The following is a 55,536-nucleotide window of genomic DNA, read 5'->3' as shown; positions in this document are numbered from 1 at the left end:
GGCCGTGGAGGACCAGGCCACGGACCGCACCTACCGCATCGGCCAGACCCGGAACGTGCAGGTGCACAAGTTCATCACCATGGGCACACTCGAGGAGAAGATCGACGGCATGCTGGAATCCAAGCGCGACCTCGCGGACCGCGTCGTGGGCACGGGCGAAGGCTGGCTCACGGAGCTGGACGACGACGCCCTGCGGCGCCTGGTGGTGCTGGAGCCCGACGCCGACATCATGGGCGAGGAGGAGGCCAACGGCAACGGCCATGCCTCCCACGTCCCGGCCGTGGAGGATGACGTCGACGACGTCCAGCCCATCAGCGCCCGCGCCCCGGTGAAACGCAAGGCCCGGCCCGCCCTCCGGAAGGGGGTGCTCTCATGAGCCAGATGAGCGAACGCTTCGGCACCACCTGGTGGGGCCGCCTCTGGATCACCGCCCTGGAGCAGCTGGGCGACGACTTCGAGAACCGGCTCCCCCGCGGCAAGAAGTACGCCGAGGAAGGCGCCGTGAGCCACTTCACCGTGACCCCCGGCGAGATCCAGGCGAAGGTGCACGGCCGCAAGACCTACAACGTGACGCTCGGCCTGCCCGCGCTCTCCTCCTCCCAATGGGAGAAGGCCCTGGAGCGCATCCACGCCGAGAGCCGCTTCGTGGCCTCGCTCCTGGCCGGCGAGATGCCCCAGGGCCTGGACGAGACCTTCAGGGAAGCCGGCGCCAGCCTCTACCCGCGGGTGCCCAAGGAGCTGCAGACCCACTGCGACTGCCCGGACTGGGCCAACCCCTGCAAGCACGTGGCGGCCGTGTGCTACATCATGGCCGAAGCCCTGGACCGGGATCCCTGGCTGCTCTTCGATCTCCGGGGCCGCACCCGCGAGGAGGTGCTCGCGGCCCTCCAGGCGCGCATGGACGCCACCGCCGCCGAGCCCGCCCCCCGCAAGCGCGGCCGGCCCCGGAAGGTGGTCTCCGTGGTGGACCTGCTGCCCCGGCGCAACGAGATGGCCGAGCCCTGGCTGCGCATGCCCGAGGAGGCCTTCGACGCGCCCCCGGTGCCCATCCCCGAGGTGCCCCTGCCCCGGGCCATCCCCGCGGACCCCTCGGTGTTCATCCAGCTGGGACCGCTGCCCCACGCCCGCATCGAGGCCAGCCTGTGCCTGGCGGCCCTCATGCACCGCACCGCCCAGGTCGTGCAGATCCAGATCGAGGAAGGGGTCGGTAACATGGAGGAGTCCGAGGCCCAGCCCGAGGCCGTCAGCGAACCTCCCGCGTCCCCGTTCGAGTCCGCCATGCCCGCCCAGCCCAGTGTCAAACCCTGGCGCCACAGCAAGAAGCGCCGCTGGGGCAAAGGCTGAAACCCAAGGAGCCCGCCATGAAGACCGTCGCCACCCCCAACGCCCCCGGCGCCATCGGCCCGTACTCCCAGGCCCAGATCTCGGGCAACCTCCTGTTCACCGCGGGTCAGATCCCCCTGGTGCCGGGCACCATGGAGATGGTCACCGGCCCCATCGAGGCCCAGACCGAGCGCGTGGTGGCCAACCTCACCGCGGTGCTCGAGGCCGCGGGCACCGACTGGTCCCGGGTCCTCAAGACGACGGTCTTCCTCACGGACCTGGCGGAGTTCGGCGCCTTCAACGCCGTCTACGAGAAGCTGCTCGGCGGCGCCAAGCCCGCCCGCAGCACCATCCAGGTGGCCGCGCTCCCCCGGGGCGCCAAGGTGGAGATCGAGCTGGTGGCGGAGATCAGGGCCGATGCGTGACAAGAGGGTCTACGACAGCATCCTCGACGTCATCGGCAACACCCCCCTGGTGCGCCTGCGCCGCATCACCGCCGGCCTTCCGTTCCCCGTCTGGGTCAAGCTCGAATACCTGAACCCCATGGGCAGCAGCAAGGACCGCATCGCGAAGTACCTCGTGGAGCAGGCCGAGAAGGACGGACGCCTCCATCCCGGCGACGTGATCCTGGAGAACTCCTCGGGCAACACCGCCATGGGCCTGGCCCTGGCGGCCATCCAGAAGGGCTACTCCCTCAAGGCCGTGGTGCGCGACCGCACCTCCAAGGAGAAGCTGGACCAGCTCACCGCCCTGGGCGTGGACGTGGTCAAGGTGGACACCAGCCTTCCGCCGGAGCACCCCGACAGCTACAACCTCATCACCCCGCGCCTGGCCCGGGAGACCCCGGACTGCTATTTCCCCGACCAGCACAACAACCGCGAGAACAACGAGGCCCACTACCTGGGCACCGGCCCCGAGGTGTGGGACCAGATGGACGGGAAGATCGACGTCTTCGTGGCCGGCATGGGCACCGGCGGCACCATCGGCGGCGTTGGCCGCTACCTGAAGGAGCGCAATCCCTCAGTGCGGATCGTCGCCGTGGACGTGGCGGGCTCCGTGTTCACGCCCTTCTTCAGGACGGGCGAGCCCGGCAAGGCCGCGCCCTACCTGCTGGAAGGCCTGGGCGACGAGTTCATCATCGGTACCGCCGACTTCTCGGTCATCGACGAGATGGTCCAGGTGACCGACCAGGAGGCCTTCCTGGCCGCGCGGGAACTGGCCCGCACCGAAGGCCTCCTGGTGGGCGGCTCCAGCGGCGCCGTCATCCACGCCCTGCGCACGATCGCCCCCACCATCGCCCCCGACGCCCGCGTGGCGATCCTCTTCCCCGACAGCGCCTCCCGCTACCTGAGCACCATCTTCAACGACGACTGGATGCGAGAGAAGGGCATGCTCTGACCGGGCAGGCCCGGAGCGCGTCAGCCCTACCCGGCCGTGCCCTCTTCCCCACCCTTCTCCCGATGCCTCCCCCTTCCCGGCGGCCGGGTGATCAGCTTCTGGCTCTCGGGGGGTGACGGCAGGTCCGGCAGGGAAAGGGGCGCCAGCAGGTTGTCCCCGACCACCTTCCAGGCGCGGGCCTGCTTGGGGAGGCGCTCGGGCTGCATCACCTCCCAGCCCTGGGCGTAGGAGACGAAGCTGGGCATGACCAGCGCGAAGCCGGTGTAGAGGAAGGCGGGGTAGCGCAGCCATTCCTCCCCCTGGTCGGGGCCGGCCATGGGCACGGCGAACAGGGGGTGGAGGCCGCCGTTGATCCAGAAGCCCGTGGGGGGATCATGGCGGGGATATACGAAGATGCGCCGGCGGTGCATGAGGGTGTTGCTGCCCACCCGGTAGGTGTCCATGGGCTGGATGCCGGTGCCCTCCAGGGAGGGGCCCCAGCTCCGCTCGGGGTGGCCCACCACCTGGACCACCTCCCGGCCATGGCCGCTGAGCTTGCGGAAAAGGAGGCGCAGCTCCTCGGCCTCGTCCTCCTCCAGGTGGCCCTGGTTGGGCTTGATGTCGCCCAGGATGGCCACCCGCCGGGGCTTGAAATCCTCCAGGAGGCCCAGGAGCCGCTCCCAGATCTCGTGCTGCTGGCCGTTGGGCAAGGCATCCGGACGTTTCCTGCGCCCGGCGCCCAGGCCCAGGAACAGGTCGGCGATGACCAAGGTCTCCTGGCGGGGCATCAGGATCGCGCGGCGGCTGTCGAGGATCACGTCTTCCGAGAATTTGATCTGCATGGGGCTGTCATTCCAATCTCTTCCATTGGAACATGACCCGCCCCCCTTTGGGGGTACGCCGACAAACCCAGGGGAAAGGGGAGGGATCCCGCTCAGACGTGGAGATGCCAGCCCATGCTGTCCAGGATGCCCAGGGCGCCGATCACCAGCAGGACACCGCCGAAGATGGGCTCCAGGACCTTGGTGTTCATGCGGACCGCGGTGCGGGCGCCGAGGAACGACAGGGGGATCGAACCAAGCCCGAAGATGAGCACGACGCGCCAGGACACATGGCCCAGGGCCACGTGGACGAGGGTCCCAGGAACCGCGAGGAGGGCCGACGCAACCAGGGAGCACGCGAAGGAGGTCTTGAGCGGGAGGCGGAGCACCCGCACATAGAGCGGGGCGAGCAGGAACCCCCCCGCATTGGCGAGCAGGCCGGCCAAGAATCCCACCAGGACACCCACGATGGCGCTGAGCCACCGCTTGGCCCGGGGCGTCGGGGGCCGGCGGTCGGGTTGGTTCGAGGTCGGGTTTACGAGGAAGGACAAGCCGAGGCCGGCGATGACGAGGTTGCTGAGGAGCAGGAGGCCGGCGCCCCCCACGAACCGGCTGCTCCAGGCCCCGAAGATGGTGGCTGGGAACCCCAGGGCCACGCTCCAGAAGACCACCTGCCGGTCGTACAGACCCTCCTTGATGTAGGCCAGGCTGGCCACCAGGGTGCCCGGGATGGTGGCGGGGAGGGGCGAAGCGACGGCGAAGAACGCCGGGACCCCGGCCAATTGGAGAAGCGGCGTGGCGACCGCGCTTCCCCCCTTGCCGAAGAGCCCTCCAGCGAAGCCGACCAGGAGTCCGATGAAGAGAAGGCGAAAGGTCATGAATTCATCTTATGCCTGGGGATGGAAGGTGATGCCATCTTCGTGAACGTCCTGGCAGGGTGGGTCGATGGGGGGGAGGCCCCCTCGGCCCCTTTTCGCCCCCGCGCAACGCTCCACTCCGATTCGAAGAAATCGCAGGCCATTCCACGATTGCCGAAGCCCACTCATCTACAGTGATGGAGGAGGGATTCGAATGCCGGCACACTGGGTAATGGGCGCGGGATCGCTGGCCGCCGGCCTCTGCGGCGGAATCCTATCCGGACTGTTCGGCGTCGGTGGAGGCATCGTCCTCATCCCCATGCTGGGCTTCCTTCTGGGCCTTTCCCAGCACCAGGCCCAGGGCGTGACCCTGGCGGCCATGCTCTTGCCCAACGGGCTTCCGGCGGTGCTCCACTTCCGCAGGCAGGGCATCCGCATCCACTGGCCCCTGGTTCTCTGCCTTACCGCCGCCTTTCTCCCCGGGGTGTGGGCGGGGGCCCGGTTTGCCGCCCACATCCCCGATGGCCCCCTTCGCGAGGTTTTCGGCGCCTTCCTGGCCATCCTGGCCGTTCGCACCTGGCTCCAGAAGCCGTCCAGGCCCGGGCGCACGGCCCATGTCCCCACCGCCCGCCAGATGGTGCTACCCGGCCTGGGCATCGGGCTCACGGCTGGCCTCCTCTCCGGCCTCCTGGGCATCGGCGGCGGCATCGTCATCATCCCCTTCCTGGTGTGGAAGCTGGACCTGCCCCAGCATGAGGCGCAGGCGGCTTGCCTGGCCTTCATGCTGGCCCCCATCGGCCTGCCCGGCGTCATCGTCTACGCCAAGCAACAGGGCGGCCTGCCCTGGCTCATCCTGGGCGGCGTGGCGGTGGGCTTCATGTGCGGCGCCTATGGCGGAGCCCGCATCGCGACCCGCCTTAACGGCCCCAGGCTCCGCAAGGCCTTTGCCATCCTCATGGCCTGCGTGGCCCTGCTGATGCTATTTTAGGACCGGAGGTCCCCCCGTGCCCCTTGAGTCCCCAGCCCCCCTCTACACGGGCGATCGCCTGAGGGATCTCATCCTCTGCTACGCCGGGCCCTGGGCCTTCCTGCCCTACCTGCGCCGCCGGGACGACGAGGAGTTGCTGTGGCACTCCCGGCAGGGCGTGCTGCTGGCGTTCACGGAGGTGAGCCTGGCCCTGGCCCTGGCCATCATGGGCATGTTCCCCCTCCTGGGGTGGGTGTTCCTGCGGTTCTTCCTGCCGGTGTGGCTCATGTGGTGCCTGGCCATGTCCGTGGTCTCCGTGCTCCAGGCCTGCAAAGGCAAGCGCCACAAGATCCCGGTTCTCCACCAGTTCATGGACTACCTTTGATGGCACCGCGGGTCGTCGGCATCGGCGAGCTGCTGTGGGACTGCTACCCCGGCGGAAGGCGCCTGGGCGGCGCCCCCGCCAACTTCGCCTACCACGCCACCCGCCTGGGCTGCGTTGGAACCCTGGTGAGCCGGGTCGGCGACGACGCCCTGGGGCGGGAGGCCCTGGCCGCCCTGGATGCCCAGGGCGTGGACCGCGGGGCCGTGCAGGTGGACCCCTCCCTGCCCACCGGCACGGTGAGCGTCGAGCTGGATCCCCAGGGCCACCCCGCCTACGTCATCCACCCCGGCGCCTGGGACGCCCTGGACTGGACGCCCGGGCTGGCCCAGGTGGCCGCGGGCGCCTCCGTCATCTGCTTCGGCACCCTGGCCTCCCGGGGCCTTCGCACCCTGGACGCCGTGACCCGCTTCCTGGACGCGGCGCCCCCGGACTGCCTGCGCATCTTCGACGTCAACCTCCGCCAGGACCCCCACGGCCCCGAGCGGGTGCGGGCCTTCCTGGGCCGGTGCGACGTCCTCAAGCTCAACGAGGATGAGCTGCCCGTGGTGGCCGCCCTGGGCGGCGCAGATGGGGCCGAGGGGCTGCGCCGGCGGTTCGGCCTCAAGCTCGTGGCCCTCACCCTGGGCTCCCGGGGCAGCGAACTCCACGCCGGGGGCCCGCCCCTGGTGGAGCCCGGCGTCCCGGTGGAAGTCGTGGACACCGTGGGCGCTGGCGACGCCTTCACCGCCGCCCTGGCGGCGGGCCTGGTGCAGGGGCTTCCCCTGCCCGACGTGCACCACCGTGCCGCGCGCCTATCCGCCTACGTGTGCACCCAGCCCGGAGCCATGCCCGACACCCGCGGCTTTCTTGATTCCTAGCAGACCTTCGCGTCCCTCAGGAGGTCGGAGGGGCGGAGCGCCTCCTCCAGCCTTGGCCAGTGGATCATCTGCCCGCCGCCCAGGAGCCGCACCTTCTTCAAGTCCTCTTCCTTGCCCCAGGCCAGCTGGGGGTAGAACGAAACGGGAACCGACGCGATACGCCCATCCTCGGTCTCGAGCTGGATGCGTCCCGCCTCCACCCAAACCCGGCGTGCCTTGGTGTCCAGGGCCTTCACGGTGTTCATGATATCCATGAATTTCACCTCTTTCGTATCCATGGTAGCCCGTCTGGCGCGGCCCATTGCCATGGATGTGTGCACTTGCGCTTCAACCCGAATCAAATTAGCTATTAAATCTGATTGCGGGCATTCAGGATGAGCATCGCGTCCCCGTAGCTGAAGAAGCGGTAGCGCTCCCGGATCGCCTCCCGGTAGGCCTCCTGGGCGAAGTCCACCCCCAGCAGCGCCGAGACCAGCACGAACAGGGTGCTTTCGGGCAGGTGGAAGTTCGTGAGCAGCAGGTCCGCCGTACGCAGGCGGGTGCCAGGCTGGATGAAGATGCGGGTGGAGCCCGAACGCCGCAGGGACGCGCCGTCCCAGGCCGCCTCCAGGGTCCGGAGGCTGGTGGTGCCCACCGCCAGCAGGGGCCGGGTGCGCCCCCGGAGCACCGGCTCCAGCAGGGCGGCGGTGGCCTCGGGGATCTCGTAGCGCTCCTCGTGCATGACGTGGTCGCCCAGGTCCTCGGCGGTCATGGGGCGGAAGGTGCCCAGGCCCACGTGGAGACGCACCGGGCTCCAGAGGCAGCCCCGGCCCTCCAGGGCGGCGATGAGCTCCCCGGTGAAGTGCAGGCCCGCGGTGGGCGCGGCCACCGCCTCGCCGTCCCGGGCATGGAAGACGGTCTGGTAGCGGCCCTCGTCCTCCGCGTCGGCGGGATGGGTGATGTAGGGCGGCAGGGGCAGGCGCCCGATGGCGTCCACCGCGTCCCAGTCCAGGGGAGCGCCCCCGGGGCCCAGGACCCGCACGCGGCGCAGGCCCTCGTCCAGGGCCTCCTCCACGCGCACCTCCGCCAGCAGGTTGCCGGCGGCGTCCACCACCTGGGCCGCCTTGCCGGGCCGGAGCCGCGCCCCGGGGCGCACCAGGGCCTCGAAGCACCCTCCGGGCAGGGCGCGCAGCAGGAGGGCCTCCCCCTCGCCGCCCCCGGCCCGGCGCAGGGGCAGCCTCGCGTGGCGCACCTTCACGTCGTTGGGCACGCACAGGGTCCCGGCGGGCACCAGCCCGGGCAGGTCCCGGATGGATTGGTGCCGGAGCGTCCGGGCCACGGGATCGGCCACCAGGAGCCGCGCGCCGTCCCTCGTGGCCGCGGGGTGCTGGGCGATGAGCTCCGGCGGAAGGTCGAAGTGGAAGTCCGCGCGCTTCATGCGTGGAACTGGAGCGTGTAGAGGCGCTCGTACTCCCCGTGGCGGGCCAGCAGCTCCTCGTGGGTGCCCATCTCCGCGATCTCCCCCTGGCGCAGGACGCAGATGCGCGTGGCCCGCTGGATGGTGGACAGGCGGTGGGCGATGACCAGGGTGGTGCGGTCGCGCATGAGCACTTCCAGGGCGTCCTGCACGGCGCGCTCGCTCTCGGTGTCCAGGGCGCTGGTGGCCTCGTCCAGGATGAGGATCGGGGGATCCTGGAGCAGGGCGCGGGCGATGGCCAGGCGCTGGCGCTGGCCCCCGGAGAGGGTGGAACCCGTCTCGGCCAGGGGGGTGTCGTAGCCCTTGGGCAGGGAGGTGATGAAATCGTGGGCGTGGGCCTTCCGCGCCGCCTCCACCACCGCCTCGCGGGTGGCTTCCCGGCCGTAGGCGATGTTGTCGTGCACCGAATCCATGAAGAGCAGCGTCTCCTGGGTGACGATGCCGATGCGCTGGCGCAGCTCCCGGGGGTCGAAGTCCCGCAGGTCCGTGCCGTCCAGGGTCACCCGGCCGCCGGTGGGATCGAAGAAGCGCGGCACCAGGTTGACCACGGTGGTCTTGCCGCCGCCGGATCCGCCCACCAGGGCCACCGTCTCGCCCCTGCCCACCTGGAGGCTGATGCCCTTGAGCACCTCGTTGCGGCCCTTCTTCCCCTCGTAGGTGAAGCGGACATCCTCGAAGGCCAGCCGCTCGGGCAGGGCCGGCACCGGCCTGGGATGGGCCGGAGTCGTCATTTCCGATTCCCGGTCCAGCACGCTGTAGACCCGGTCCAGGCTGGCCTGGGCCACCTGGATGTCGCTGTTGAGCTTGGTGAGGCGCCGGATGGGATCGTAGAAGCTGTAGAGCGCCAGGACGTAGGTGAGGAAGTCCGGGCCGCTCATGCGCCCGGAACGCACCTGCCCCGTGGCGTAGAGGAAGAGGATGGCCAGGAGCACCCCACCCACCAGTTCCATGATGGGGTGGGAGATGGCCGACACCCGGGCGGACTTCATGCCCAGGCGGAACAGCTCGTTGTTCAGGTCGTGGAACCGGGCCTCCTCGAAGGGCTCCCGGGCGAAGCCCAGCACCACCCGGATGTTGCTGAAGACCTCCTTCAGCCGCTGGAGGACGTGGCTGGAGGCCTCCATGTTCCGGTGGTTGATCCTGCGGATCTTCTGGCTGAGCTTCTTGATGGGCAGGACCACCAGGGGCCCGGCGATGAAGATGGTGAGGCTCAACTGCCAGTTCAGATACATCACGTAGCCCAGCATGACCAGGGCCTGGGTGATCTCCCGGGTGGCGTCCGCCAGCTGGTTGGAGGCGATGCCCTGAACGGCCCCCACATCGCTGATGGTGCGCTGGAGCAGCTCGCCCACCGGGTGGCGCTGGAAGTAGGCCGGCTCCTGCTTCAGGAGCTTGGCGAACAGCCGCTCCCGCAGGGAGATGGTGGCCCGGATGCCGGACCGCACCATGAGCAGGGTGCCGCTGTACGTGAAAACGCCCTTGAGAATGAAGACCAGCACCAGGAGGGCGGGCAGGATCCAGGTCTTCTCCTGAAAGGTGGCCTGGCTGGGCAGGTGGGCCAGGGCCCACGCCTTGAGGTCGGCCACCAGCTGGATGCGCGGCGCGCCCGCGGAGGCCCCCTCCTTGACACCCATGAGCATGGAGAAGATCAGGTTGGTGATGCCGATCATGGCCCCCTGGCAGGATCCCGCCAGGGTCAGGAGCAGGGAGCCCCCCACCATCAGGGGCAGGAAGCGCTTCATGTGTTCGCGGTAGAACCGGGCGAAGTTCGACATCCAACTACTCTACCAGCCCTACTCCACCGTCACCTTCACGCTGCTCTTGGCGTCATCCACCGACAGGAGCACGCTCCCACGGGGCATGGACGCGGCCTGGTCGGTAATGCCTTCCAGTTCGAACCCCTTGGCCCGGGCCTGGCGGATCTGGGCGTCGGTGAGGTAGTTCCCCACGGCCCGGGCCAGGCTGAGGGCGAGGCGGATGGTCACCGTGTCCGGCTTGCCGGTCTCCTTGATGCGGATGACCAGGAACCGCGCCTGCCGGTCCCGCGCCGCCACGGACGACTTCAGGCCCATGGTGGCCAGGGCCGAGGCGCAGGCATCGGCGTAGCCCGGCACCTGGAGCCCCTTGCGCAGGCCATCGGCCGCCCGGGGATCGCACACCTTGGCCAGCTGGAGGGCCGCGGCCACCTGCACATCCAGGTAGGGGTCCTTCAGGGCTTCCAGGAGTCCGGGGGTGGCCCGGGGATGCTGCCCCTGGCGGATGCCCCAGCAGCGCACCCGGTTCATGCGGGCCTCCTTGCCCAGGAGCCGCTGGTCGGGGTGGGTGTCCAGGAAGACGGTGTAGGCTTCCGCGGCTTCGTCCCAGCGCTGGTCGGATTCCAGCGAGGCCGCCAGCCAGAACCGGGCCTCGGCGCCCCGGGGGGAATCGGGGTGGGCCGCCAGGAACGCCCGGTAGGCCGCCGCGGCCTCGAACCACCGCTGGGCGTACCGCAGGTTCTTGGCCTCGCGCAGCAGGCCGTCCGCCGTGCTCTCCCGCGGGCCGGCGACGGCCGCGGAAGGCTCGGGGGCGGGGTCCGGCAAGGGCCCGCCCGACAGCGCCAAGGTCAGGACCAGCGCGATCAAATCGACCCTCCCTTGAGCAGCCGGCTGAGCCTCTGGGCTTCATCCTCAAGGCCGTGGGTGTCCGCCCACTGCCTCAGCTCCTGGGCCCGCTGGGGATCCATGCAGGGATCCTCGAGGGAGAGTTCCCGCAGCCAGGCGTGGAGGTCCTCCCGCACCGCCTCGGCCTCGGGGGCCGGGGCCAGCTGCGCGGAGAGGCCGTGGCTGGACTGGAGCAGGGCCAGGGCGATCTCGCGCTCGGCGGCGCGGTCCTCGGTGTTCTTGTTCTCGCAGACCTTGGGGTTCCGGGCGAATTCCTGGATGAGCGTCGAAGACTGCTGGAAGAAGGCCGCCCAGAGACGGTCCTGGGCCCGCTTCTGGGCCAGGTCCTGGATGCGGGCCTGGTCCTTGGCCACCACCGCCATCTTCCGGACGTTCACGGCATGGTAGGTCAGGGGCAGCGCCACCAGCACGGCCGCCGCGGCGGTCATGAGCCAGGGGAAGCGGCGGATCATCGGCACGGGGGCGGGCGCGCCCTCGGCGGCCTTGGCGGCGACGCCTTCGCCCAGGAGGGCCAGGTGGATTTCCAGGAGGCTGGCCAGGCGGGCCTGCACCTCCGGGTCTTCGGGCCAGAGCTCGGGCTGTTCGAGGATCTCGAAGGCCCTTTCGTCGCTCAGGATCTCAGGTTCGGGTTTCATGGGTCACTTCCAGGTTCTTTCTCAATTTTGCGAGGCTTTGGAACAGGGTCGCCTTGACGGTGCCCTCGGCGCAGCCCAGGTTCTCCGCGATCTGCTTCACGGGTTGCTCCTGGACGTAATAGGCCAGGACCATGGTCCGCTGCCGCGGCGTCAGGCCCTCCAGGGCCTGTCGAAGGCTCCGGATCCGTCTGCCCTGGTCGACCTTTTCCCAGGGTGCGGGCTGGTGCGGGTCGGGTGCGTCAAAGGTCTCGGGCGGGGGTAGCTCCCGACCTCGTTTACGGAGATGGTCCGTCGCCGCATTAGCCGCCAGCGTGAAAATCCACGCAGCGACCGGCCGGCCATCCTCGAAACGTTGACAATGCTGGAGACATTTCAGGAAGACATCCTGGGTGAGCTCCTGCACCACCCCGGTCTCCCCCCCCAGGCGACGGTGCAGGAAGGCGAAGACGGGCTTCTCGAAGCGGGCCATGAGGTGCGCGAGGGCCTCCTCCTGCCCGTCCTTGAGGCGCATCATCCAGTATTCCGGGGCGCGCTCCTCCAGGACCGCTGCGGTCATGGCCGGTGCACCAGGTCGGCAAGGGCCGGCTGGGAGAGCTTGCCCAGGGCCTGGTTGATCTGTTCGCCCGTCAATTGGCAGCGCAGGCCGATGCGCTTGCGTTCCTGGAGGATCTCGGGGGCCTGGCCGGGCTGGCCGCCCTGGAGGGTGGAGGCGGCGGCCACGAAGCGCTGGACCCAGGGCGCCACCTGCACCACGCCTTCGGGGGAGCCCGTGATGGCCAGTTCGAAGCGGTGGAGCCCGTTCTTTCCGGCCTGTCCAGGCGTGACGCTCCAGGCCAGGGCGTCGATGCCCTGGGGCAGGTTCCGGGCCAGCTCAGGCGGCACGTTGCCGGAAAGGCCGTCCAGGACGAGCCGGGTCTGGATGAACCCCTGGAAGGGGGCGGAGGCGTTGATCCACGCCGCGGCTTCGGGAACCGGATGCCGGGGCGGGAAGGTGCCCGCGTCCAGCTTGGCCAGGGAGCGCAGGTCGCCCAGCCAGATGCGGCCGGCCGGGTCGGCCACGGCGCGGATGTGGTACTGGTTCACGTCCAGGATGACGTAGACGGGGAGTTCCTTTTTCCGCACCGGCAGGGACCCCTCCGGGGGGAACGCGTCGGCGATGGCCATCATCACCGCCCGCTGGTCCCGGAAGCCGCCCAGCTGGATGAGGAAGTCCGGCGGGGCGCCGGCGGTGGAGAAGTTCATCACATAGAAGTTGATGCGGCCCGATTCCAGATGGGGATTGATGCGGGCCTTCTTGAGGAAGAGATCGAGGGTCTGGTCGGCGAAGGGGAACTTCTCCAGGTACGCCTGGAAGCTCCGCTGCTCCAGGAGCCAGCCGGCCCTGCCGGAAAAGGCCACGGCGGAACCCGCCGGGGCCGAGGCCACCCAGTCCGGCCCCGCGGAGCGCTGGCGCCCGCAGGCGAGCCCCACGACCAGGACCGCGGCTCCGCCCAGGGTGGCACCGAGGATGCGGCGGGGCAGGTTCATGGACTCTCCGTTCGGTTGGGCTACGTTTTCGGGGCGGAATCGCTTAGTCCGCCAGGGCCCGCAGGGCCGTGGGCAGGTGCGGGCTGCGCAGCAGGTGCTTCTGCTCGCTGTCCGAGAGGAGGGCCCAGATGCGGATGGCGGCTTCCCTCGGGGTCTTGGGATTCAGCAGCAGCTCGGTCATCACCGCGGGGTGGGCCATGAGGGCGGCGTGCCCGGCGATGAGCTCGAGGATGGGGCGCGGCGTCTGCTTGTTCCGGGCCAGGCGCAGGAGGATGGTGGGATCCAGTTGGCGATCGGCCACCAGCAGGCGCAGGGTGTCCTCGTCCTTGAGCACCTCCGCGGGGAGGTGGCGCATGAGCTCCCCGCCCGAGCCGCGCAGGGCGACGATGCGCTGGGGGATGGTCATCTGCTCGTACGATGCGCGCAGCAGGTCCAGGGCCGCCTTCTTCACCGACAGGTGGGGCACCCGCTGGTCCCGCAGGAGGTCCAGCAGGACCCGGGGCGGCCCGTCCAGGCTCCGGAGCAGGCCCAGCGCGGTGTCCTCGCCCAGGTGGACGTTGTGCAGGAGGGCCTCCCGTACGGAGGGATAGGCGCTCCAGGTGCGGCTGAAGGCCAGGCGCTCGGCACGGATGCTGTCCAGGTGGGGGATGGCCGAGATGAGCTCCCGGGCCGTGAGGCCGGGGTTCTCCAGTGCCACGGCGAAGACCTGGGGGTCCGGGTCCCGGAGCGCCGCCACCATCTGGTCCGGCTGCGTGGCCTGGTTGGCCATGAAGACCCGTTCCTCCAGGGAGACCCAGCGCCCTTCGGACTGCACCGGAGACAAGCCGCTGGCCTGGTTCGTGCGCCGCCGCTGGAGCCGGTCGAAGAACACCTTGATGACCCGGAGCATGCTGGGCGCCCGGCGCTTGGCCCAGAAGGTCAGGTACTGGTACTCCGACTCTTCCATCTGGGTGAAAAGGCTCACGATGCGGTGCAGGTGGCGCCGGTTCTGGCCGCCGCGCTCCAGGAGCATCACCAGATCCCGGGTGGCGTCCATCTTCCGGCCCATGGCCGCCGGGCACCGGGGGGCCTCGGCCAAGGCCTCCCGCACGGGGTCCTTGAAATACCAGCGCGCCTCCTGGTAGATCTCCTCGAAGAGCTCCCGGTTGGCCCCCGGCAGGCAGGCCAGGAGCATCTCCTCGGAAAGGGCCGGATTGCGCAGGGCCGCCGCGCGCACCTCGGGCTCCTCGTCGGCGAGGTACTTCTGGAGGTCCTCCTGGACCAGGGTGGCCTCCGCGGCCGTGGCCCGGTCCTGCTTGGGGATCCGGTAAGGCAGGGGCGACGGGCCCCGGCCCTGGGGGGGCAGCGTCAGGGCCTCCCAGTCGGGTTCGGCCGGCGGCAGGGGCGGCATCTCGAGGGTGCTCCCCGTGGAGTTCACGGGCTTGGCAAGCTGCTTGGCGAGCTGCTTCACGATGGGTTTCAGGTCCGGGGGCAGGTCCTGGTAGATGGCCTTGATGGACTCGGCGCGCTCGGTCTTCTCCCCTTCGGGGGCGCGTTCCATCTCCCGCATGAGATCGAAGAGGGAGACCGCCATTTCCAGGTCCCGGCGAATGGGTTCGGGCGTGTTCTCGTTGCCGGCCAGGGCGTGCAGCACCGGGGCGTGCACGAGCCAGTGAGGGGTGCGCGCGATGAGGGTGAGCAGGCGCGGGGAGGTGAGGTTGCGCCCGAGGCTCTCGATGAGCTCGACCTGGCGCTCCGAGGGCATCTGGGGGCGGATGAGGGCCAGGTTCCTGAAGTGGAGCCGGTCCGACTCCGGAAGGCTCAGGACGAAAGGCGCCTCGGGCTCAGCCACACCCCCTCCTCAGCAGCCGGGAAGGGTCAGCGATGCCATGAGGGCCGCGTCACCGCGGAGAAGGAGGCCGTCCACCGCAAGCCCCTGGATGCCCGAGATCTCCCGGGCCTGGGCCAGGTGGGCGGCGGTCTGGATGCTGCCGCCCATCCAGATGGAGAGGCGCGAACTCTGCGAAAGGACGCGGGCCGTCGCGAAGTCCGGCACCACGGGCCGGGCGGCGGGAAGGTCCAGGAACAGGAGCCGCTTGAAGCCGAAATCGCCGATGCGCTTGCCCGCGGCCTCGGCGCTTTCGCCGCTGGTCCCGCCCCAGCCCGAGGGCAGGATCTCCCCCCTGCGCGCGTCCACGGCGGCGGTCAGGTGCTCGCGGAACCGCGCCAGGAGCTGCTCCACCATGACGGGAGAACGCTGGAGGATGGTGCCCACGGCGAGCCAGGTGGCGCCGCGGTCCAGGAAGAACTGGGCCTGGTCGGAGCTGCGGATGCCCCCGCCCACCTGGATGCAGACCTTGGAGCGGCCCGCATGGAACTTCTGGATGGCCCGCGCGATCACCTCGCGGTTGTTGCCCTGCCCCCGGGCCGCGTCCACGTCCACCAGCGCCAGCCGGTGGCAGCCCTGGTCCAGCAGGTACGCCACCAGGGACAACAGGTCCGCACCTTCGTCCTCCCCCACGATGGGGATCGCGCGTCCGTTCCGGATGTTCACTGTCGGCAGGATCTTCAAGGGCCTTCGAACCTCAGTGCATGCTGGTGATGGTAACCGATGCGGACCGCTTCAAGAAGGAGGCTTGGGCAAGGACGCGAGCAGAAGGCGCGCCGCCTCCATCTGGGCGCCCTTCAGATTCCCCGCCCGGCCCACGGCCTCGAACCCGCCCACCACGGTCCGCACGGTGAAGGTGGGGGCGTGGTCCGGGCCCTGGCGTTCCAGCAGCTCGTACACGGGCGGGGGCAAACCGAGCGCCGCCACCCGCTCCTGGAGGGTCGTCTTGTGGTCCCGGGCCTCCCAGATGCCCACGTAGGCCGCCCGCACCTGCTCCAGGAACCGGCGCTCCACGAGGGCCAGCACGCCTTCCAGCGGGTTCCCGCCCACGGCCTGGACGTCCAGGAACACGGCCGCCAGCACGGCCTCCATGGCGTCGGCCAGGGCATTGCGCTGGCTGGCCCCGCCTTTGCGGGGAGACCGGGGCCCGGCCACCAGCTCCACCCCCAGGTCCAGGGCCCAGGCGTGAAGGGCATCGGTGCAGACCATGAGGCCGCGCAGCTTGGAGAGGGAGCCCTCGGGCCACGAAGGATGTTCGCGGTACGCCATGAGGGACACGCACAGGTCCAGGATGGAGTCCCCCATGAACTCCAGGCGCTGGTTGTCGGGGAAGAGCCCGGAGGAGGGCGGCGTCAGGGCCGTGCGCAGCAGCGCCTCGTCCCGGAAGGTGTACGCCAGCGCCGCCTCCAGCGGGGATGGGGGTCTGCCCGTGCGTTTCAATGGCCACCTTCCAAGGGGATCCTTCCAACCTTTTCCTGGATGGCCCCCCGGGAGGATGCCACCATCTTCATCAATAATAACTGTAGTGCTCAAATCTGGACGCTCCGGGCGGCCGACCCTGCCTATAATGACGTTATTTCACCAACGGAGCCCCCGTGACCGAGGCCATCAAGAACCTGCCCGTCCTCATGGGCGCCATGCGCCAGGAGGCGGTGAGCGGGGAACTCATCCTCGAGCAGAACGACGGCGTGCGCACCCTCTTCATCAACCGGGGTGAGCTCCTCCACCTCAAGAGCGACGTGGCCGGGGAACAGTTCGGCAACTATCTGCTCCGCCAGGGCATCCTTGACCTCCCCTCCCTCAACGAACTGCTGGCCAACGACGAACGCTACCGCATCGGCGAGAAGGTCATCCAGTGGGGCATGATGACCCTCGAGGAGCGGGACCTCCACCTGCAGGCCCTGCAGGAGCAGATCATGATCCACGCCCTGGAGCACCCGGTCCTCCAGTGGACCTGGCACGCGGGGCCCATGGAGAAGCGGCTGGAACAGGACCTGCATTTCAAGCTCCAGCACCGGCACTTCATCTGGAACACCTTCCAGGAGTCCCACTACCTCACCGACCTCCTGTCCGTCCTGGACCAGGAGGCCGACTGGCGCTGGGAGGGGCGCAGGGATCTGGTGGAGAGCCTCAGCGACCTGCCCCTCACGCCGGGCACCGCGTACGCCCTGTCCTTCCTGGGGGCCGACCCCATCAGCTTCGAGACCTTCCGCTCCCTGAGCGCCCTGGAGGAGGAGGCCGCGGGCCGCTTCATCATCACCCTGTGGGCCCTGGGGGCCCTGGTGCTCTGCGGCGGAAGGCTGCCCAGCGTCGGAGGCGAGGCGCCCGAGCCCCAGGCCCAGGTGCCCGTCACGCCCCACCTGCCCATGCCCCCGCTGCCCATGAGGGGGCCCAAGGATTTCCCCCTGATCTTTCCGCCGGGCGGGGGCCGGGCGCGCATCCACGTCCCGCCCCCCCTGGAACCCCCGATCCCGTTGGACCAGGCCGCCCTGCATCCCGAGTTCCTGGAGGTGGAGCCCGATCCCGGCCGCCCGGCGCCCAAGGCCGAGGATCCCTACGGCCTGTCGGAACCCTACCCCGAAGAGCCCCCCCCGCGTCCGGTTCCCCAGCCCGTTGCGCCGGCACAGCGCGTCGATCCGTTCCAGCCGGCGCCCACCGGGCCCCGTCCGGATCCCTTCGCACGCCCGGACCCCTTCGCGGCGCCGGCCCAGCCGGCCCAGGCGCCCCAGGCCTATTCCGGCTTCCAGCCCTCCTCGCCCTTCCAGCAGGCCCTCCCGGTGCATCCCCCGGAATCCCCCTTCCAGGTGGAGGTGCCCGCCTACGTGCCGCCCCCGCCCCCGCCCCAGCCCCTGGAAGGCTCGGCCCGCGCCAAGAGCCTCGTGCGCAAGGCCCGCCAGCAGGTCCTCATGGACCGCACCGTGGAAGCCATCCGCACCCTGGAGCAGGCCGTGCAGCTGGAGCCCGACCTGGACGTGGCCTACGATGCCTGGCTCATGCTCGGCCAGCTGAGGCTGGCCAATCCCGCCTGGTCCACCCGCTCCATCGACGCGCTCCAGACGGCCTCCAAGCTGCGCCCCCGGGCCGCCGCGCCCTGGGCCTCCATGGGGGAGCTCTACCATCGCAAGGGTTTCGAGGCCAACGCCGCCGCCTGCTACCGCAAGGCCCTGGAGCTGGACCCCACCACCGCGGTGCCGGCGGACGTGGACCTGGACGCCCGGGAGGCCGACGCCGGCGCCCCGCCGCAACCCAAGGGGCTCCTGGGCCGGTTCCGTTCCATCCTGGGCCGGACGGAAAAATCCTGACCGCCATCATATATCTATGGTCCCGGGAGGACCCCTGGCGGATTTCAAATAAATTACTAAAGCTCAACGTTCCTAAGGCCGAATAGAACCTTGCGGGGATACCCCCGAGCCCTATAACCCGGCGGCACGGATGCCGCCATCAGCATCACGGAGGATGCCATGACTTCCATTCTGAATAACGTTGCCGCCATGAACGCCAGCCGCCAGCTGGGCCTCACCGGCGCCAACCTGCAGCAGACCATCGAGCGTCTCACCACCGGAAAGCGCATCAACAAGGCTTCCGACGACGCGGCCGGCCTGGCCATCGGCAACAAGCTGAACGCCGACATCAAGATCGCCACCCAGGCCCAGCGCAACGCCAACGATGGTGTGTCCTACCTTCAGGTCGCCGACGGCGCCCTGGACTCGGTCACCCAGCTGCTGACCCGCGCCTCCCAGCTGGCCCAGCAGGCCCAGACCGGCACGATCAGCGACTCCAACCGGGCCAACCTGGACGCCGAGTTCCAGAACATCATCAAGACGATGTCCAACATCGGCACCAACACCAAGTTCAACGGTCAGGCCATCTTCAGCTCCACCTCCTCGCCGACCACCGTCAGCGTGCAGGCCGGTGACTACGGCTCCCTCACGGTCTCCCTGGGCGCCGTCTCCACGGCCGCCAACTCGGCCCTGGGCCTCGTGGCCACCACCGACTCCCTGACCAACGCCACCAACGCCGGCAGCGTGGTGAGCAAGCTCGCCACCGCCCTGGAATCCGTGAGCTCCATGCGGGCCTCCATCGGCGCCAACGAAGCCCAGCTGAACGCCACGTCGGACATCCTCGGCGTGCAGGTGCAGAACTTCACCGCCGCCAACAGCCAGATCATGGACGCCAACATCGCGGACGAAGTGGTCAACCTCACCAAGTTCCAGATCCTCAACCAGTCCGGCACGAGCGCCCTGGCCAAGTCCAACCAGAGCTCGCAGCAGATCCTGGCCCTCCTTCAGTAACTTCTGACTCCATCGGCTAGCCAACATGGGAGGAGGGCCGCAAGGTCCTCCTCCCATGCCCGTGGAAAACCAGGAGGAACCCATGTCGGATCCCATCAGTTCCACCGGAGGCCAGGGCCAGAGCCCTCCGCCCGTGGTCTATGCGGCCGCCCAGGCCGACTCCGTTCAGGCCAAGCCCACGACCTCCGCCCCCACCACCGTCGCCTCCGCGACCGGCGAGGCCATCCGGGAGGCCGCCCAGATCTCCCAGGAGGCCACCCGCCTGGAGATGTCGCCGGCCTCCGGGGTGTCCAACAAGCAGGTCAATCAAGAGATGACCATGGAGCAGGCGGCCGAGGCCTTCCAGTCCTACCTCAAGAGCCTGCCGTCCAATCTTCAGTTCCAGCCCGACTACGAGGCCGGCATCGTCATCTTCCGGGTCGTCAACCCCGTCACCAACAAGGTGATCCGCCAGCTTCCGCCCGAGGAGGTGGTGCAGCAGGCCCGGAACCTCCGCATGGCCGAGCCCCAGGGCCACTCTGGCATTCTTCTTGATAAGAGTCTCTGAGCCAGCAGTTTTTGCCGCGCGTCAGGGAAGGAGGGTTCGATGGCATCGTCAATCAGTTTCCAGGGCTTGTCGACCAACCTGCCCACGGACCAGCTCATCGCCGCCATCATCAATCAGCAGAGCCAGCCGATGGTGCGGATGCAGACCCAGCAGTCCGTCAACAATTCCAAGTCGGCCGCCCTCCAGACCCTCTCCACGGACCTGACCAGCCTCTCCGTCGCCCTGGACACCCTGTCCATGAGCGGCTTCCAGAGCAACAAGGTGACCAGCTCCGATTCGACCGGGGCCTACGTCACCGCCACCGCCAGCGGCGCCAGCCCCGGCCAGTACGACCTCATCGTCAAGAGCCTGGCCACCCGGGCCCGGCTGGTCCTGCCCACCGCCCTGCAGCCCAACGCGGCCGTCGGGGTGGGCGACTACACCCTCACCGACATGGACGGCAAGGCCTTCACCGTGACCATCGGCGCGGCCAACAACAGCCTCTCGGGCCTGGCGGACGCCATCAACAACGCCAAGGGAGCCGACGGCAAGGCCATCAACCTGAACGCCGCGGTCATCCAGACCGGAGCCGACGGCACCAGCCAGCTGGTGCTGAGCGCCAACGCCACCGGCCAGGGTTCCGCCGGTGCCACCACCTTCTCCTTCACCGCCCCCACCGGCAGCACCCTGGGGGCGGGGACGTCCGTGTCCCAGGCGGCCACCAATTCCGACTTCATCCTCAACGGGGTGGAACTGCACCGTTCCTCCAATTCCGTCAGCGACGCGGTCCAGGGCATCACCTTCAACCTGAACCAGGCCCAGACCGACCTCACCAAGACCACCACCCTCACGGTGACCCAGGACCAGGACGCCGCCGCCAAGGCCATGCAGGACGTGGTGGACAAGTTCAACACGTTCTACAACGACTACAAATCCAATACGAAGTTCACCCAGAACAAGGACGGTTCCTACACCAAGGGCCTGTTCAACATGGACATGGCCGTGCGGCAGATGGTCAGCCAGGTCTCGGGTGTCCTCATGGGGGCCCCCTCGGGCCTGCCCTCCACCGCCACCTTCACCAGCGCCGCCGGGGTGGGCCTCAAGACCAACCAGGACGGCACCATCAGCCTGGACACCACCGCCTTCAAGGCTGCGCTGACCAAGGACCCCGGGGGCGTCGCCAACCTCTTCTCCAATTCCGCCGTCTCCACCAGTCCCCTCCTGACGTTCATCGGATCCGGCAGCAAAACCACCAAGTCCCCCATCTCCTTCGACGTGACCACCGTGAACGGGGTCCTCACCGGCACCTTCCAGAGCCAGAAGGCCGACGGAACCACCGAGACCAACACGCTCACCAGCACCAATGGCTACTTCTACGGCGCCAACGGCACCGCCCTCGAGGGCCTCTCGCTCAAGGCCTCGGCCGGGGCTTCCGGGACACTCTCCATCTCCACCGGGATCTCCCGGCTGGTCCAGGACCTGAACACCAGCCTCACCTCCCTCACGCCCGGCAACATCGGCGGCATCATGCAGGATCTTTCCGCCGCCAACTTCACGCTCAGCCAACAGATCCTTCAGCAGCAGGACTACCTTGCCCGGAGCAAGGCCAGCCTGGAAAAGCTCTATGCGAACCTGGAAACCACCGTCGGGCAGTTGAACGCGGCGGGCCAGAGCCTCGCGGGGATCTAGAGCGGACCACACCTTGGGGGGAATCCCGATGAACCCGAACTACGGCGGCGCGGTCGCCAACCAGTACCTGATGCAGCAGATCAACGGCGCCACCCCCGAACACATCATGTTCATGCTCCTGGAAGGGGCCCAGAAGTTCCTCCTCCAGGCCGTGGCCGCCATCCGCCGCCGGGATATCGCCACCCGGGCGCGCATGGTCAACCGGGTCTCCTCCATCGTCGAGGAGCTGGCCATCCGCCTCGACCATGAAGGCGGGGGCGAACTGGTGATGAACCTCACCCGCATCTACGACTGGTGGCTCAAGGAGCTTTTCGACGCCAGCCAGAAGAACCAGGCCGAGCGGCTCGAGGTCCTGGAGCGCCAGATCGCTGAAATGAAGTCCGCCTGGGCGGAGCTGGACCAGCGCCAGGGCGCCCCCAGGCCCACCGCCTTCTCTCCCCAGGGCATGGTGGGATGAGCGACGGCAGGATAGCGGCCTCGCTGGACGACCTGGAGCGTCTCCTGGCGACCCTCGTGGACGACCCCGACCCGGACAAGGTCGCCGCGTGGCACGCGGGGTTCAAGGAGGCCCTGGCCCAGGCCGAGAAGGGGCCCCAGTGGCCCGCCATCGTCGCCCGGGCGCAGGAGCTGGGCCGCCGCCTGGAGACCCAGGTGAACCACCTCAACGCCATCCGCGGGGCGGTGCGGGAGGAGTTGCTGGCCCGGAGCAAGGGCAGCAGGGCCCTGAGCGGCTACAAGCCCGCCAGGGACTGAGCGCCGGGAACCGGGGTCCCGCCGGAACGGAGCGCCGCCGGCGAGGGCCCGCCCTTGCCCGGGAAGGGGCCCTGGAGGCCTCCGGGCCGGTGGGCCATGCCACCGGCCCGGGCCTGCCCGGGAAGGCCCCTAGAGCGTCCCGAAGAGACGGTCGCCGGCGTCGCCGAGGCCGGGGAGGATGTAGGCCTTGTCGTTGAGCTCCCGGTCCAGGGCCGCGACGAAGATGCGGATGTCGGGGTGGTCCTGCTGGAGACGGGCCACGCCCTCGGGCGCCGCGAGGACGGCGGCGAGGGTGATGCGCTGGGCGCCGGCGACCTTCAGCTGCCTCACGGCCTCGGAGGCGCTGCCGCCGGTGGCGAGCATCGGGTCCAGGATGAAGACGTACCGCTGGTCGAGGAGGGGCGGGAAGTTGCGGTAGTAGGGCACGGGCACCAGGGAATCGTGGTCCCGGTACAGCCCGAGGTGACCCACCTTCGCGGTGGGCAGGAGCTGGAGGAACGGGGGCAGCAGCCCCAGTCCGGCGCGCAGGACGGGAACCACCACGGGGTCGAGGGTGGTGAGGCGGCGTCCCTGGGTCCGCTCCAGTGGCGTTTCTACAGCCACGGGCTCGGTCGGCAGATGGCGCGTACACTCGACCGCGAGGATGAGGCCGAGCTCCTCGAGCACGCGCCGGAACAGGATTCCAGGCGTCTTCCGGTCTCTCAGCAGGGAGATCTTGTGGTCGCAAAGTGGATGATCGAGGACGGTGGCTTCCATGGGCGCGCTCCTGTATGCCCCTAGTTTGGGGCATCCGGAGCGATTCCGAAAATGGTCCTTCGTTGAAAAAATCCCGGGCGCAATCGCGAAAAGAATTCACAATTCTGTTGACCTCTTTAGGAACGCTGGTTTAGTGGTTTGTAGTAAGAACATTCTCATGAGGCTCCTGGTACAAAAACGTGTCTGGAAGCAATGGGACCTGGGGGTTGTAAATGCTGAAAAAAGTCCAGATATTTAAGGCGCTGGACATCGAGATCAAAAAGCAAAAAGGTCCTGCAGCGGTGAAGGACGCCTACAAGGGGCACCACTCCCTCAAGGAGGAGTTGAGCCAGCCCGGCATTTCCATCATCGCCGAGACCGCCGGCGGCAACCCGCTCCGCGGGCAGGTGAGGGACGCCTACAGGGCCTCCACCCACGCCAAGAGCCTCGTGGAGAACGGCGCCAGGGCCATCTCGGTCGCCACCGACCGCTTCCTGTTCTTCGGCGAGGACAAGCACCTGTCCGAGGTGCGGTCCGCCGTGAAGGTGCCCCTCATCCGCCACGACTTCATCTTCGAGGAGTACCAGATCGAGGAGAGCAAGATCCTGGGAGCCGACGCCGTGATGCTCATGGCCGCCCTCCTGGAGCCGGACCGGCTCGCGGCCCTCTCGAAACTCGCCCGGGCCAAGAGCCTGGACGTGATCGTGGAGGTGGCCAGCGAGGCCGACCTGAAGCGGGCCCTGGAGGCCGATGCCGATATCGTGTGTGTGCTGGGCCGTGACCTCGACACATGGGAGCCCCGGTGGGAGGAGGCGCTCACCCTGATGAAGAAGGTCCCCCAGAGCAGATGCCTGCGAATCCTGGAAGCCGGCGTCTGCACCCTCCAGCAGATCCAGCAGCTGGAAGGCATGGGAGTACATGGCGTCATCGTCGGGGACGCCCTGCTGGATGAGTTCTATCCCGGCAAGCGACTGGCGCAGATCCTGGCCGGTGTCGAGGTGATCAAGAAGCCCGTCAAGTCCAAGGGCAAGCAGGAAGCGCAGCAAGGCCCCGCGGCCAAGGGCTCCAGGCCCGCCAAGGCCGCCATGGGTGTCGTCGAGAGCGACAAGCCGAAGGCGGGTGGTTCGGTTCCAACCGGCAAACCACTTTCAACCACCCAATCCCCCCAACCCGCCCGCAAGGGCAAAAAGGAGTTCCCAATGGAACACATCAATCAGCCCGACGAGACCACCGCTCCCGTCGAAACGGCCGTCGAGCCGGTCGCCGCCAAGAAGCCCGCGGCCAAGAAGCCCGCCGCCAAGAAGCCCGCCGCCAAGAAGCCCGCGGCCAAGAAGCCTGCCGCCAAGAAGCCCGCCGCCAAGAAGCCCGCCGCCAAGAAGCCCGCGGCCAAGAAGCCCGCCGTGAAGAAGGCCGTCGCCAAGAAGGCCGCCCCCAAGAAGCCGGCCGTGAAGAAGGCCGCCCCCAAGAAGGCCGTCGCCAAGAAGGCCGCCCCCAAGAAGGCCGTCGCCAAGAAGGCCGCCCCCAAGAAGGTCGTCGCCAAGAAGGCCGCCCCCAAGAAGGTCGTCGCCAAGAAGGCCGCCCCCAAGAAGGTCGTCGCCAAGAAGGCCGCCCCCAAGAAGACCGTCGCCAAGAAGGCCGCCCCCAAGAAGGTCGTCGCCAAGAAGGCCGCCCCCAAGAAGGTCGTCGCCAAGAAGGCCGCCCCCAAGAAGGTCGTTGCCAAGAAGGCCGCCCCCAAGAAGGCCGTCGCCAAGAAGCCGGCCGTCAAGAAGGCCGCCCCCAAGAAGCCGGCTGTCAAGAAGGCCGTGAAGAAGTGACAATCTCCCTAGCCTCAGCTAGTTAGGAGATCAATTCCCGTTTCAACCCCGAACGAAAGCAGACCCGGATAAAGCCATGAAATTGATAGATCGTATTTCCGCCCTCGAAGTCCTGGATAGTCGAGGAAATCCGACAATATTGGCCCGGGTAAGACTGAATGATGGAACCATCGGCCAGGCGATGGTTCCGTCCGGGGCTTCCACCGGCAGCCGCGAGGCCCTCGAACTCCGGGACGGCGACAAGAAGCGCTACCTCGGCAAGGGCGTCCTGGGCGCCGTGCAGGCCATCAACACCGAGATCAACGACGCCCTCGAGGGCATGGACCCCTTCCAGCAGGCCGAACTGGACGAACTCCTCCTGGATCTGGACGGCACCGAGAACAAGTCCAACCTGGGGGCCAACGCGCTCCTGGGCACCTCCATGGCCATCGCCTGCGCCGCGGCCAACGCGGCGGGTCAGCCCCTGTACCGCTACCTGGGGGGCGCCTCGGCCCGAACCCTCCCCGTGCCGATGATGAACATCCTCAACGGCGGGGCCCACGCCGACAACAACGTGGACATCCAGGAGTTCATGATCCTCCCCGTGGGCGCCCCCTCCTTCCAGGAGTGCGTCCGGTGGTGCGCCGAGGTGTACCACAACCTCAAGGGCGTGCTCAAGGCCAAGAAGCTCTCCACGGGCGTGGGCGACGAGGGCGGCTTCGCTCCCAACCTCGGCAGCAACGAGGAGGCCCTCACCCTCATCGAGGAAGCCATCAAGAAGGCCGGGTTCAAGCCCGGCAAGGATTTCTACCTCGGCCTGGACTGCGCCTCCAGCGAGTTCTACAAGGAGAAGGGCTACGAGATCGACGGGAGCCGCAAGACCGGGCCCCAGCTCGTGGACTACTACGCGGGCCTCGTGGAGCGGCACCCGGTCCTCACCATCGAGGACGGCTGCGACGAGAGCGACTGGAAGAACTGGAAGCTCCTCACCACGAAACTCTCCGACAAGATCCAGCTGGTGGGCGACGACCTGTTCGTCACCAACCCCGCCATCCTCGCCAAGGGCATCAAGGAGGGCGTCTCCAACGCCATCCTCATCAAGCTCAACCAGATCGGCACCGTCACCGAGACCCTGAAGGCCGTGGACATGGCCCACAAGGCCGGCTATCGCGCCATCATCAGCCACCGCAGCGGCGAGACCGAGGACACCTTCATCGCCGACCTGGTGGTCGCCACCGGGGCCGGCCAGCTCAAGACCGGCGCCCCCTGCCGCTCCGACCGGGTGGCCAAGTACAACCGCCTCCTCCAGATCGAATGGGAGCTGGGCGCAGCCGCGCGCTACGCCGGAGCGGAAGCCTTCGGCGCCTTCCTGGACAGGTAGGACCCGCCATGAACACGTCGTTCCTCCTGAAGTCCAGCACGCTCTGGGGCGTCCTGGCCTTCTCGGGGGTGGCGTCCACGGCCATCCTGCTGTTCTCCCCCGGCGGCCTCGGGAGCCTCCACAAGCGCCAGGCCGAGCTCCTCGACCAGCAGCGCCAGCTCCTGAAGATGCGCAGGGCCAACCTGGAGCTGAGCGAAGAGGTCAAGCGGCTCGCCGCCCGCGACCCCGAGCTCTACGAGGCCCTGGCCCGCCAGCAGGGCCTGGCCCGCCCCGGCGAGACCATCTACACCTTCCGCGAGCGGGGCGCCCGGCGCTGATGTTCACCGTCGCCTCCGCTTCGGGCAACAGCTTCGCCTATGCCTGGGACGCCCTCCCGCCGGGGGGCGACGGGCCCGGATGGGCCCGCACCCTCTGCCCCGGGCACGGGCTGGACGGACTCTTCCTCCTGGAAAGGCCCCTGGCGGGCCAGCCCTGGAGAATGCGGCACTGGGACGCCGACGGGGCGCTGACCTTCTGCTCCAACGGCACCCGGGCGGCCCTGGCCCTCCCCGGCGCCCCCGCGGGGACCGAGGTGGCCGTGGAATCCAGCGGCGAGCAGGTCCTCCTGCGCAGGGAGGGCGACGGGGTGGCGATCCTCATGCCGTCGGGCCCCGGCACCGGATTCCGCCCCTTCCCGGGGTCCCTGGAAGGTCCCCACGCCTTCGGCTGGATCGGCAACCCGCAGCTCGTGCTGGAGCTCCCGGGGGTGGCCGGACTGGACCTGGGCCTCCTGGCGCCGCCCCTGCGCCACCACCCCGCCCTCCCCGGCGGCACCAACGTCAACGTCCTCGAAGTGCTCGCCCCCGGCACCGCCCGCATCCGCAGCTGGGAGCGGGGCGTTGAGGGCGAGACCCCCTGCTGCGGCACCGGCTGCGCCGTGGCCGGTGCCTGGCTCGCGCGGCGCACCGGGATCCCGACGTGGCGCCTCCTGCCCCCCGGCGGAGGCGTGAGCGTCACCGCGCATCTGGAGGGCGAAGGCTGGCGGGAGCTGTGGCTCTCAGGCCCCGTCTCCGTGCATGGCGCCCTCCCCCCGTTGCTATCCTGAAGCCCGGAGGCGCCCCATGGAGGAACCCAGGCCGGAAATCATCTCCTGGCTCCAGGAGGCCCTGGCCAAACAGAACTCAGGCAACCTGGGCGGGGCCCTGCTGACCTACCGCCGCGTCCTCAGCCGCGACCCGGGCGTGGCGGACGCCTGGTGCAACATGGGGTCCGTCCTGCACGCCCTGGGCCGCGACGAAGAGGCCCTGGAGGCCTTCCGCAGGTCCCTGGAGCTGCACCCCGCCAACCCCGCGGCCCACACCGGCCTGGGCAGCGTCCTGGATGCCATGGGGGATGCGGAGGGCGCGCTCGCGCACATCCGGGAAGCGCTCGCCCTGGACCCCGGCAACCTCGTGGCCACCTCCAACCTGGCCGGGGCCCTGGCCCGCCAGGGCCGCCTCGACGAGGCCCTGGAGGCCGATCGCGCCGCCCTGGCCATGCGCCCGGAAAGCCCCGAACTGAACCTCAACCTGGGTTTCACCCTCATGCGCATGGGCCGCATGGGGGAGGCCGAGGCCCTGTACCTCGAGGCGCTCCGGCTGTGCCCGGGCCTCGCCAAGGCCCGCTGGAACCTCGCCTACCTCCGCCTTCTCCAGGGCCGCTACCAGGAGGCCTGGCCCGACTTCCCGGCGCGCCTGGACGTGCCGCAAGGCATGGACAACCTCCGCGGCTTCGCGGAACCCGCCTGGGACGGGCGGCCCTTTCCCGGCAGGACGCTCCTGGTGTGGGTGGAGCAGGGCCTGGGCGACACCCTCCAGTTCGCGCGCTACCTGCCCATGGCCCGGGCCCGCGGGGGCCGCGTGATCCTCCAGACCTACGCCTGCATCCGGGATCTCCTGGCCGCCGTCCCCCTCGCGGACCAGGTGCTCTCCGAGCACGACGAACTGCCCCCCTTCGACCTGCAGGCGCCCCTGCTGGACCTGCCGGCCCTCTTCGGCAGCACCCCCGTGGACCTGCCGCCCCCGGTGCCCCTGGTTCCGCCCGCCGGCCACGAGCCTCCCGAGGCCCTGCGCCAGAAGCTCGCGGGCGGGGGCCGCAAGGCCGGCCTCGTGTGGGCCGGGAGCCCCGCCCACCAGGACGACGCCCGGCGCAGCCTGGATCCCGCGCTCCTGGCGCCCCTGGCCACGGTCCCCGGCCTTCGCTGGCACAGCCTCCAGGTGGCACCCCGCGGGGTGCCCCCCCTGTCCCTGGTGGACCTGGCCCCCCACTTCCGGGACTTCTCGGACACCGCCTGGGCCGTGGCCCGTCTCGACCTGGTGGTCACCGTGGACACCGCCGTGGCGCACCTGGCGGGCTCCATGGGCGTCACGACCCACCTCCTCCTGCCCTTCTTCCCCGACTGGCGCTGGCTCATGGAGGGCACGTCGTGCCCCTGGTACCCCTCGGTGCGCATCCACCGGCAACCCGCACCGGGCGCATGGGCACCGGTCATCGAAGGCCTCGTAGGCGACCTCGGCCATGGATCCTGAACAAGCCCTCCTCGAGGCGCGCCGGCTGGACCGGGAAGGCCAGCCCGGCCGGGCCGCCCTGGCCTACAAGCTCGCCATCCGCGCCGGGAGCGAGGCCGCCAAGGTCGACCTCTCCGCCCTGCTGGTACGCATGGGCCGCCATGGGGAGGCCGCAGCCCTGTGCGAAGAGCTCCTGGAGGCCCATCCCGGCCACCCCGCGGCCCTCCAGAACCTGACCGGAGCCTGCCTGGGCCTGGGACGCCTGGCCGAGGCGCGGGACCACGCCCGGGCCCTCCTGGACGCCGACCCCCTCAACGCCCAGGGCCACCTGGCCCTGGCCCTGGCCGGGGGCGGGGACGAGCACCTGCGCCGGGCCCGGGAACTGGATCCGCACGATCCGGGAATCCGCCGGACCCTCATCCACAGCCTCCTGCCCCGCCGGGCCTGGGAGGAGCTCTACCCCCTGTGGAAGGAGGCCATCGAGGACGAGATGGAAGGCCCCAAGGCCCGCTTCGAGACCGCCCTGCTGCACCTCACCTACGGCCACTACGCCGAGGGCTGGGAGGCCTACGAGAGCCGCCTGCTGCCCCCCAACGAGGCCTTCCCGCGCATGGACTCCCCCCAGCCCGTGTGGGACGGCGCCCCCTTCCCGGGGCGGACCCTGCTCCTGCACTACGAGCAGGGCTTCGGCGACACCCTGATGTTCATCCGGTTCGCGGCCCAAGCCCGGGCGCGCGGCGGACGCGTGCTGGCCCTGGTGCAGCCCGAGGTCCTGCCCGTGGCGCGCACCGCGCCCGGCGTGGATGCCCTGTTCACCCTGGACGACCCGGTGCCCCCCTTCGACCTGCGGCTGCCGCTGCTCTCCCTGCCCAGGGTGCTCGGCACGCGCCTGGACGCCGTCCCGGCGGAGATCCCCTATCTTCAGGCGCCGCCCGGGCCCTGCCCGGCCTCCGAGGCCGTCCGGGACACCCCCCGCCTCAAGGTGGGCCTGGTGTGGGCGGGAAGCGCGGAGCACGCCCAGGACGCCCTGCGCACCCTGTCCCCCAAGGACCTGGCGCGCTTCGCGTCCCTGCCCGGCGTGGACTGGTACAGCCTCCAGGTGGGCATGGACGAGGGGCTCCCCTTCGCCACGGACCTGGGCGGCCTGCTGCGGGACTTCGGCGACACCGCGCGCGTCCTGGCCAGGCTCGATCTCCTGGTCACCGTGGACACCGCCACCGCCCACCTGGCCGGCGCCATGGGACGGCCCGTGTGGCTCCTGCTGCCTCTGGTCCCCGACTGGCGCTGGCTCCTGGACGGGCCGGATTCCCCCTGGTATCCCACCTTCCGCCTCTTCCGCCAGCTGGACGGCCACGGCTGGGAGGGGCCCCTGGCCCGGGTGGAGGAATCCCTTAAGGACCTAATGAACCACCGCCGTGGAACCTGCTAGACTTTCCGTTGTTCCACGCCCGAGGTTTCCCAGGTGCCCCCACTCCCCAACCCCGCCACCGAGGTCCTGCCATGACCGCCAGGATCATTGCGTTGGCCAACCAGAAGGGCGGCGTCGGCAAGACGACGTCCGCCATCAACCTGGCCGCCTCGCTGGCCATGATGGAAAAGCTCGTGCTCCTGGTGGATTTCGACCCCCAGGGCCACAGCACCACCGGCCTGGGCTTCCCCAAGCCCGACCACCGCGCGGGCTCGTACGCCCTGATGAAGGGCGCTCCCGTGGAGGCCCTGGTGCTCACCACCGAGGTGCCCATGCTCCAGGTGGTGCCGGCGGGCAAGGACCTGGCCCAGCTGGAATTCGAGCTCTTCGAGCTGCCCGAGCTGCAGGTGCTGCGCCGCGCCCTGACGCCCGTCCTGGACACCTACGACTACATCCTCATCGACCCCCCGCCCAGCCTGGGCATGATCACCCTGAACGCGCTCACCGCGGCCGACGAGGTGATCATCCCCATGCCCTGCGAGTTCCTGGCCATGGACGGGCTGGCCGAGCTGGTGGAGACGATCCGCCGCATCCAGGCGGGACCCAACGCCGCGCTCAAGCTGGGCGGCATCCTCCTGACCATGGCCGAGGAACGCACCAACCTGGGCTCGGCGGTCGCCTCCGAAGTGCGGGCGGCCTTCCCCGGCAAGGTCTTCCAGACCCAGATCCCCCGCAACATCCGCCTGGCCGAGGCCCCCAGCCACGGCAAGCCCGTGGCCTTCTACGACCTCCGCTCCAAGGGAGCCCAGGCCTACCTGAATCTGGCCAAGGAGTGGCTGGGGATCGAAGAGCCCCTCATCCCGCGAGGACCCGCATGACCACCCCCAAACGACCCGCCCTGGGCCGGGGCCTCACGTCCCTCATGAGCCAGCTGGCTCCCGAGGACACCAGCAACCGCGAGGTGCCCGTGGGCGCCCTGGTGGCCAACCGCCACCAGCCGCGCCTGCACTTCGACGAGGCGCTGCTGGACGATCTGGCCGCCAGCCTCAAGACCCATGGAATGGTGCAGCCCATCGTCGCCCGCAAGGTGGGTGACCGCTACGAGATCATCGCCGGCGAACGCCGGTGGCGCGCAGCCAAGCGAGCGGGCCTGGCCACCGTCCCGGTGGTCATCAAGGACGTTCCCGACGACCGCCTCCTGGAGTTCGCCCTGGTGGAGAACATCCAGCGCCAGGAACTCAACCCCATCGAGGAGGCCAAGGCCTACTTCCAGCTGGGCGAACACCTGCGCCTCACCCAGGAGCAGGTGGCCGACCGGGTGGGGAAATCCCGCCCCCAGGTGGCCAACACCCTGCGCCTCCTTCGCCTGCCCACCCGTGTCCAGGAGCTGGTGTCCTTCGCCAAGCTCACCACCGGTCACGCCAAGGTGCTGCTGGGCGTTGACGACGCCCGGGTCCTGGACCAGCTGGCCGACGAGGTGGTCGACAAGCAGCTCAGCGTGCGCGCCCTCGAGGCCCGGGTGCACAAGCTCGCCCGCACGGTGAAGGGCAAGGCCCGCCGCCACGTCCATCCCCATGCCGTGTTCATCAAGGCCGCGGCCGAGGAGCTCACCCAGGCCTGGCGCACGCGCGTGGAGATCAAGCCCCGGGGCAAGGGCGGGTCGCTGCAGATCCACTACGGCAGCGAAGCCGAGCTGGACCGGATCTTCGAAGGCTTGAAAAAGGGGCCGGGAAGCCGTTAAGGTTCTCGTCCGGGGGTGCGATGTCCTGGTTCATCAAGAAGCGTCAGCAGAAGACTCCGGTGGAGGAACGCACCGTCCGGGTTCCCGAAGGGCTGTGGATCAAGTGCGACGCCTGCCGCGAGCTGATCTACCGCGCCGAGCTCGCCAACACCCGCAACGTCTGCCCCAAGTGCGGCTACCACTTCCGCATCGGCGTCTCCGAGCGCCTGGAGTCCATGATGGACCCCGGCTACGAGCCGAGCTTCGGGGAGCTCCAGAGCGGCGACCCCCTGACCTTCTCCGCCGCCAAGCCTTACGCCGAGCAGCTCCGGAAGCTCCAGGGCCTGGGCCACGACCACGACGCGGTGCTCGTGGTGGAAGGGACCCTCAAGGACCATCCCGTGGTCATGGCCGTCATGGACTGGGACTTCCTCGCCGCCAGCATGGGCAGCGTGGTGGGGGAGAAGCTCCGCCTGGGCGCGGAGCTCGCGCTGGAAAAGCGCTGCGCCTTCATCATCGTCAGCTGCTCGGGCGGGGCCCGCATGCAGGAGGGCGCCCTTTCCCTCATGCAGATGGCCAAGGTGAGCGCGGCCCTGGCGAGGCTGGACGACGCGGGCCTTCCCTACCTGTCCATCCTCACCGATCCCACCACCGGCGGCGTGAGCGCCAGCTACGCCATGCTGGGCGACCTGAACATCGCCGAGCCCAAGGCCCTCATCGGGTTCGCGGGCCCGCGGGTCATCGAACAGACCATCAAGCAGACGCTCCCCGAAGGCTTCCAGCGGTCCGAGTTCCTCCAGGCCCACGGCATGGTCGACAAGGTGGTGCCCCGGGACCGCCTGCGGGACTTCGTGGCCACGGCCCTGGATTGGATGACCCACCCCCATGCGTGATCTGGCCCGCCTGGGGATGCTCGAGGCCCGCGGCCACTGGGGCATCAAGTGCGGGCTGGAGAATCCCAAGGGCCTGCTGGCCCGCCTAGGACACCCCGAGCGCTGCTGCCCGGTGATCCTGGTGGCGGGCACCAACGGCAAAGGCTCCACCGGCGCCTTCCTGGTCAACGCCCTGCGCGCCTGCGGGCTGCGGGCCGGGTGGACCACCTCCCCCCACCTGGTATCCCCGGGCGAGCGCATCTGGATCGACGGCGCCACCCTCCGCCCCGACCACCTGGACGCCCTCCTGGGCGACGCCTTCCAGGCCGAGGCGGCCCTGGGAATCCAGGCCACCTATTTCGAGCTCATGATCGCATCCGCCTTCCTGGCCTTCCGGGAGGCCGCCGTGGACATCGCGGTGGTGGAGGTCGGCATGGGCGGACGCTGGGACGCCACCAACGCCTCCGACCCCGCGGTCACCGTGCTCACCAACGTGGAGTTGGACCACATGCAGTACCTGGGCCCCACCCGGGAGGCCATCGCCCGGGAAAAGCTGTGCGCCGCCCGCCACGGCCGCCCCCTGGTCCTCGGCCCCCGGCTGGACCCCGCCTGGGTGTGGCCGCTCCTGGAATGCCGCCCGGTCCTGTTCCCCGCCCCGGCCCTGGCCGTCCAGACCCTGGCCTGGGACCACAGCGTCGTGGAGGGCCACCGCATCCCCCTGGCCGGCGCCCACCAGGTGGAGAACCTGGCCACCGCCTGGGAGGTGGTGCGGCGCCTGGGCCTGCCCGAAGCGCGCGCCTGGGACGGCATCGGCCGCACCGCCTGGCCCGGACGGCTCTGGTCCGTGCCCGGCCTGTCGGGGGTCACCATGGACGGCGCCCACAACCTGGACGGCGCCCGGCGCCTGGCCGACCACGCCGTGGCCACCGGGGTCCACCCCCACCTCTACTTCAGCGCCATGGGCGACAAGGACCTGACGGGCATGCGGGACCAGCTGTCGCGCATGGGCCCCGTCCGGGTGACCCTGGTCCACGGCGAGAACCCCCGCTACGCCACCCCAGGGGCCCTAAGGGCCGTGTGGGGCGAGGGCTGCGAGGTGCTGGACATCGCCCAGGCCGCAGCCCGCCTGAAGGCTCCCGACGCCTCCCCGCGCCTGGTTTCGGGCTCCCTGTACTTCATCGGCGACCTCCTGCGGTCCCTGGGGATTGAACCGGGATTGCTGGTAGATTGAAGCTCATCCCATGAGCCTCCCACCCGGAACCCACCTCGGTCCCTACGAGCTGCTCGCCCCCATCGGCGCCGGGGGGATGGGCGAGGTGTACCGGGCCCGCGACCCCCGCCTGGAACGGGACGTGGCCATCAAGGTCCTGCATCCGGCCTTCGCCGCCGACCCGGACCAGCTACGGCGCTTCGAGCAGGAGGCCCGTTCCGTGGCCCTGCTCAACCATCCCAACATCCTCCAGGTGTACGACACCGGCGTGGTGGAAGGCGCCCCCTACATCGTCATGGAACTGGTTGCCGGGCAGAACCTGCGCGCCCTCCTGGACGGCCCGCCCCTGGGTGCGCGCCGGGCGCTGGCCATCGCCGTCGAGGTGGTGCGGGGCCTCGCCGTGGCCCACGAGAAGAAGATCATCCACCGGGACCTGAAGCCCGAGAACATCTTCGTGGATCCGGAAGGGCACGTGAAGATCCTCGACTTCGGCCTGGCCAAGCTCCTGTCCCCCCCCTCCGGGGATCCCGACGACACCCATGAATGGCGCAGCTCCCAGGCCCTCACCCAGGCCGGCACCCTCCTGGGCACGGCGGGGTACATGTCCCCGGAACAGGTGAACGGGTGGTCCGTCGACCACCGCTCCGACCTCTTCTCCTTCGGCACCATCCTCTTCGAACTGCTCACCGGCGTGGCCCCCTTCCGCCGGCGCTCCATGGTGGAGACCCTGCACGCCATCCTCAAGGAGGATCCGCCCGCCCTGGGTTCCGGGGTGCCTCCCTCCCTGGAGCGCACCGTCCTGCGCTGCCTCGAGAAGGATCCGCGGCGGCGCTTCCAGTCCGCGACCGACCTGGTCTTCGCCCTGGAAGGCGCCTCCCTGCCCCACTCGACCATCGTCCTCCGCCCGCGGTTCCGTCCCCTGCCCCCCTGGGCCCTCCGCACGGCCCTGGCCTCGGGCGTCCTGGCCCTGGCGGCCCTGGCGTTCGCCTTCGGCCGGCGCGACGCCCGGGCGGAACCCGTGGTCTACCACCGCCTCACCTACCGCCGGGGCGTCATGGAGGGGGCACGGTTCTCCCCCGATGGCCAGACCTTCGTGTTCGGCCTGGCCACGGACGGCCACCCCGCCCAGCTCATGGTCGGCCGCACCGACGGCGTGGGGGCGCGTCCCCTCGGTCTGCCTCCGGGCACCCGCATCCTTTCCATCTCCAGGGCCGGCGAAATGGCCCTGCTCTTCCGCAAGCCCGGCGCGGCCGAAGGGACCCTGGCCCTGGCGCCGCTCTCCGGAGGCGCCCCCCGGGAGGTGCTGGAGAACGTCTTTGCGGCGGACTGGGGCCCCGATGGCCAGGCCATGGCCGTTGTGCGGGCTGGCGAACGTGGCCAGTTCGTCCTGGAATACCCCATCGGCCACCGGCTCTACGACGGCCCCCCGGTCACCCCTTCCATCCTCGATTTCCCCCGGGTCAGCCCAAGAGGGGACAAGGTCGCCTTCCTGGAACACCTGGGAATCGGCCGGGAGTCCCTGTCGGTGGTGGACCTCAAGGGCCGGCGCACGGTCCTGGTGGAGGGCGGCTGCGATTCGCTCCAGTGGTCGCCGGACGGCCGGAGCCTCTATTTCACCTACCGCCACCCGGACGATCGCCGCGACCTTCGCTCCGTGACCCTGGGGGGCCGGCAGCGCATCCTGGACACGGTGCTGGGCCGCATGAACGTCCAGGACATCTCCCGAACCGGCCGCCTCCTGGTGGACCAGTCCGTGGACAAGACCAGCCTCCTGTTCCGGGGACCCGGCGACCGGGTGGACCGCGACCTGTCCTGGCTGCAGACTTCCATCCTGGCGGACCTCGCCCCGGACGGCAGCCGCCTGCTCATCGGGGAGACCCTGGAAGGCTCCGGCCCCGGCGGGGCCTACCTTCGTCGCACCGATGGCTCCGATGCCATCCGCCTGGGCGACGGCGACCCGTTGAGCCTGTCCCGGGACGGTCGCTGGGCCACGGTCCTGTCCAACGACGCCCGCAAGACCCTCGCCCTCTTCCCCGCGGGTCCGGGCGCCCCCCGGCCCCTCGCCCCGGGCATCCGGGCCGACTGGGCCGTGTTCGTGGACGGGGACCGGCAGGTGCTCATGGGCGGCACGGGGCCCGACGGCGCCTTCCGGGGTTACATCCAGGACGTGGCCGGCGGTCCGGCCCGGCCCTGGCCCGGCACCCTGGCCCCGGAGGCCTTCTGTGCGGTGGCCCCCGACGGCGCCCGGGTGGCCCTGGGACCCATGAAAGGCCACCTGGTCATCTGGTCCCTGGACGGCCGCCGCCTCCAGGACCTGGGCGGCCTGGGCGGAACCGACGTGCCCATCCAATGGCACGCCTCGGGCACGTCCATCTTCCTGGCGGATCTCTCCACCGTGCCCGCGCGCATCACCCGCCTGGACCTGGACACCGGGCGGCGGACCCCCTGGGCGGAGGCCGGCCCCTCGGACCGCACCGGCGTGGGGCAATTGAAAGGCGTGGCCATCACCCCCGACGGCCGCTCCCTGGCCTACTCCTTCATCCGGGTGCTCACCTCGGACCTCTACGTCACCGACCCCGTGAATTGAGCAAAGGAAAGGCCCCTGGTTGCGCAGGGGCCTTTTTCGGGTTGCTGGGCAGGGGGTCCATTCCATCCAAGGCTGGGAGCCAGTCAGTCGCTTCAGGGTGGAACCCGTGTCAAAAGAATAGGTGCCCGGGATTCGGGGAAGGTTCCCCGGGCTGCCGGATGAATTTCCCTGCCGGTTTATTCCTTACCCAGAGGTCGATTGGTCCTGATTCATAACCCTTGATTGAAATATTTATTAAAGAAACACTCCGTGCGCGATGAAATATAAAGGTTCCCGATTTTTTTGATTTTTTTTGAACCGTCCCCTTGCCAATCAGCGCGGTTGAAGTCATTTTATCCTCGTTTTTTACCTCCCAGCTTGATGCACTGAGACTTCACACATGGTCCAGCCCGCACCGGCGCATTCGCCTCGGCCGAGGCCTGGGTCTTCCCATGTCGCGGAAATGGTGTCTAGACACGTTTTCCCCGACGGCACTCCCGCCACCCTGGAGACCATCGTCATGAGTGCACTCCCCCGCTTCATACGCTTCGCCGCGTTGGCCCTCGTCGCCGGCGCGCCCCTCCTCGCCCAGCAAGCGACCGGCGCCCTCAAGGGCCGGGTCGCCGACGCCAAGGGCAACCCGAAGGCGGGCGTGATCGTGACCATCACCAATCCCCGCACGGCCTTCGTGCGTTCCGGGGCCACCGACGCCAGCGGCCTCTTCGCGTTCGTCGCCCTGCCCCTGGGCGAATACCAGATCACCTACGCGCAGGGCGGGCAGACCTTCCGGAGCCGCGCAACGGTCGTCCTGGGCCAGGACACCTTCGCCAACTTCCTCAAGTGGCCCGCGGCCCAGGCTGGGGCCACGGTGGAGATCCTCGCCACGTCCGCCCAGGCCGAAGCCATCGACACGTCCTCCGCCCAGATGGGCACGACGGTGGGCCAGGACGTCATCACCTCCCTGCCCATCGTGAGCCGCGACATCAACCAGGCGGCCCTGCTGGCCCCGGGGGTCCAGATCGTCTCCGGCTCCCAGGTGGATCCCACCAAGAAGGCCTTCTCCTACATCACCACCGGCGACGGCATGGGCCGCGGCACCAGCTTCGCGGTGGACGGCGCCGACAACAATTCCACCGACGTGGGCGGCTACGTCCTGTCGGTGCCCATCGACGCCATCGCCGAGTTCCAGGTGGTGACCAACCAGTACAAGGCCGAGTTCGGCCGGTCCACCGCGGGCTTCTTCAACGTCGTGACCAAGTCCGGCAGCAACGAGTTCACGGGCCTGCTCTCCGCCCAGTACACCAACCAGTCCATGCGGGCCCGGGTCACTGACGAGGGCACCAAGAACGACAACACCAAGGGCAGCTATGCCTTCACGGTCACCGGCCCCATCCTCAAGGACAAGCTGTTCTACATGGTCTCGGCCGAGCGCCAGCAGTCCACGGACGCGTCCTTCCCCTTCCAGCCCTACGCCCTCAGCCTCTATCCCGAACTGGCCGGCACCCGCCAGGAGGGCCTGAAGCGCACCGTCTACGCCAAGGTGGACTGGAACATCTCCCAGGAGTCCAACCTCAGCCTCAACTACGGCACCAGCCAGAACCGCATCGCCCACCAGGGCTTCCCGCGCACCACGTCCTTCGCCGGCAACATCCCCCCCAGCGCCCTGGGCACGGACCGGGACCTCACCTGGGCCGCCGGCGCGCGGTGGACCTGGAACATCAGCTCCAACCTGGTGCTTGAGAGCCACTACAGCTACTTCAGCTACGCCAACTCCATCGCGCCCGACTCCCAGGGCCCTCCCGGAAACGGTTCGCCCGCGGCCGTGATGGACTACGTGAACAGCGGCAGCTACAGCGCCGTCATCCCAGCCCCCTTCCCCGGGCACCGCACCGATTCCGAGAACTGGGGCTGGGGCGGCATCGACCCCAATGCGCTTCAGAACACCGGCATCAAGCGCGGCCAGTGGAAGAACGAGCTCACCTGGATCACGGGCTCCCACACCATCAAGGGGGGCCTGGACTACCAGCGCACCTCGTACGCCGACCAGCAGCTCTTCTTCGGGGAGACGGGCATCTACCGCATGGTGGTGGAGGGCGTGGACCCGGTCACGGGCCAGGTCATCAACTACAAGACCGGCTGGAACAGCACCGTCTCGGCCAACCAGAACGTGGTGGCGGTGGCCTTCGTGGCCAACGGCCTCCAGAAGGGCATCGACTACAAACAGTACGGGGTCTACCTCCAGGACGACTGGACCATCAGCCCCAAGTGGAGCGTCTACTTCGGCGCCCGCCTGGACTGGGACACCCAGCTGGATTACCTGAAGGACCGCTATTCCGACATCTACAGCTACATCCACCAGTACAACCCGATCCTCTCGGGCATGGACGGCAACGCCCCCACGGGCAAGAAGTACTTCGAGCCTCGCGTGCAGGCCCTCTACCGGCCCTACGGCGATGACAAGCTGGTCTTCAAGTTCGGCGCCGGGCGCTTCGTCGCCCAGGTGATCGACAACGTCACCGGCTTCAGCCGGGGCCTGTCCAACCTGGCCAACGGCCTTCCCATCCGGGCCCGCAACTCGGCGGCCTTCGCCTACAACCACATCACTCCCTACAGTTCGGGCAACGTGACGAACTTCAGCGCCGGCAGCACCATCGGCCAGGTCAACGGGCACGCCATCGTCCTGCCCGCGGACCTAACGCCTTACAACTACGCCAACAACGTGGGCGGCCTGCGCGACTACTTCCGTAACACCGTCGACGGGTGGCTCTCCACCGCGACGCCTGAGACGGGCGGCAAGAGCCTTCTTTCCAGCGATTTCCAATACCCCACCACCGACGCCTTCAACGTCGGGTTCGCCTACCGGTTCAACGAACGCAGCGGCGTGGACGTCACCCTCGTGTATTCCAAGAGCCGCCACCTCACCACGCAGCTGGCCGGCCCCGACGGGAGCTCGCCCAACCTCGTGGAAGTGGATGCCGACGGCAACGACATGGGCGACACCATCTTCTTCTCCAACCAGACCGCCAGCATGAAGCAGCTGCAGGCGAAGTATTCCTATGCCGACAGCAACAACAGCTTCATCTTCTCCATCACCTTCAAGGAGGCCAAGGCCTCGGAGGGCGGCGCCGGGGGCGCGTTCGACGCCTCGGGGAGCACCGGCGGCCTCTACGGCGAGGGCGCCCAGTACAACTGGAAGACCAGCTCCGAACGGATCAGCGCCGGCACCGACCGCCTCGAGGGCTCCTTCAGCTACTCGCACCGGTTCGATTTCGGCACCATGATCTCGTTCCTGGGTTCCTGGCACAGCGGAAAGGCTTACGACGTCACCCAGCAGTACAACAACGAGCTGGGCGTCGACGGCGGCTCCGACCAGTCCCATCCCATCGAGTACCTGGGCACCGAGTACGGCCGCTGGAACCTGGACATCAGCGCCAAGGTGTCCCACAGGTTCAAGCTCACCAAGGCCCTGACCATCGAGCCCTACCTGGCGATCCAGAACCTGCTCAACAACTACGACTACGGGTCCAACTACGACGGCATCAAGATCAACAGCGACGGTTCTCCCAACACCAGCACGTCGCTCTTCTCGGGTTTCGGCAAACGCGGCCAGGCCTTCCAGGCCAACCAGCCCCGGAACTACGCCATCGGCGCCCGGGTCACCTTCTGATCATTTCCTGGCCGCCTTCCAGGCGGCCAGGAGCTTCGCCTCCGCTTCAGGGCTGGGCCCGGCCAGACGGGTCCGGCCCTTTTCCACCTTCAGCTGCGTCTTGTACCAGGCCAGGGTGTCCTTGGCCGTCTCTTCCACGGTCCGGAAGCGCAGGCCCGCGGCCACGGCGCGGGCGTTGCTCCAGGTGTGGAATCCCTTGGTGTCGCCCGTGTAGGGAGCCCAGATGGGGAACTCGATGCCCTCCTGCTTGGCCAGGAAGTCGGTGGGGATCCAGGTGAGGGTGGACGTGGCGGGGGTGGCCTTGACGCAGGCGGCCACCAGGCGGCCCCAGGGCAGCTTCCGCTCGGGCCCGCAGGCATTGAAGGCGCCCGTCGCGCCGTCCTCGGCCAGGCGCACCAGCCAGGCGCCCAGGTCCCGCACGTCGATGATCTGGACCGGGTCCTCCGGCGATCCGGGCACGGCGATCTCCCCGCCCCGGTCCATGCGCACCGGCCAGTAGGCGAACCGGCCCGAAGCGTCGTCGGGCCCCACGATGTAGCCCGGGCGCACCACGGCCACCCGGCCGGGCATGGCCTTCTCCGCGGCCTGCTCGCAAAGGGCCTTCAGGCCGCCGTAGTTCTGGAATTCCTTGCCCATCTCCTCCACGGCGGGATCGGCCAGGACGGCCAGGGGCGCGGTCTCGGTGCCGTTCTCGGGGTTGGGCTCCTTGTAGGCGGAGATGCTGGAGATGATGATGTAGGTCTTGCACCGCTTGGCCAGCAGCGAGGCGGAGGCGGTCACGAGGCGGGGGTAGTAGGCCGAGTTGTCGATGACCACGTCCCACTCCCCAGTCTCCAGGGATTTGAGACCCTCACCCTTCTTGGGGTCGCGGTCCCCCTGCAGGCGCCCGACGGTGGGAAAGAGGTCCGGCCGGGTCTTGCCGCGGTTGAACATCGTGACCTGGTGCCCCCGGCCCAGGGCCGCCTCGATGGTGGCGGGGCCCAGGAAGCCCGTGCCGCCCAGGATGAGGATCTTCAGGGGCTTGGGCTGCTTCTTCGCCACCTTGGCGGGGGCCGGGGCGGCGAGGGCTTCGCTGCCCAGGGCGGTGGCGGCCGCGGCGGCGGTGGTCTGGAGGAAGGTACGGCGGGTCAGGGTCATGGCGGCTCCTGGTTTGAGTAATAAACGTCCAAGACTATACCTCGTTTAGCTATATAGTATCCAAACTTCCTTCCGAGGCCCCATGACCCCCTCCCTTCCCCAGCGCACCCTGGCCCGCCTCGTCCTGGTGCGCCCCGGCGAGGGCGCGGTCCTCTTCTTCTCCACCGCGTATTTCTTCCTGCTCCTCTTCGGCTACTACCTCCTGCGCCCCATGCGGGAGGCCTTCGGCATCGCCCGGGGCGCCGACAAGCTCCCCTGGCTCATGACCGGGACCATGGCGGTGATGTTCCTGGCCAACCCGGCCTTTTCGGCCCTGGTGTCCCGGTTCCCCCGGCGCCGGTCCATCCCCATGGCCTACCGGTTCTGCGGCGCCACCCTGGGCGTCTTCTACCTGCTCTTCCGGTTCCTGCCCGGCCACGGCGGCGCGGGCCTGGGCTACGCCTTCTACGTCTGGCTCAGCGTCTTCAACCTCTTCGCCGTGTCCGTGTTCTGGGCCTTCATGGCCGACGGCCTGGACCAGGACCAGGGCAAGCGCCTCTTCGGCTTCATCGCCATGGGCGGGACCCTGGGCGCCATCGCGGGGGCTTCGGCCACCGCGGCCCTCACGGCCCGGCACGTGGATGCGGGCACCCTGCTGCTGGTCACCATCCTCTGCCTCGAACTGGCCATCCTCTGCGTGCGCACCCTGGCCACCCGTTTCGGCATGGGCGCCGAGTCGGGCGCCTCCAGGGAACCGGGCCCGGGCCTCTTCCAGGGCCTCCGGCTCCTGGCCGGATCCCCCTACCTCGCCCTCATCGGCCTCTACATCCTCCTCTACACCATCACGTCGACGTTCCTCTACATGCAGCAGGGGCAGATCGTGGCCCGGACCTTCACCGGCGCCGCCGCCCGCACCGCGGCCTTCGCCCGGTTGGATGTTTGGGTGAACGTCCTTACCCTCTTCACCCAGGTGTTCCTGTCCAGCCGCCTCATCAAGGCCGCGGGCATGCGGGTGGTGCTCTGCATCATGCCCGTTCTGTCCCTCGCGGGCTTCGGCGCCCTGTGGGCCCTGCCCACCTTTGGCACCCTGGCCCTCTTCCAGGTGCTGCGCCGGGGCCTCCACTACGCCGTGGACCGGCCCGCCCGGGAGATCCTCTACATCCCCCTGGGTCCCGGGGAGAAGTACAAGGCCAAGCCTTTCATCGACACCTTCATCTACCGGGCCGGGGATCTCCTGGGCACCTGGACTCCGGCCCTGATGGCCGCCGCCTCCCTGCCCCTGGGAGGCGCCGCCCTGGCCGTCTCGGGAGCCTGGCTCTGGGGTGGCGTGGCCCTGGGCGGGCTTGGGCGCCGGATCGGCTTCAGAGACCGTCCGTGATCAGGATGGCCGGCTCGAAACCCAGGCCGGTGGCCTCGGCGGGGGTCTTCAGGCCCCACAGGGCCAGGCGCCCGGCATAGGGCTTCCAGAACGCGGGGCGCCGGGTCACCGCCACCAGCGGCACGTGAAGGGTGAGCTTTTCCGGCAGGCCCTCCAGGGACTCGGCGTCCAGGTCGTCGGCCTCGGAGGCCTCCCACAGGAACCCACACCGGGCCTCCATGCAGGAGGCCCACAGTTCCAGCACCTCGCTGTGCTCGAAGCTGCTGAAGAGCACCCGGTCCAGGGCATCGGCGGCTTCCACCGCCGCCAGGGCCTGCTTCCACCCGGGCTCGCCCTTGAGCTCCACGTTCACGAGCCGGGCGCCCAGTTCCAGCACATCCAGGAGCCGGGGCACCGGATCGCCGTTGCGCAGCGGGGGCAGTTCCGAGGCGCGCATCCTGCGGAGCACGCCTCCGGCCTTGGCGGTGCGGCCCAGGTCGTCGTCGTGCAGGACGCAGCACACGCCGTCGGCGGTGGGCTGGACATCCAGTTCGAACCCGTCCATGCCGGCCTGCAGCGCGGCCCGGAACGCCGTCATGGAGTTCTCGAGGTGGGTGGAGGAGAGGCCGCGGTGGCCGAGGATGAGGGTCATGGGAGGACCACCTTTCCGGGATTGAAGATGCCAGCCGGGTCCAGGGCCCGCTTCATGGAGCGCAGGGCCTCCACCTGGAAGGGATCGGCGAAGCGCTGGAAGGCGTCCCGCTTGGCCAGGCCGATGCCGTGTTCGCCGCTGAGGGTGCCCCCCAGCCGCACGCAAAGGCCGAACAGCTCCATGAGCTGGCGGTCCAGTTCCGCGCGGGGGGTCTCGCCGGCGGCCAGGAGGTTCACGTGCAGGTTGCCGTCGCCCAGGTGGCCGTAGGTGACCGTGGGCAGCCCCAGGGCCTCCAGGGCCTCGAAGAACGCCCGGATGCGGCTGCGGGGCACCACGACGTCCTCGCTCACCTTCCGGGGGAACCGCTCCTTGAGATGGGAGGAGGTGGTGCGCCGCACCTCCCACAGGGCCTCGCGCTGGCGCGCGTCCGTGGCGGACTGGAGGTGTTCGCCCAGGTCCCCCAGGGCTTCCATCAGGCCCTCCAGGAAGGGCTCGGACCCGCAGTCCCGGTCATCGAATTCCAGCAGGGCCAGGGCCTCGCCCGGCATGCGCCGCGCGGCCTCGGGGCCGTGCTGGCGAAGATCCCGCAGCACCGCGGGGTCCCAGAACTCGAAGGCCGAAGGCAGGTAGCCCGCCTCCACCAGGCGTCCCGGCAGGTCCAGCAGTTCGTGCCAGCGCTCCATGGGCAGCAGGAGGGTGAGGCGCTCCCGGGGGGCCGGCACCAGACGCACCGTGGCCCCGGTGATGATCCCGAAGATCCCTTCGCTCCCCACCAGCAGCTGTCCCAGGCTGGGCCCCACGTTGCACTTCACGCTGGGGATCCCGAAGGTGTGCACCTCCCCGTCCGCCATGAGGGCGTCGACGGAAAGCACCCAGTGGCGGGTCATGCCGTACTTGCAGGCGCCCGGTCCCCCCGCGTTGGTGGCGAGGCTGCCCCCGAAGGCGCACTGCTCCCAGGAATTGGGATCCGGGGGATAGAACAGGCCCTCCGCCAGGGCCGCCGCCTTCACGTCCCGTAGCGGCGCGCTCACGGGCGCCCACAGGGCCAGGTCCGGCTTCGACACCTTGAGGGTGCCGGGGTAGGCCCCCATGTCCACCACCACCGCGCGCCCAACGGGGACGCATCCCCCCGCCTTGCCGGTGCCCGCGCCCCGGGGAACCAACGCGAACCCTTCGGTCCCGGCCAGCCGCACCAGCTCGCGCAGGGCGGCGGCGCTCCGGGGCCTGACCACCGCCAGGGGCGGGTCCCCCACCACGTGGGATTCGTCGCGCCGGTAGCCCTCGGTGAGGTCGGCGCCGGTGACGACGGAGGTGTCGGGAAGGCCGGCGAAGAGGTCCATTTCTACCCCACGAGGGTGCCCACCACGTCCCCGTTCACCGCGGCCAGCAGGTTCCCCGGCACGTTCATGTTGAACACGAGGATGGGCAGGTGGTTGTCCCGGCACAGCGAGATGGCCGCGGCGTCCATGACCTTGAGGTTCTTCTCCAGGACCTCCTGGAAGGAGATGTGCTCGTACTTGGTGGCCGAGGCGTCCTTCTTGGGGTCGGCGGTGTAGATCCCGTCCACGTTGGTGGCCTTCATCACCACCTCGGCGTCGATCTCGTTGGCGCGCAGCGCGGCGGCGGTGTCGGTGGAGAAGTAGGGGTTGCCGGTGCCGGCCCCGAAGATCACGACCCGGCCCTTTTCCATGTGGCGCATGGCCCGGCGGCGGATGTAGCTCTCGGCCACCTTGGGCACGTCGATCCCCGACATCACCCGGGTCTCCACCCCGTGCTGCTCCAGGGCGTCCTGGAGGGCCAGGGCGTTGATCATGGTGGCGAGCATGCCCATGTGGTCGGCGGTGACCCGGTCCATGCCCTTGGTGGCCCCGGCCACCCCCCTGAAGATGTTGCCGCCGCCGATGACCAGGCCCACCTCGACGCCCAGGCCCTGGATGGTCTTGACCTGGTCGGCGATCATGGCGACCACGTCCGGGTCGATGCCGTGTCCCTGTTCGCCCATGAGGGCCTCGCCGGAGAGCTTCAGGAGAATGCGCTTGTATTTCATGGGTGGCTCCACCTTTGCGGACGTGCGGAAAATGCGCTCCCGAATGCGGGCGACATCCGGGAGCGCGGTCGGTTTCGGGGGGGCGAACCCCGCCTCAGGATGTCTCTTGGGTGCCAGCCTGGGACATGAGCCGCCCCAGGGTCTCCTGGATGTGGTCGTTCACGCCGTGCTCGCAGGCCATGAGCGCGGCGCGGATGGCGCTGTGGACGGCCTTGGCGTTGGAGCGGCCGTGGCCGATGATGGAAATCCCCTTCACGCCCAGCAGCGGGGCGCCGCCGTATTCGGCGTAGTCCAGCCTGGCCGCGAACCGCTTCAGGCCGTTCATGGTCAGCAGGGCGCCCAGCTTGGTGAGAAGGTTTTCCCGGAAGACCCCCTTCATGCCCTGGATGAGCCCTTCGGCCAGGGCCTCGGCGGACTTCAGCAGGGCGTTGCCCACGAAGCCGTCGCAGGCGATGACGTCGAACTTGCCGTTCCAGATGTCGCGCCCCTCGGCGTTGCCGGTGAAGTTGAGGTCCATGTCCTTGAGGGCCTGGGCCGCTTCCCGCGTGGTGGTGGAGCCTTTGCCCTCCTCCTCGCCCACGCTCAGGACGCCCACGCGGGGCCGGGTGATGCCCAGCACCTCCTCGGCGTAGACGGAACCCATGACCGCGAACTGGGCGATCTGCTCGGGCCGGCAGTCGATGTTCGCCCCGACGTCCAGGAGGACCGTGGGTCGCCCCTGCATGTTGGGGAGGATGGTCGCCAGGCAGGGCCGGTCCACCCCCGGAAGGGTGCCCAGGACCATCTTGGACGCGACCATGGCGGCGCCGGTGTGTCCCATGGACACGACGCCGTCCGCCTTTCCCTCCCGCACGAGCTGGGCCGCGACGCGGATGCTCGAGTCCTTCTTCTCCTTCAGGATGGACGTCGCCTTGTCGTCCATGTCCACGACGCTGGCGGCGTGGACGATGGCGAACCGGGACGTGAGCTCCCCCTTGAGGCCGAAGTGGCCCAGCATGGGGCGCAACCGGTCCTCGTCCCCCACCAGGTGGAGGAAGAGCTCGGGATGCGCATCCAGGGCCGCCCGGGCCCCTTCGAGAAGGGCTGCGGGGGCGTTGTCCCCGCCCATCACGTCAAGGGCGATCCGGTAGATGGTGGGAGCGTCCACCCTGGCCTCAAACGGTCTGGTCAGGGCGCACGGTCAATTTGCCGCGGTAGAAGCCGCAGGAGGGGCAGACACGGTGGGGCATCTTGGGCACGCCGCAGTTGGGGCAGGTGCTCGAGCTCATGGTGTCGAGGGAATCGTGGGTGCGGCGACGGTCGCGGCGGGCGCGGGAGTGGCGGCGCTTGGGATTCGGCATGGTTGACTCCTCGGAGAGTGGTCGGTTGAGGGAAAAGGAGAAGCCGGGTCAGGCGTCTTCCAGGTTGAGCTTCAGACCCGAGAGGGCCTTGGCCAGGGCACCCGGTTCCTTCACCCGCTCAGGATGGCAGGAGCAGGGACCCTTGTTCCAGTTCTTGCCGCACTGGGGGCACAGGCCCTTGCAGTCCTCCCGGCACAGCGGGTGCATGGGGGCGTGGAGCAGGAAATGTTCGCGGGCGAGGGCTTCCTCGTCCAGGACCGGCTCGGGCAGGAAGACCACGTCCAGGTCCTGGCTGCCCAGGGCGTGGGACCCGCCCATGGCGAGCTCCTTGTCGCGGCTGCCCAGGAACTGGCTCTCCACGGCGATGCCCAGGTCCAGGGGCTCCAGGCAGCGGGAGCAGCTCCCTTCCCAGGTGGCGGTGCCCTTGATCTCCAGGAAGAAATCCGCGTCCGAAGGCACCACCCGCACCTGCCAGGCGGCTTCGCGCAGGCCCGTGCCGTCCCCCAGGTCCAGGGTGGCGGTCACGCCTTCCGCACGCGCGCCCTCGGAGGGCAACTGGGTAAGATCAATCATTTCGCGGGTTCCTTTTCAGGACCTGCGGGTGCCCCGCCGGAGGGCCCGGCGTTCTTGCCCGGTTCGGCCGTGAAGGGAGGCCGGTCGGCGGAGCCGCCGGGGTCCCCCGCGCACTTCAGCACGTAGCCGCCCTTGTCAGATTTTCCCTCGAAGGGGTTTCCCCAGGGGTCGGTGGGCGACACGTTCACGGGAATGTTGTTCTCCTTCACCAGCAGGGAGTTGGGGTCGACCATCGCCTCGAAGCTGGTGAAATCAGGGTACTTTCCATGCTTGAGATAGTAGAAGTCCAACCCTTCGGACACGGTCTTCACCGTGTCGTGGGCCTTGATGTACCGCGCGTTGGCGGAGAACTCCTGGTACTTCCGGATCCCGATGGTGGCGAGGACGGCCATGATCATCATGGCCACCAGCAGTTCCATCAGGGAGAAGCCAGCTTGTCGGTTGTTGTTCATGTCTCTTTCCGGGGAAGGGGGTCCTGGGTAGAGAGTAAGTATGGGTAACCCGGACGTCCTTGTCCAAGCATCCCAGTGTGCCACAGGTCGGAGATTTTACAAGAAATCGTTGGGTATGTCGCCCTTGGCGTCGCCCTCCGGGGCCTCGGCGGGGGGGAAGGATTCGGGAACGGGAAAGGCCGGGGCGGGCGTCCCCTTGCCACCCATTTCTTGCAGCCAATACCGGTAGGCCCGGAAACCCATGCCCAGCAGGCGGGCCGCCTTGGTCTTGTTGCCCTCGGCCCGCTCCAGGGCCCGGAGCAGGAAATGTCCCTTGAGGGCGCCCAGGTAGGCCTCCAGGTCGAACCCCCCCGCGGGGATGTCCGGAGCGCCCGCCGCCTGGGAGCCGACGCTCCCGTTGCGGGCCATCAGGTCGTCCGGGAAAAGATCCACGCCGATGGGCCCGCCGGAATTCAAGGCCACGCACCGTTCCATGAGATTCTCAAGTTCCCGCACGTTGCCCGGGAAGCGGCAGGCCCTCAGGACCGCCATGGCCTCCTCCGCCAGCCCCATGGTCGGCTTGTTGAGCTTGCGGCAGAACTTCGCCAGGAAATGTTCCACCAGGACCGGCAGGTCCTCCTGGCGCTCCCGGAGGGGGGGCAGCTCGATGTGGAGGATGTTCAGGCGATAGTAGAGGTCCTGGCGGAACAGGCCCTTTTCGGCCCGGTCCCGCAGGTCCCGGTTGGTGGCGCCGATGACCCGCACGTCCACCGCCCGCTCCTCGTTGGCCCCCACCCGCCGGATGCGCCGCTCCTGGAGCACCCGCAGCAGCTTGACCTGCAGGGGCAGGGGGATCTCCCCGATCTCGTCCAGGAAGATGACGCCGCCCTCGGCCTCCTCGAACAGGCCCCGGCGGGTGAAGTTGGCCCCGGTGAAGGCCCCCTTCTCGTAGCCGAAGAGCTCGGACTCCAGGAGCGCCTCGGGCAGGGCCCCGCAGTTCACGGGCACGAAGGGTCCCTTGGACCGGTCGGAATACCGGTGCACGAGCCGGGCCACGATCTCCTTGCCGGTGCCGCTCTCCCCCGTGACGAGGACGGTGGTGTCGGCCCGGGCGATCTTGCCCACCAGCGCCTGGACCTTGCGGATGGTTGGACCCACCCCCACCAGGTCCCCGATGTCGCGCACCTCGGGCCCGGGCGACACCGACACCGAGAAGATGCCCTTGAGCACCTTGGACAGCTCCTGGATGTCGTTCTTGGTCTTGGTGAGGAAGTCCACCGCCCCCAGGTTGAGGGCCCGCACCGTGGTCTCGGTGGTGGCGAAGGCCGTCATGATCACCACCGGCACGTCGAGGCCCCGCTCCTTCATCCAGGCGAGCAGATCGATGCCGCTGCCGTCCTTGAGCCGGAGGTCGGAGACCACCGCATCGAAGGGTCGCGCCTCCAGGGCCGCCCTGGCCTCCGCCAGGCCCGCGGCGGCGACGGTCTCGAACCCCTGGGGCGCGAGGCCCATCTGGAGGACGTCCCGGAAGCTGGCCTCATCCTCGACGAGCAGGATGGATTTGGGAGTGACGGCAGGGCGCATGGGTTCGCTTTTCGGGGGGGGTGGGGACTCGGGCCCAGTATCTCAGCGTTGACCGGCCTTGGGGAATGAGGAACCATCCAATCATGCGCTTTCTTCTCGGCAGGACGGACGCCCTCGGCGATGTGGTCATCTCGCTCCCCGTGATGGAGCGCATCCTCTCGCGCATGCCGGAGGCCGAGGTGCACTGGCTCGTGTCCCCCTACGCGGCGCCGCTCCTGCAGGGGCTCCCGGGCGTCCATGTGCGCGAGCCCGGCACCGACCTGGTCGCCCTCATGCGCGGGATCGCCCCCGACGCCGTGCTCAATCTCGGTCACCGGGACACCGCCGTCATCACCGCCGCCAAGGCCGCCGGCGTCCCGGTGCGGGTGGCCCGGAGCCGCGGCCGCCAGATCCTGGACGCCACGCATGTCCTCTGGCGGGGCCGCAACGGCACGGGCCGCCACGAGGCCCAGAACGTCCTGGACTTCCTCGGCCCCTGGGGCTGGCAGGGGGGCTCCCCGGCCCCCCCGCGGATCCACCTCCGGCAGGAGGAGCTCGACCTGGGCCGGGCCGCGTTCTCCGCCCTGCCACGCCCCCTCCTGGGCATCGCCACCCGCAGCTCCGGCTCCTCCGCCTTCCCATCCGGAGCCTGGTGGGCCCGGGCGCTCCCGGTGCTCGAGGCCGCCGGCTGGCACCCGGTGATCCTCGCCCCGCCCGAGGATTCAAGGCTGGAGAAGACGGACCTCCGGGGCCTCCTGGGCCGCATCGCCGCCTGCGACGCCTTCCTGGGGCCCTCCACCGGCCCCACCCAGCTGGCCGCGGCCCTGGACGTGCCCGTTCTCGCCCTCATGGGCCTGAGCTCCAACCGTGGCCCCAGCCGCTGGACCCCCCTGGGCCGCCGGGTCCAGGTGCTCCAGTACCCCGGCCCCGAGGCCGACCTGGAAGGCGGCATGGACCGCCTGGATCCCGCGGCCCTGCTGCCCCACCTGGAGCGGTTGCGGGGGCTCGCGTGATCCCCCAGGGCGCCACCTGGGTACGGTTCCCCCGGTTCGTGGGGGACGCGGCCATGCAGCTTCCGGTGCTCCGCATCCTGCGGACCATCGGCGCCGGCCCCATCGTCGTCTGGGGCCCCAGCCCCGCCGTGACGCTGGTGGAGGGCCACGAGCTCGCCGACGCCGTGGTGCCCGACCGGAGCAGGCCCGGTCCCCTGGCCATGGCCGGCCTCCTCCGGGAACACCACGCCGCCCGCAGCATCCACTTCCCCAAGTCCCTGCGCCCCGCCCTGGCGGCCTGGCTGGCCCGGGTCCCCGAGCGCATCGGCGTGGACGAGAGCCTCGCGGGGATCTTCAATACCCACAGCGGCCCCTTCTGGGATGCCCAGGGCCCCTTCCTGGAGCGCTACCACGCCGTGCTGGCCCGGCGCTGGCCGGACCTGCCCCCCATGCCCTTCGCCGACTATGCCCCGGCCGTCACCGTGGACCTGCCTGCCGAGCCCTACATCTGCCTCATGCCCGGCTCCACCTGGCCGTCCAAGGCCTGGCCCCGGGACCACTTCCGGAACCTGGCGCGACTGGCCCGGCTGGACGGATTCGCGGTGGCGGTGCTGGGCACCCCCGATGAGCGCGACGTGTGCGACTTCGTGGCCCAGGACGCCACCCACAACCTCTGCGGCCGCACCTCCCTGGTGCAGGCCGCCGCCTGGCTCCGGGGCGCCCGGGCCGCCCTGGGCAACGACTCGGGCCTGAGCCACCTGGCCGCCGCCTGCTCCACCCCCACCCTGGCCCTGTACGGCGCCACGGACCCCGGCGGCAGCACCCCGTGGGGCCCCCGGACCGCGGGCATCCGCCTGGACGGAATCCCGTGCGCCCCCTGTTTCAAGCCCGTCTGCACGGTGGAAGGCCATCCCTGCCTCGCGGGCATCCAGCCCGAGCGGGCCTGGAGGAACCTCCTGGACCTGATGTGAACGAAGGGGGACCGCGCGGTCGCTGCGCGCCCTCTCCGTCCCCCCTCGTGCTCCCCCACGTGGCGGCCAGGCGGAGCCCGGCCACCACGTCCGATTTGAACGGCGGGATTCCGCGTAGAATGAACGAGTCTGTCCGAGGTTGCCCATGCGTCCCTTCCTATTCAGCCTGATGGTCCCGGCCCTGTGCCTGGCCCAGGGGCCATCCATTTCCGTGGACAAGGCCCACTTCGATTTCGGCAAGCTGTACGGGGACACCAAGGCCGTCCACCGCTTCAAGGTCTCCAACAAGGGCAACGCCCCACTCAACATCAGCAGACTCAACCCCTCCTGCGGCTGCACCTCCACGGTCATCGGGCAGTGGACCCTCAATCCCGGCCAGAGCACCGAGGTGGAGGCCACCTTCAATCCCGCGGGCTTCCGGGGCCAGGTGCACAAGTCCATCCAGGTGGTCTCCAACGACCCCTCCAACCCCACCCTGGACCTCACCTTCGAGGCCGAGGTGCTGCGGGAGATCATGCCCTCCAGCGAGGCGGTCTTCCTGCAGGACGTGCAGCGCACGGTCCCCCGCAAGGCCTCCGTGCGGCTCGTCTCCGGCAACGGAAGGCCCGTGCACGTCACCGACGCCCGTTCCCCGGGGGCCGCCTGGCTCACCTGCTCCGTCCGTCCCGAAGGCAACGACGCCTGGGTGGACATCCACATGGATGGCACGAAGATTCCCGCCTCCCGCCCCTCCGGCACCGACGCCGTGGTGGTGAAGACCGACAACCCCCGGGCCGCCGTCATCAACATCACCGTCCAGTGGGAACTGCGGGCCTACGTGGTGGCCGAACCCGGGCGTGTGGCCTGGGTGGAGCCCGCGGGCAAGGAGCACCGGGCCAAGGTCGTCCTGAAGCAGGTGGACGGCAAGCCCTTCCGCATCCTTTCGGCGCGCACCACGAACCCGGTGGTCCGGGTCGAAGGCGCTGGCAAGGGGGCCGCCTCCCGCCAGGACCTGCAGGTGGTCCTGGCAGCCAACGCCAAGGCCGGCATGTACAGCGAGAAGGTCCTTCTCACCACCGACAGCCCCGACCAGCCGGAAGTGGAAATCCGCGTCGCCGCCTCCCTGCGCTGACGCCGTGACGGATTCCAGGGGTCTCAAGCACACGTCCGCCGTGGTGGGGACGCTCATGATCGCCGTCGTGTGGGGCGCGAGCTTCGCCGCCATGAAGTTCGCCCTCCAGGCCGGTCTCAGCGTGGGGGCCATGCTCACGCTGCGCTTCTGCATCGGCAGCGCCTGCCTGGGCATTCTCCTCCTGGCCCTGCGGGTTCCCCTGGAGCGGCGCTCGGTCACCGACGGCCTGTGGCTGGGCCTGCTGCTGACCGCCATCTTCTGGCTCCAGGCCAGCGGCCTCGAGACCACCACCACCACCAAGTCCGGGTTCATCACGGGCCTCTACGTGCTCTTCACGCCCATGGCCAGCGTGCTCCTGGGCCACCGCCTCAAGATCGCCCACGGCCTGGGCGCCGTGGTGGCCACCGGCGGGCTCTTCCTGCTGGTGCACACCCCCGGGGTGAGCTTCGGCGGCTGGAACCGTGGGGACTCCCTGACCCTGGTGTGCGCGGTGGGCTGCGGGTTCCACATCGCCCTCACGGGCATCTTCAGCCGGCGCTCCAACGGCTGGGTCCTGGCGTTCATGCAGGTGGCGACCATCGCCGTCGTTTCCGCCGCCCTCACGGCCATCCTCCCCGCGCCCCACGGGTTCCAGACGGCCCGCACCGCCCTGGCCGTTCCCGGCGTCTGGGTGGCCCTGGCCTACCTGGGCGTCCTGGCCACCGCCCTGGCCTTCTACCTCATGTCCACCCTCCAGGCCCACCTTGGCAACACCGAGGCCGCCATCCTCTACTCCCTGGAACCCGTGTTCACGGCCCTCCTGGCCATGACCGGGTGGGTGCCCGGGATCCGGGAGCGCCTCTCCGCGGTCCAATTGGCCGGGGGCGGAATCATCCTGGGCGCCATGATCCTGGCCGAAGTGGGCCCCGCCTGGATGGCCCGGTTCGGGGATTCCAGCCCCGAACGCGACGGCTGAGCCATAATCGAAACAAGGAGGTCCCCGTGATCATCGTTACCGGAGGCGCCGGGTTCATCGGCAGCAACGTCGTCAAGGAGCTCAACCGCAGGGGCCGCACCGACATCCTGGTGGTGGACAACCTTGAGCGTTCCGAGAAGTTCCGTAACCTGTCCGACCTCGTCATCCAGGACTATATGGACAAGCGCGCCTTCCGGGCCCGCCTCGACGCCGGCACCTTCGACCTCCAGGCCGACGCCATCCTCCACAACGGCGCGTGCTCCGACACCATGGGCGGCGACGGCCGGTACATGCTGGAGAACAACTTCGGCGACTCCAAGGCCCTGCTGAACTACGCCCTCTCCAAGGCCATCCCCTTCGTCTACGCCTCCAGCGCCGCCACCTACGGCCCCGGCCCCGTCTTCGTCCCGGACCCCGCCAACGAGCGTCCCCTCAACGTCTACGGCTACTCGAAGCTCCTGTTCGACCAGCACGTCCGCCACCTCCTGCCCCAGGTGCGCAGCACGGTGGTGGGTCTGCGCTACTTCAACGTCTACGGCCCCCGGGAAGACCACAAGGGCCGCATGATGTCCGTGCTCCACCAGCTCCTGCGCCAGCTGCGCAACGAAGGCGTGTGCCGCCTCTTCTCGGGCACCGACGGCTACGGCGACGGCGAGCAGGTGCGGGACTTCGTCTTCGTGGGCGATATCGTCGATATCGGCCTCCACTTCGCCCAGGGCCCCGTGACCCAGGGCATCTTCAACGCCGGCACCGGAAAGGCCAGGAGCTTCAACGCCATCGCCCAGACCCTCATCGCGCACCTGGGCAAGGGCCGCATCGAGTACATCCCCTTCCCCGCCGAGCTCGCCGGCAAGTACCAGAGCTTCACCCAGGCCGACCTGGGGGGCCTGCGCGCCGCGGGCTACCTCAAGCCCATGACGGAACTGGAGGAAGGCATCCGCCTCACCCTGGCCGAACTGGAGGCCCGCTAGAGGGCCGTCCTAGCCCAGCCGGTCCAGCACCACGAGGGTCACGTCGTCCGAGAAGGGCGTGGACTCGTTGAAGGCCACGGCCTGGCGCACGATGAGGTCCGCCGCCTCCTCCTCGTCCGCGGGCAGGTCGGAGCAGATCTCCAGCAGGCCCTCGTCCCCCAGGAACGAACGGTCCTCCCGCTCCACCTCCACCAGGCCGTCGGTGTAGACGATGAGCCGGTCCCCCTTCATGAAGGGGCAGGTCTGCTGCTGGAACTGCAGGCTCTCGTCGATGCCCAGCATGAAGCCCCGTTCCCCCAGGACCGTGGGGATGCGCTTGCCGCCGGTGGCCCCCTGGGAGATGAGCATGGGCGCCACGTGGCCCGCGGCCACGTACTGCAGGGTATCGGACGCCGGGTCCAGCCGCGCCAGGAAGGCGGTGGCGAACTGTTCGGCCAGGGTGCTGCGCGCCAGGTCCCGGTTCATGGCCTGGGCCCACGCCAGGGGGCCGTGGCCGAAGCGCACTTGGTTCTCGAAGCAGGTCTTCACCATGGCTGAGATGAGGGCCGCGGTCACGCCGTGGCCGCTCACGTCGGCGATCATCAGGGCCACGCTGTCGTCGGGCAGGTTGAGGATGGCGTAGATGTCGCCCCCGATGCCCTCCGCGGGCAGGTAGCGGTGGGTGTAGCGGATGTTCCCCGCCTGCCCGGGGATGGGCGGCAGCAGGCCCACCTGCAGGCGCGCCGCGAGCCCCAACTCGGCAGTCATGCGCTCCTGGAACCGCGTCAGCTCCAGGTTCTGCCGCTTGATCTCCTTCTGCATGCCGATGATGCGGAAGGCCGACTCCACCTTCGCCATCACCTCCTGGGCGTGGAAGGGCTTGGAGATCATGTCGTCGGCGCCGAGGTTCAGGCCGCCGATCTTCGAGGCCGTGCCGTCCAGGGCCGAAACCAGCACGAAGAACGTGTCGCGCGTGCGGGGATCCCCCTTCACCGCCTGGCACAGCTCATCCCCGGCCATCTCCGGCATGCGGAGATCCGAAAGGATGAGATCGGGCTGGAGCTTGGCCATCTCGTCCAGGGCCGCCCGGCCGTTCTCGGCCAGGAGCACCGTGTAGCCGGCGCGCTTGAGGTAGAAGCTGAGGATATCCCGTATGGGCGCTTCGTCATCGACGACCAGCACGACGCCTTTTTGCATGCCTCAGGCCCCGCGAAGCGCGTCCTGCTCCGTCGTGAAGATGGAGAAGTAGTTCGTGAGGTTGGTCTGGTCGAAGGTCTTCTTCACCTGGGGCGGCAGGGCGCAGAGGTGGAGCTTGCCGTTGTTCTTGTCCACGCTGTTGCGGGCGGCCACAAGGAGGCCGAGTCCCGAGGAATCGATGAAGGACACGCTTTCGAGGTTGATGACCAGGAGCTTGGGCTGGAGCGTGGTCACGGTGTCCCGGATCACGTCCCTCAGCTGGGCCGTCACCTCGAAGTTGACCTTGCCCTGGATGGTAACGACCGATGCGTTCCCTTCCTGGCGGGTCTGGATGTTCAACATGGGGCCTCCTGCGTCACATTTCAATTCATGACGCGCTTAGGGCAGATACCCATTGGCAACGCCTGGTTCC

Annotated in this window: 55 protein-coding genes (1 of these 55 only partly in view); 31 read left to right on the top strand and 24 right to left on the bottom strand. The window is 69.2% G+C overall.

Annotation, left to right across the window (positions count from 1 at the left end):
* The 4 genes in view from ACZ5LB_RS15420 to ACZ5LB_RS15405 are tightly spaced (at most 17 nt apart) and all read left to right on the top strand, a layout consistent with a single transcriptional unit that may run on beyond the window.
* A protein-coding gene (locus tag ACZ5LB_RS15420) for a DEAD/DEAH box helicase (RefSeq protein WP_464603096.1) crosses the window boundary here: on the top strand, positions 1-376 show its 3' portion. It extends 2,825 nt beyond the left edge of the window; the window shows 376 of its 3,201 coding nt (coding positions 2,826-3,201); its start codon lies off the left edge, out of view; it ends in the stop codon at positions 374-376.
* A complete protein-coding gene (locus ACZ5LB_RS15415; protein WP_464603095.1) occupies positions 373-1,344 on the top strand; it encodes an SWIM zinc finger family protein in 972 nt (323 codons plus the stop codon). The genes ACZ5LB_RS15420 and ACZ5LB_RS15415 overlap by 4 nt, the downstream gene beginning before the upstream one ends.
* A gap of 17 nt (positions 1,345-1,361) precedes the next feature.
* The gene (locus ACZ5LB_RS15410) at positions 1,362-1,748 is read left to right on the top strand and encodes a RidA family protein (protein ID WP_464603094.1); all 387 of its coding nucleotides are present in this window, start codon (positions 1,362-1,364) and stop codon (positions 1,746-1,748) included.
* Positions 1,741-2,721, top strand: coding sequence for a PLP-dependent cysteine synthase family protein (locus ACZ5LB_RS15405; protein ID WP_464603093.1), 981 nt, complete (start codon positions 1,741-1,743; stop codon positions 2,719-2,721). The genes ACZ5LB_RS15410 and ACZ5LB_RS15405 overlap by 8 nt, the downstream gene beginning before the upstream one ends.
* A gap of 26 nt (positions 2,722-2,747) precedes the next feature.
* Here the strand turns inward: ACZ5LB_RS15405 and ACZ5LB_RS15400 are convergent, their stop codons facing one another.
* Entirely contained in the window at positions 2,748-3,542 is a 795-nt protein-coding gene (locus ACZ5LB_RS15400; RefSeq protein ID WP_464603092.1) for a hypothetical protein, read from the bottom strand.
* Between the two features lie 92 nt (positions 3,543-3,634).
* The gene (locus ACZ5LB_RS15395) at positions 3,635-4,399 is read right to left on the bottom strand and encodes a sulfite exporter TauE/SafE family protein (RefSeq protein WP_464603091.1); all 765 of its coding nucleotides are present in this window, start codon (positions 4,397-4,399) and stop codon (positions 3,635-3,637) included.
* Between the two features lie 193 nt (positions 4,400-4,592).
* Here ACZ5LB_RS15395 and ACZ5LB_RS15390 point away from each other — a divergent pair, with 193 nt between their 5' ends.
* From ACZ5LB_RS15390 to ACZ5LB_RS15380, 3 genes are read left to right on the top strand one after another with little or no spacing between them, the layout of a single operon-like run.
* Positions 4,593-5,366 carry a sulfite exporter TauE/SafE family protein gene (locus ACZ5LB_RS15390; RefSeq protein WP_464603090.1) on the top strand — a complete coding sequence of 258 codons (774 nt, stop codon included), beginning with the start codon at positions 4,593-4,595 and terminating at the stop codon, positions 5,364-5,366.
* Between the two features lie 16 nt (positions 5,367-5,382).
* Positions 5,383-5,730: a hypothetical protein gene (locus ACZ5LB_RS15385; RefSeq protein ID WP_464603089.1), complete on the top strand. Its 348-nt coding sequence runs from the start codon at positions 5,383-5,385 to the stop codon at positions 5,728-5,730.
* A complete protein-coding gene (locus ACZ5LB_RS15380) occupies positions 5,730-6,587 on the top strand; it encodes a carbohydrate kinase family protein (protein ID WP_464603088.1) in 858 nt (285 codons plus the stop codon). Before ACZ5LB_RS15385 ends, ACZ5LB_RS15380 begins: the two co-directional genes overlap by 1 nt.
* Here ACZ5LB_RS15380 and ACZ5LB_RS15375 read toward each other — a convergent pair.
* From ACZ5LB_RS15375 to ACZ5LB_RS15330, 10 genes are all read right to left on the bottom strand, one after another.
* Positions 6,584-6,841 (bottom strand): DUF2442 domain-containing protein, encoded by a 258-nt coding sequence (locus ACZ5LB_RS15375; protein ID WP_464603087.1) that lies wholly within the window; start codon positions 6,839-6,841, stop codon positions 6,584-6,586. The two genes, ACZ5LB_RS15380 and ACZ5LB_RS15375, sit on opposite strands and share 4 nt — an antisense overlap.
* 95 nt (positions 6,842-6,936) lie before the next feature.
* Positions 6,937-8,004 carry a tRNA preQ1(34) S-adenosylmethionine ribosyltransferase-isomerase QueA gene (gene queA, locus ACZ5LB_RS15370; RefSeq protein ID WP_464603086.1) on the bottom strand — a complete coding sequence of 356 codons (1,068 nt, stop codon included), beginning with the start codon at positions 8,002-8,004 and terminating at the stop codon, positions 6,937-6,939.
* Positions 8,001-9,818, bottom strand: coding sequence for an ABC transporter ATP-binding protein (locus ACZ5LB_RS15365; protein WP_464603085.1), 1,818 nt, complete (start codon positions 9,816-9,818; stop codon positions 8,001-8,003). The genes queA and ACZ5LB_RS15365 overlap by 4 nt, the downstream gene beginning before the upstream one ends.
* An 18-nt stretch (positions 9,819-9,836) precedes the next feature.
* Positions 9,837-10,664: a tetratricopeptide repeat protein gene (locus ACZ5LB_RS15360; RefSeq protein ID WP_464603084.1), complete on the bottom strand. Its 828-nt coding sequence runs from the start codon at positions 10,662-10,664 to the stop codon at positions 9,837-9,839.
* On the bottom strand, positions 10,661-11,338 hold the full coding sequence (locus ACZ5LB_RS15355) for a hypothetical protein (RefSeq protein ID WP_464603083.1): 678 nt from the start codon (positions 11,336-11,338) through the stop codon (positions 10,661-10,663). The genes ACZ5LB_RS15360 and ACZ5LB_RS15355 overlap by 4 nt, the downstream gene beginning before the upstream one ends.
* Positions 11,322-11,894, bottom strand: coding sequence for an RNA polymerase sigma factor (locus ACZ5LB_RS15350; protein ID WP_464603082.1), 573 nt, complete (start codon positions 11,892-11,894; stop codon positions 11,322-11,324). Before ACZ5LB_RS15350 ends, ACZ5LB_RS15355 begins: the two co-directional genes overlap by 17 nt.
* A complete protein-coding gene (locus ACZ5LB_RS15345; RefSeq protein ID WP_464603081.1) occupies positions 11,891-12,865 on the bottom strand; it encodes a hypothetical protein in 975 nt (324 codons plus the stop codon). The genes ACZ5LB_RS15350 and ACZ5LB_RS15345 overlap by 4 nt, the downstream gene beginning before the upstream one ends.
* Before the next feature lie 43 nt (positions 12,866-12,908).
* Positions 12,909-14,696 (bottom strand): hypothetical protein, encoded by a 1,788-nt coding sequence (locus ACZ5LB_RS15340; protein WP_464603080.1) that lies wholly within the window; start codon positions 14,694-14,696, stop codon positions 12,909-12,911.
* Between the two features lie 9 nt (positions 14,697-14,705).
* Complete coding sequence (locus tag ACZ5LB_RS15335; RefSeq protein WP_464603079.1) at positions 14,706-15,416, bottom strand: HisA/HisF-related TIM barrel protein; 711 nt, start codon at positions 15,414-15,416, stop codon at positions 14,706-14,708.
* A 51-nt stretch (positions 15,417-15,467) separates the two neighbouring features.
* Positions 15,468-16,172 (bottom strand): ribonuclease III family protein, encoded by a 705-nt coding sequence (locus ACZ5LB_RS15330; RefSeq protein WP_464603078.1) that lies wholly within the window; start codon positions 16,170-16,172, stop codon positions 15,468-15,470.
* A 155-nt stretch (positions 16,173-16,327) separates the two neighbouring features.
* Between ACZ5LB_RS15330 and ACZ5LB_RS15325 the strand changes: the two genes are divergently transcribed.
* The 6 genes from ACZ5LB_RS15325 (at position 16,328) to ACZ5LB_RS15300 (ending at position 21,992) form a co-directional block, all read left to right on the top strand.
* Entirely contained in the window at positions 16,328-18,034 is a 1,707-nt protein-coding gene (locus tag ACZ5LB_RS15325; protein WP_464603077.1) for a tetratricopeptide repeat protein, read from the top strand.
* A gap of 159 nt (positions 18,035-18,193) precedes the next feature.
* Positions 18,194-19,024 (top strand): flagellin, encoded by an 831-nt coding sequence (locus tag ACZ5LB_RS15320; RefSeq protein ID WP_464603076.1) that lies wholly within the window; start codon positions 18,194-18,196, stop codon positions 19,022-19,024.
* 82 nt (positions 19,025-19,106) lie between these two features.
* Positions 19,107-19,571, top strand: coding sequence for a flagellar protein FlaG (locus ACZ5LB_RS15315; RefSeq protein WP_464603075.1), 465 nt, complete (start codon positions 19,107-19,109; stop codon positions 19,569-19,571).
* 39 nt (positions 19,572-19,610) lie between these two features.
* Entirely contained in the window at positions 19,611-21,239 is a 1,629-nt protein-coding gene (gene fliD, locus ACZ5LB_RS15310) for a flagellar filament capping protein FliD (protein ID WP_464603074.1), read from the top strand.
* 28 nt (positions 21,240-21,267) lie between these two features.
* The gene (gene fliS, locus ACZ5LB_RS15305; protein WP_464603073.1) at positions 21,268-21,696 is read left to right on the top strand and encodes a flagellar export chaperone FliS; all 429 of its coding nucleotides are present in this window, start codon (positions 21,268-21,270) and stop codon (positions 21,694-21,696) included.
* Entirely contained in the window at positions 21,693-21,992 is a 300-nt protein-coding gene (locus ACZ5LB_RS15300; RefSeq protein WP_464603072.1) for a hypothetical protein, read from the top strand. The genes fliS and ACZ5LB_RS15300 overlap by 4 nt, the downstream gene beginning before the upstream one ends.
* A gap of 129 nt (positions 21,993-22,121) precedes the next feature.
* On the opposite strand, the gene upp is transcribed toward ACZ5LB_RS15300, so the two are convergent.
* Entirely contained in the window at positions 22,122-22,748 is a 627-nt protein-coding gene (upp, locus tag ACZ5LB_RS15295; protein WP_464603071.1) for a uracil phosphoribosyltransferase, read from the bottom strand.
* A gap of 212 nt (positions 22,749-22,960) precedes the next feature.
* Here upp and ACZ5LB_RS15290 point away from each other — a divergent pair, with 212 nt between their 5' ends.
* From ACZ5LB_RS15290 to ACZ5LB_RS15235, 12 genes are all read left to right on the top strand, one after another.
* Positions 22,961-24,541: an indole-3-glycerol phosphate synthase TrpC gene (locus ACZ5LB_RS15290; RefSeq protein WP_464603070.1), complete on the top strand. Its 1,581-nt coding sequence runs from the start codon at positions 22,961-22,963 to the stop codon at positions 24,539-24,541.
* A gap of 76 nt (positions 24,542-24,617) precedes the next feature.
* Positions 24,618-25,901, top strand: coding sequence for a phosphopyruvate hydratase (gene eno / locus ACZ5LB_RS15285; RefSeq protein WP_464603069.1), 1,284 nt, complete (start codon positions 24,618-24,620; stop codon positions 25,899-25,901).
* An 8-nt stretch (positions 25,902-25,909) separates the two neighbouring features.
* Positions 25,910-26,218, top strand: coding sequence for an FtsB family cell division protein (locus tag ACZ5LB_RS15280; RefSeq protein ID WP_464603068.1), 309 nt, complete (start codon positions 25,910-25,912; stop codon positions 26,216-26,218).
* A complete protein-coding gene (locus ACZ5LB_RS15275; protein WP_464603067.1) occupies positions 26,218-26,985 on the top strand; it encodes a diaminopimelate epimerase in 768 nt (255 codons plus the stop codon). Before ACZ5LB_RS15280 ends, ACZ5LB_RS15275 begins: the two co-directional genes overlap by 1 nt.
* 16 nt (positions 26,986-27,001) lie before the next feature.
* Positions 27,002-28,447 (top strand): tetratricopeptide repeat protein, encoded by a 1,446-nt coding sequence (locus ACZ5LB_RS15270; RefSeq protein ID WP_464603066.1) that lies wholly within the window; start codon positions 27,002-27,004, stop codon positions 28,445-28,447.
* Positions 28,437-29,855: a glycosyltransferase family 9 protein gene (locus ACZ5LB_RS15265; RefSeq protein ID WP_464603065.1), complete on the top strand. Its 1,419-nt coding sequence runs from the start codon at positions 28,437-28,439 to the stop codon at positions 29,853-29,855. Before ACZ5LB_RS15270 ends, ACZ5LB_RS15265 begins: the two co-directional genes overlap by 11 nt.
* A 71-nt stretch (positions 29,856-29,926) precedes the next feature.
* Entirely contained in the window at positions 29,927-30,712 is a 786-nt protein-coding gene (locus tag ACZ5LB_RS15260; RefSeq protein ID WP_464603064.1) for a ParA family protein, read from the top strand.
* Entirely contained in the window at positions 30,709-31,575 is an 867-nt protein-coding gene (locus tag ACZ5LB_RS15255; protein WP_464603063.1) for a ParB/RepB/Spo0J family partition protein, read from the top strand. Before ACZ5LB_RS15260 ends, ACZ5LB_RS15255 begins: the two co-directional genes overlap by 4 nt.
* A gap of 20 nt (positions 31,576-31,595) precedes the next feature.
* Complete coding sequence (gene accD / locus ACZ5LB_RS15250) at positions 31,596-32,447, top strand: acetyl-CoA carboxylase, carboxyltransferase subunit beta (RefSeq protein ID WP_464603062.1); 852 nt, start codon at positions 31,596-31,598, stop codon at positions 32,445-32,447.
* Entirely contained in the window at positions 32,440-33,657 is a 1,218-nt protein-coding gene (locus ACZ5LB_RS15245; protein ID WP_464603061.1) for a bifunctional folylpolyglutamate synthase/dihydrofolate synthase, read from the top strand. Before accD ends, ACZ5LB_RS15245 begins: the two co-directional genes overlap by 8 nt.
* A 10-nt stretch (positions 33,658-33,667) precedes the next feature.
* Complete coding sequence (locus tag ACZ5LB_RS15240) at positions 33,668-36,223, top strand: protein kinase domain-containing protein (RefSeq protein ID WP_464603060.1); 2,556 nt, start codon at positions 33,668-33,670, stop codon at positions 36,221-36,223.
* 499 nt (positions 36,224-36,722) lie between these two features.
* A complete protein-coding gene (locus ACZ5LB_RS15235; protein ID WP_464603059.1) occupies positions 36,723-39,869 on the top strand; it encodes a TonB-dependent receptor in 3,147 nt (1,048 codons plus the stop codon).
* On the opposite strand, the gene ACZ5LB_RS15230 is transcribed toward ACZ5LB_RS15235, so the two are convergent.
* Positions 39,870-41,006, bottom strand: coding sequence for a Rossmann-fold NAD(P)-binding domain-containing protein (locus ACZ5LB_RS15230; RefSeq protein ID WP_464603058.1), 1,137 nt, complete (start codon positions 41,004-41,006; stop codon positions 39,870-39,872).
* Positions 41,007-41,088: 82 nt separating this feature from the next.
* Between ACZ5LB_RS15230 and ACZ5LB_RS15225 the strand changes: the two genes are divergently transcribed.
* Entirely contained in the window at positions 41,089-42,363 is a 1,275-nt protein-coding gene (locus ACZ5LB_RS15225; RefSeq protein WP_464603057.1) for an NTP/NDP exchange transporter, read from the top strand.
* Here ACZ5LB_RS15225 and ACZ5LB_RS15220 read toward each other — a convergent pair.
* The 8 genes from ACZ5LB_RS15220 to ACZ5LB_RS15185 form a co-directional block, all read right to left on the bottom strand.
* Positions 42,347-42,994, bottom strand: a complete 648-nt coding sequence (locus ACZ5LB_RS15220) for a glycerophosphodiester phosphodiesterase (protein WP_464603056.1) — start codon at positions 42,992-42,994, stop codon at positions 42,347-42,349. The genes ACZ5LB_RS15225 and ACZ5LB_RS15220 overlap by 17 nt on opposite strands.
* Positions 42,991-44,334, bottom strand: coding sequence for an FAD-binding oxidoreductase (locus ACZ5LB_RS15215; RefSeq protein WP_464603055.1), 1,344 nt, complete (start codon positions 44,332-44,334; stop codon positions 42,991-42,993). The genes ACZ5LB_RS15220 and ACZ5LB_RS15215 overlap by 4 nt, the downstream gene beginning before the upstream one ends.
* A gap of 2 nt (positions 44,335-44,336) precedes the next feature.
* Positions 44,337-45,041, bottom strand: coding sequence for a UMP kinase (gene pyrH, locus ACZ5LB_RS15210; protein ID WP_464603054.1), 705 nt, complete (start codon positions 45,039-45,041; stop codon positions 44,337-44,339).
* A 94-nt stretch (positions 45,042-45,135) separates the two neighbouring features.
* Entirely contained in the window at positions 45,136-46,188 is a 1,053-nt protein-coding gene (gene plsX / locus ACZ5LB_RS15205; protein ID WP_464603053.1) for a phosphate acyltransferase PlsX, read from the bottom strand.
* Between the two features lie 7 nt (positions 46,189-46,195).
* Positions 46,196-46,381, bottom strand: a complete 186-nt coding sequence (gene rpmF, locus ACZ5LB_RS15200; protein ID WP_464603052.1) for a 50S ribosomal protein L32 — start codon at positions 46,379-46,381, stop codon at positions 46,196-46,198.
* Positions 46,382-46,429: 48 nt separating this feature from the next.
* Positions 46,430-46,954 carry a YceD family protein gene (locus tag ACZ5LB_RS15195; RefSeq protein ID WP_464603051.1) on the bottom strand — a complete coding sequence of 175 codons (525 nt, stop codon included), beginning with the start codon at positions 46,952-46,954 and terminating at the stop codon, positions 46,430-46,432.
* Positions 46,951-47,406: a type II secretion system protein gene (locus tag ACZ5LB_RS15190; RefSeq protein WP_464603050.1), complete on the bottom strand. Its 456-nt coding sequence runs from the start codon at positions 47,404-47,406 to the stop codon at positions 46,951-46,953. Before ACZ5LB_RS15190 ends, ACZ5LB_RS15195 begins: the two co-directional genes overlap by 4 nt.
* A gap of 96 nt (positions 47,407-47,502) precedes the next feature.
* Positions 47,503-48,969 (bottom strand): sigma-54-dependent transcriptional regulator, encoded by a 1,467-nt coding sequence (locus ACZ5LB_RS15185; RefSeq protein ID WP_464603049.1) that lies wholly within the window; start codon positions 48,967-48,969, stop codon positions 47,503-47,505.
* Positions 48,970-49,052: 83 nt separating this feature from the next.
* Between ACZ5LB_RS15185 and ACZ5LB_RS15180 the strand changes: the two genes are divergently transcribed.
* The 5 genes from ACZ5LB_RS15180 to rfaD all read left to right on the top strand — a co-directional run bounded on the left by ACZ5LB_RS15180 (position 49,053) and on the right by rfaD (position 53,948).
* Positions 49,053-49,961 carry a glycosyltransferase family 9 protein gene (locus ACZ5LB_RS15180; protein WP_464603048.1) on the top strand — a complete coding sequence of 303 codons (909 nt, stop codon included), beginning with the start codon at positions 49,053-49,055 and terminating at the stop codon, positions 49,959-49,961.
* A complete protein-coding gene (locus ACZ5LB_RS15175; RefSeq protein WP_464603047.1) occupies positions 49,958-50,911 on the top strand; it encodes a glycosyltransferase family 9 protein in 954 nt (317 codons plus the stop codon). Before ACZ5LB_RS15180 ends, ACZ5LB_RS15175 begins: the two co-directional genes overlap by 4 nt.
* Before the next feature lie 145 nt (positions 50,912-51,056).
* Positions 51,057-52,022, top strand: coding sequence for a DUF1573 domain-containing protein (locus tag ACZ5LB_RS15170; protein WP_464603046.1), 966 nt, complete (start codon positions 51,057-51,059; stop codon positions 52,020-52,022).
* A gap of 4 nt (positions 52,023-52,026) precedes the next feature.
* Positions 52,027-52,977 (top strand): DMT family transporter, encoded by a 951-nt coding sequence (locus tag ACZ5LB_RS15165; RefSeq protein WP_464603045.1) that lies wholly within the window; start codon positions 52,027-52,029, stop codon positions 52,975-52,977.
* 26 nt (positions 52,978-53,003) lie between these two features.
* Positions 53,004-53,948 (top strand): ADP-glyceromanno-heptose 6-epimerase, encoded by a 945-nt coding sequence (gene rfaD, locus ACZ5LB_RS15160; protein ID WP_464603044.1) that lies wholly within the window; start codon positions 53,004-53,006, stop codon positions 53,946-53,948.
* Between the two features lie 9 nt (positions 53,949-53,957).
* Here the strand turns inward: rfaD and ACZ5LB_RS15155 are convergent, their stop codons facing one another.
* Positions 53,958-55,124, bottom strand: coding sequence for a PP2C family protein-serine/threonine phosphatase (locus tag ACZ5LB_RS15155; RefSeq protein ID WP_464603043.1), 1,167 nt, complete (start codon positions 55,122-55,124; stop codon positions 53,958-53,960).
* A 3-nt stretch (positions 55,125-55,127) separates the two neighbouring features.
* Positions 55,128-55,466, bottom strand: coding sequence for an STAS domain-containing protein (locus ACZ5LB_RS15150; protein ID WP_306598308.1), 339 nt, complete (start codon positions 55,464-55,466; stop codon positions 55,128-55,130).
* Positions 55,467-55,536: the final 70 nt, after the last annotated feature.

The sequence above is a fragment of the Mesoterricola sp. MK458 genome (genome assembly GCF_055384935.1).
The sequence above is the reverse complement of the archived record's forward strand: the minus strand, read 5'-3'. Positions and strand labels throughout refer to the sequence as shown.

Bases quoted from the DNA above. Each gene is read 5' to 3' on its own strand.
- ACZ5LB_RS15270 (WP_464603066.1), top strand. From the start codon at position 27,002: ATGGAGGAACCCAGGCCGGAAATCATCTCCTGGCTCCAGGAGGCCCTG.
- ACZ5LB_RS15235 (WP_464603059.1), top strand. From the start codon at position 36,723: ATGAGTGCACTCCCCCGCTTCATACGCTTCGCCGCGTTGGCCCTCGTC.
- ACZ5LB_RS15365 (WP_464603085.1), bottom strand. From the start codon at position 9,818: ATGTCGAACTTCGCCCGGTTCTACCGCGAACACATGAAGCGCTTCCTG.
- ACZ5LB_RS15375 (WP_464603087.1), bottom strand. From the start codon at position 6,841: ATGGATATCATGAACACCGTGAAGGCCCTGGACACCAAGGCACGCCGG.
- fliS (WP_464603073.1), top strand. From the start codon at position 21,268: ATGAACCCGAACTACGGCGGCGCGGTCGCCAACCAGTACCTGATGCAG.
- ACZ5LB_RS15415 (WP_464603095.1), top strand. From the start codon at position 373: ATGAGCCAGATGAGCGAACGCTTCGGCACCACCTGGTGGGGCCGCCTC.
- ACZ5LB_RS15190 (WP_464603050.1), bottom strand. From the start codon at position 47,406: ATGAACAACAACCGACAAGCTGGCTTCTCCCTGATGGAACTGCTGGTG.
- ACZ5LB_RS15260 (WP_464603064.1), top strand. From the start codon at position 29,927: ATGACCGCCAGGATCATTGCGTTGGCCAACCAGAAGGGCGGCGTCGGC.
- rpmF (WP_464603052.1), bottom strand. From the start codon at position 46,381: ATGCCGAATCCCAAGCGCCGCCACTCCCGCGCCCGCCGCGACCGTCGC.
- ACZ5LB_RS15230 (WP_464603058.1), bottom strand. From the start codon at position 41,006: ATGACCCTGACCCGCCGTACCTTCCTCCAGACCACCGCCGCCGCGGCC.
- eno (WP_464603069.1), top strand. From the start codon at position 24,618: ATGAAATTGATAGATCGTATTTCCGCCCTCGAAGTCCTGGATAGTCGA.
- ACZ5LB_RS15405 (WP_464603093.1), top strand. From the start codon at position 1,741: ATGCGTGACAAGAGGGTCTACGACAGCATCCTCGACGTCATCGGCAAC.
- queA (WP_464603086.1), bottom strand. From the start codon at position 8,004: ATGAAGCGCGCGGACTTCCACTTCGACCTTCCGCCGGAGCTCATCGCC.
- accD (WP_464603062.1), top strand. From the start codon at position 31,596: ATGTCCTGGTTCATCAAGAAGCGTCAGCAGAAGACTCCGGTGGAGGAA.
- ACZ5LB_RS15150 (WP_306598308.1), bottom strand. From the start codon at position 55,466: ATGTTGAACATCCAGACCCGCCAGGAAGGGAACGCATCGGTCGTTACC.
- ACZ5LB_RS15225 (WP_464603057.1), top strand. From the start codon at position 41,089: ATGACCCCCTCCCTTCCCCAGCGCACCCTGGCCCGCCTCGTCCTGGTG.
- ACZ5LB_RS15255 (WP_464603063.1), top strand. From the start codon at position 30,709: ATGACCACCCCCAAACGACCCGCCCTGGGCCGGGGCCTCACGTCCCTC.
- ACZ5LB_RS15300 (WP_464603072.1), top strand. From the start codon at position 21,693: ATGAGCGACGGCAGGATAGCGGCCTCGCTGGACGACCTGGAGCGTCTC.
- ACZ5LB_RS15170 (WP_464603046.1), top strand. From the start codon at position 51,057: ATGCGTCCCTTCCTATTCAGCCTGATGGTCCCGGCCCTGTGCCTGGCC.
- ACZ5LB_RS15395 (WP_464603091.1), bottom strand. From the start codon at position 4,399: ATGACCTTTCGCCTTCTCTTCATCGGACTCCTGGTCGGCTTCGCTGGA.
- ACZ5LB_RS15240 (WP_464603060.1), top strand. From the start codon at position 33,668: ATGAGCCTCCCACCCGGAACCCACCTCGGTCCCTACGAGCTGCTCGCC.
- ACZ5LB_RS15355 (WP_464603083.1), bottom strand. From the start codon at position 11,338: ATGAAACCCGAACCTGAGATCCTGAGCGACGAAAGGGCCTTCGAGATC.
- ACZ5LB_RS15345 (WP_464603081.1), bottom strand. From the start codon at position 12,865: ATGAACCTGCCCCGCCGCATCCTCGGTGCCACCCTGGGCGGAGCCGCG.
- ACZ5LB_RS15390 (WP_464603090.1), top strand. From the start codon at position 4,593: ATGCCGGCACACTGGGTAATGGGCGCGGGATCGCTGGCCGCCGGCCTC.
- ACZ5LB_RS15400 (WP_464603092.1), bottom strand. From the start codon at position 3,542: ATGCAGATCAAATTCTCGGAAGACGTGATCCTCGACAGCCGCCGCGCG.
- ACZ5LB_RS15275 (WP_464603067.1), top strand. From the start codon at position 26,218: ATGTTCACCGTCGCCTCCGCTTCGGGCAACAGCTTCGCCTATGCCTGG.
- ACZ5LB_RS15195 (WP_464603051.1), bottom strand. From the start codon at position 46,954: ATGATTGATCTTACCCAGTTGCCCTCCGAGGGCGCGCGTGCGGAAGGC.
- upp (WP_464603071.1), bottom strand. From the start codon at position 22,748: ATGGAAGCCACCGTCCTCGATCATCCACTTTGCGACCACAAGATCTCC.
- ACZ5LB_RS15155 (WP_464603043.1), bottom strand. From the start codon at position 55,124: ATGCAAAAAGGCGTCGTGCTGGTCGTCGATGACGAAGCGCCCATACGG.
- ACZ5LB_RS15315 (WP_464603075.1), top strand. From the start codon at position 19,107: ATGTCGGATCCCATCAGTTCCACCGGAGGCCAGGGCCAGAGCCCTCCG.
- ACZ5LB_RS15180 (WP_464603048.1), top strand. From the start codon at position 49,053: ATGCGCTTTCTTCTCGGCAGGACGGACGCCCTCGGCGATGTGGTCATC.
- ACZ5LB_RS15320 (WP_464603076.1), top strand. From the start codon at position 18,194: ATGACTTCCATTCTGAATAACGTTGCCGCCATGAACGCCAGCCGCCAG.
- ACZ5LB_RS15265 (WP_464603065.1), top strand. From the start codon at position 28,437: ATGGATCCTGAACAAGCCCTCCTCGAGGCGCGCCGGCTGGACCGGGAA.
- ACZ5LB_RS15380 (WP_464603088.1), top strand. From the start codon at position 5,730: ATGGCACCGCGGGTCGTCGGCATCGGCGAGCTGCTGTGGGACTGCTAC.
- ACZ5LB_RS15185 (WP_464603049.1), bottom strand. From the start codon at position 48,969: ATGCGCCCTGCCGTCACTCCCAAATCCATCCTGCTCGTCGAGGATGAG.
- ACZ5LB_RS15215 (WP_464603055.1), bottom strand. From the start codon at position 44,334: ATGGACCTCTTCGCCGGCCTTCCCGACACCTCCGTCGTCACCGGCGCC.
- ACZ5LB_RS15280 (WP_464603068.1), top strand. From the start codon at position 25,910: ATGAACACGTCGTTCCTCCTGAAGTCCAGCACGCTCTGGGGCGTCCTG.
- ACZ5LB_RS15410 (WP_464603094.1), top strand. From the start codon at position 1,362: ATGAAGACCGTCGCCACCCCCAACGCCCCCGGCGCCATCGGCCCGTAC.
- ACZ5LB_RS15350 (WP_464603082.1), bottom strand. From the start codon at position 11,894: ATGACCGCAGCGGTCCTGGAGGAGCGCGCCCCGGAATACTGGATGATG.
- ACZ5LB_RS15220 (WP_464603056.1), bottom strand. From the start codon at position 42,994: ATGACCCTCATCCTCGGCCACCGCGGCCTCTCCTCCACCCACCTCGAG.
- ACZ5LB_RS15290 (WP_464603070.1), top strand. From the start codon at position 22,961: ATGCTGAAAAAAGTCCAGATATTTAAGGCGCTGGACATCGAGATCAAA.
- fliD (WP_464603074.1), top strand. From the start codon at position 19,611: ATGGCATCGTCAATCAGTTTCCAGGGCTTGTCGACCAACCTGCCCACG.
- ACZ5LB_RS15245 (WP_464603061.1), top strand. From the start codon at position 32,440: ATGCGTGATCTGGCCCGCCTGGGGATGCTCGAGGCCCGCGGCCACTGG.
- pyrH (WP_464603054.1), bottom strand. From the start codon at position 45,041: ATGAAATACAAGCGCATTCTCCTGAAGCTCTCCGGCGAGGCCCTCATG.